General features: G+C 70.2%; 45 protein-coding genes and 1 pseudogene (2 of these 46 cut by a window edge). 15 read left to right on the top strand and 31 right to left on the bottom strand.

Translation table 11 applies throughout. The annotated features are described in order from the left end of the window. The 3 genes from BLQ63_RS00480 to BLQ63_RS27565 all read right to left on the bottom strand — a co-directional run. Window positions 1-292: the 5' portion of a hypothetical protein gene (locus tag BLQ63_RS00480; protein WP_143014707.1), read on the bottom strand. 44 nt of this gene lie to the left of the window's left edge; the window shows 292 of its 336 coding nt (coding positions 1-292); the start codon lies at window positions 290-292; its stop codon lies beyond the left edge, outside the window. A 534-nt stretch (window positions 293-826) separates the two neighbouring features. Next, a complete protein-coding gene (locus tag BLQ63_RS00475) occupies window positions 827-1,348 on the bottom strand; it encodes a hypothetical protein (protein WP_091027197.1) in 522 nt (173 codons plus the stop codon). A gap of 3 nt (window positions 1,349-1,351) precedes the next feature. Next, the gene (locus BLQ63_RS27565; RefSeq protein WP_143014706.1) at window positions 1,352-2,122 is read right to left on the bottom strand and encodes a hypothetical protein; all 771 of its coding nucleotides are present in this window, start codon (window positions 2,120-2,122) and stop codon (window positions 1,352-1,354) included. Window positions 2,123-2,502: 380 nt separating this feature from the next. On the opposite strand from BLQ63_RS27565, the gene BLQ63_RS00470 reads away from it, so the two are divergent. Then, window positions 2,503-4,617, top strand: coding sequence for an NACHT domain-containing protein (locus tag BLQ63_RS00470; protein ID WP_091027196.1), 2,115 nt, complete (start codon window positions 2,503-2,505; stop codon window positions 4,615-4,617). Window positions 4,618-4,719: 102 nt separating this feature from the next. Here BLQ63_RS00470 and BLQ63_RS00465 read toward each other — a convergent pair whose 3' ends face one another. From BLQ63_RS00465 to BLQ63_RS00445, 5 genes are all read right to left on the bottom strand, one after another. Next, entirely contained in the window at window positions 4,720-7,527 is a 2,808-nt protein-coding gene (locus BLQ63_RS00465; RefSeq protein ID WP_091027195.1) for an alpha-L-rhamnosidase, read from the bottom strand. 18 nt (window positions 7,528-7,545) lie between these two features. Further along, entirely contained in the window at window positions 7,546-8,379 is an 834-nt protein-coding gene (locus BLQ63_RS00460; protein ID WP_091027194.1) for a carbohydrate ABC transporter permease, read from the bottom strand. Further along, window positions 8,376-9,275, bottom strand: coding sequence for a carbohydrate ABC transporter permease (locus tag BLQ63_RS00455; RefSeq protein WP_091027193.1), 900 nt, complete (start codon window positions 9,273-9,275; stop codon window positions 8,376-8,378). Before BLQ63_RS00455 ends, BLQ63_RS00460 begins: the two co-directional genes overlap by 4 nt. A 127-nt stretch (window positions 9,276-9,402) precedes the next feature. Beyond that, entirely contained in the window at window positions 9,403-10,719 is a 1,317-nt protein-coding gene (locus tag BLQ63_RS00450; RefSeq protein WP_091028490.1) for an ABC transporter substrate-binding protein, read from the bottom strand. Between the two features lie 93 nt (window positions 10,720-10,812). Continuing rightward, on the bottom strand, window positions 10,813-11,886 hold the full coding sequence (locus BLQ63_RS00445; RefSeq protein ID WP_245680815.1) for a LacI family DNA-binding transcriptional regulator: 1,074 nt from the start codon (window positions 11,884-11,886) through the stop codon (window positions 10,813-10,815). A 105-nt stretch (window positions 11,887-11,991) separates the two neighbouring features. On the opposite strand from BLQ63_RS00445, the gene BLQ63_RS00440 reads away from it, so the two are divergent. The 3 genes from BLQ63_RS00440 to BLQ63_RS00430 all read left to right on the top strand — a co-directional run bounded on the left by BLQ63_RS00440 (window position 11,992) and on the right by BLQ63_RS00430 (window position 14,639). Then, complete coding sequence (locus BLQ63_RS00440; protein ID WP_091027191.1) at window positions 11,992-12,633, top strand: TetR/AcrR family transcriptional regulator; 642 nt, start codon at window positions 11,992-11,994, stop codon at window positions 12,631-12,633. Further along, on the top strand, window positions 12,630-13,766 hold the full coding sequence (locus BLQ63_RS00435; RefSeq protein WP_091027190.1) for an acyltransferase family protein: 1,137 nt from the start codon (window positions 12,630-12,632) through the stop codon (window positions 13,764-13,766). Before BLQ63_RS00440 ends, BLQ63_RS00435 begins: the two co-directional genes overlap by 4 nt. A gap of 117 nt (window positions 13,767-13,883) precedes the next feature. Beyond that, window positions 13,884-14,639, top strand: coding sequence for a VOC family protein (locus BLQ63_RS00430; RefSeq protein ID WP_091028487.1), 756 nt, complete (start codon window positions 13,884-13,886; stop codon window positions 14,637-14,639). Between the two features lie 49 nt (window positions 14,640-14,688). Here the strand turns inward: BLQ63_RS00430 and BLQ63_RS00425 are convergent, their stop codons facing one another. Together BLQ63_RS00425 and BLQ63_RS00420 are read right to left on the bottom strand one after the other, a co-directional pair. Further along, the gene (locus tag BLQ63_RS00425) at window positions 14,689-15,189 is read right to left on the bottom strand and encodes a GNAT family N-acetyltransferase (RefSeq protein ID WP_091027189.1); all 501 of its coding nucleotides are present in this window, start codon (window positions 15,187-15,189) and stop codon (window positions 14,689-14,691) included. Between the two features lie 46 nt (window positions 15,190-15,235). Further along, complete coding sequence (locus BLQ63_RS00420; protein WP_091027188.1) at window positions 15,236-16,270, bottom strand: substrate-binding domain-containing protein; 1,035 nt, start codon at window positions 16,268-16,270, stop codon at window positions 15,236-15,238. A 171-nt stretch (window positions 16,271-16,441) separates the two neighbouring features. Here BLQ63_RS00420 and BLQ63_RS00415 point away from each other — a divergent pair, with 171 nt between their 5' ends. From BLQ63_RS00415 to BLQ63_RS00405, 3 genes are all read left to right on the top strand, one after another. After that, window positions 16,442-17,539 (top strand): glycoside hydrolase family 62 protein, encoded by a 1,098-nt coding sequence (locus tag BLQ63_RS00415; RefSeq protein WP_218124957.1) that lies wholly within the window; start codon window positions 16,442-16,444, stop codon window positions 17,537-17,539. Between the two features lie 50 nt (window positions 17,540-17,589). After that, window positions 17,590-18,210 carry an RICIN domain-containing protein gene (locus BLQ63_RS00410; RefSeq protein ID WP_091027187.1) on the top strand — a complete coding sequence of 207 codons (621 nt, stop codon included), beginning with the start codon at window positions 17,590-17,592 and terminating at the stop codon, window positions 18,208-18,210. Window positions 18,211-18,303: 93 nt separating this feature from the next. Continuing rightward, complete coding sequence (locus tag BLQ63_RS00405) at window positions 18,304-19,911, top strand: glycoside hydrolase family 43 protein (RefSeq protein WP_091027186.1); 1,608 nt, start codon at window positions 18,304-18,306, stop codon at window positions 19,909-19,911. Window positions 19,912-19,995: 84 nt separating this feature from the next. Here BLQ63_RS00405 and BLQ63_RS00400 read toward each other — a convergent pair whose 3' ends face one another. Continuing rightward, window positions 19,996-20,535 carry a GNAT family N-acetyltransferase gene (locus BLQ63_RS00400; RefSeq protein WP_091028482.1) on the bottom strand — a complete coding sequence of 180 codons (540 nt, stop codon included), beginning with the start codon at window positions 20,533-20,535 and terminating at the stop codon, window positions 19,996-19,998. Window positions 20,536-20,622: 87 nt separating this feature from the next. Beyond that, window positions 20,623-22,587, bottom strand: a complete 1,965-nt coding sequence (locus BLQ63_RS00395) for an ABC1 kinase family protein (protein WP_091027185.1) — start codon at window positions 22,585-22,587, stop codon at window positions 20,623-20,625. A gap of 124 nt (window positions 22,588-22,711) precedes the next feature. Between BLQ63_RS00395 and BLQ63_RS00390 the strand changes: the two genes are divergently transcribed. Both BLQ63_RS00390 and BLQ63_RS00385 read left to right on the top strand, forming a co-directional pair. Beyond that, window positions 22,712-23,242, top strand: a complete 531-nt coding sequence (locus BLQ63_RS00390; RefSeq protein ID WP_091027184.1) for a hypothetical protein — start codon at window positions 22,712-22,714, stop codon at window positions 23,240-23,242. Window positions 23,243-23,293: 51 nt separating this feature from the next. Then, the gene (locus tag BLQ63_RS00385) at window positions 23,294-24,820 is read left to right on the top strand and encodes an FAD-dependent oxidoreductase (protein ID WP_091027183.1); all 1,527 of its coding nucleotides are present in this window, start codon (window positions 23,294-23,296) and stop codon (window positions 24,818-24,820) included. Window positions 24,821-24,905: 85 nt separating this feature from the next. Here BLQ63_RS00385 and BLQ63_RS00380 read toward each other — a convergent pair whose 3' ends face one another. After that, entirely contained in the window at window positions 24,906-25,109 is a 204-nt protein-coding gene (locus BLQ63_RS00380; RefSeq protein ID WP_091027182.1) for a cold-shock protein, read from the bottom strand. Window positions 25,110-25,484: 375 nt separating this feature from the next. Here BLQ63_RS00380 and BLQ63_RS00375 point away from each other — a divergent pair, with 375 nt between their 5' ends. Together BLQ63_RS00375 and BLQ63_RS00370 are read left to right on the top strand one after the other, a co-directional pair. Then, window positions 25,485-26,735, top strand: a complete 1,251-nt coding sequence (locus BLQ63_RS00375) for a low temperature requirement protein A (protein WP_177154722.1) — start codon at window positions 25,485-25,487, stop codon at window positions 26,733-26,735. A gap of 46 nt (window positions 26,736-26,781) precedes the next feature. Further along, a complete protein-coding gene (locus BLQ63_RS00370) occupies window positions 26,782-27,960 on the top strand; it encodes a macrolide family glycosyltransferase (protein ID WP_091027181.1) in 1,179 nt (392 codons plus the stop codon). 25 nt (window positions 27,961-27,985) lie between these two features. On the opposite strand, the gene BLQ63_RS00365 is transcribed toward BLQ63_RS00370, so the two are convergent. The 12 genes and pseudogenes from BLQ63_RS00365 to BLQ63_RS00310 all read right to left on the bottom strand — a co-directional run bounded on the left by BLQ63_RS00365 (window position 27,986) and on the right by BLQ63_RS00310 (window position 40,992). Next, window positions 27,986-28,906 carry an N-acetylglucosamine kinase gene (locus BLQ63_RS00365; protein WP_091027180.1) on the bottom strand — a complete coding sequence of 307 codons (921 nt, stop codon included), beginning with the start codon at window positions 28,904-28,906 and terminating at the stop codon, window positions 27,986-27,988. A 4-nt stretch (window positions 28,907-28,910) separates the two neighbouring features. Then, window positions 28,911-30,110 carry a family 16 glycosylhydrolase gene (locus BLQ63_RS00360; RefSeq protein WP_091027179.1) on the bottom strand — a complete coding sequence of 400 codons (1,200 nt, stop codon included), beginning with the start codon at window positions 30,108-30,110 and terminating at the stop codon, window positions 28,911-28,913. Between the two features lie 48 nt (window positions 30,111-30,158). Then, window positions 30,159-30,758 carry a carbohydrate ABC transporter permease gene (locus BLQ63_RS00355; protein ID WP_281187405.1) on the bottom strand — a complete coding sequence of 200 codons (600 nt, stop codon included), beginning with the start codon at window positions 30,756-30,758 and terminating at the stop codon, window positions 30,159-30,161. Between the two features lie 167 nt (window positions 30,759-30,925). Further along, entirely contained in the window at window positions 30,926-32,089 is a 1,164-nt protein-coding gene (locus tag BLQ63_RS00350) for an RNA-guided endonuclease InsQ/TnpB family protein (RefSeq protein WP_091027178.1), read from the bottom strand. A gap of 94 nt (window positions 32,090-32,183) precedes the next feature. Beyond that, window positions 32,184-33,356: pseudogene (gene ngcE, locus BLQ63_RS29740) on the bottom strand (N-acetylglucosamine/diacetylchitobiose ABC transporter substrate-binding protein); the annotation flags it as partial. 23 nt (window positions 33,357-33,379) lie between these two features. After that, window positions 33,380-34,147, bottom strand: a complete 768-nt coding sequence (locus BLQ63_RS00340) for a sugar isomerase domain-containing protein (protein ID WP_091027177.1) — start codon at window positions 34,145-34,147, stop codon at window positions 33,380-33,382. Beyond that, complete coding sequence (locus BLQ63_RS00335; RefSeq protein ID WP_091027176.1) at window positions 34,144-35,082, bottom strand: MurR/RpiR family transcriptional regulator; 939 nt, start codon at window positions 35,080-35,082, stop codon at window positions 34,144-34,146. The genes BLQ63_RS00340 and BLQ63_RS00335 overlap by 4 nt, the downstream gene beginning before the upstream one ends. Window positions 35,083-35,225: 143 nt before the next feature. Beyond that, window positions 35,226-35,978, bottom strand: coding sequence for a carbohydrate ABC transporter permease (locus BLQ63_RS00330; RefSeq protein WP_419774924.1), 753 nt, complete (start codon window positions 35,976-35,978; stop codon window positions 35,226-35,228). Window positions 35,979-36,096: 118 nt separating this feature from the next. Continuing rightward, complete coding sequence (locus BLQ63_RS00325) at window positions 36,097-37,056, bottom strand: carbohydrate ABC transporter permease (RefSeq protein WP_091027174.1); 960 nt, start codon at window positions 37,054-37,056, stop codon at window positions 36,097-36,099. A 3-nt stretch (window positions 37,057-37,059) separates the two neighbouring features. Then, window positions 37,060-38,319 (bottom strand): ABC transporter substrate-binding protein, encoded by a 1,260-nt coding sequence (locus BLQ63_RS00320; RefSeq protein WP_091027173.1) that lies wholly within the window; start codon window positions 38,317-38,319, stop codon window positions 37,060-37,062. Between the two features lie 10 nt (window positions 38,320-38,329). Beyond that, window positions 38,330-39,949, bottom strand: coding sequence for an FAD-dependent oxidoreductase (locus tag BLQ63_RS00315; protein ID WP_177154721.1), 1,620 nt, complete (start codon window positions 39,947-39,949; stop codon window positions 38,330-38,332). Continuing rightward, window positions 39,946-40,992, bottom strand: coding sequence for a LacI family DNA-binding transcriptional regulator (locus BLQ63_RS00310; RefSeq protein WP_091027172.1), 1,047 nt, complete (start codon window positions 40,990-40,992; stop codon window positions 39,946-39,948). Before BLQ63_RS00310 ends, BLQ63_RS00315 begins: the two co-directional genes overlap by 4 nt. A gap of 253 nt (window positions 40,993-41,245) precedes the next feature. Here BLQ63_RS00310 and BLQ63_RS00305 point away from each other — a divergent pair, with 253 nt between their 5' ends. After that, window positions 41,246-43,534 (top strand): Gmad2 immunoglobulin-like domain-containing protein, encoded by a 2,289-nt coding sequence (locus BLQ63_RS00305; protein ID WP_218124955.1) that lies wholly within the window; start codon window positions 41,246-41,248, stop codon window positions 43,532-43,534. 110 nt (window positions 43,535-43,644) lie between these two features. On the opposite strand, the gene BLQ63_RS00300 is transcribed toward BLQ63_RS00305, so the two are convergent. The 5 genes from BLQ63_RS00300 to BLQ63_RS00280 all read right to left on the bottom strand — a co-directional run bounded on the left by BLQ63_RS00300 (window position 43,645) and on the right by BLQ63_RS00280 (window position 52,619). Then, a complete protein-coding gene (locus BLQ63_RS00300; RefSeq protein WP_091027170.1) occupies window positions 43,645-45,222 on the bottom strand; it encodes a ricin-type beta-trefoil lectin domain protein in 1,578 nt (525 codons plus the stop codon). Between the two features lie 158 nt (window positions 45,223-45,380). Next, window positions 45,381-47,432: a beta-galactosidase gene (locus BLQ63_RS00295; RefSeq protein ID WP_218124954.1), complete on the bottom strand. Its 2,052-nt coding sequence runs from the start codon at window positions 47,430-47,432 to the stop codon at window positions 45,381-45,383. A 176-nt stretch (window positions 47,433-47,608) separates the two neighbouring features. Further along, entirely contained in the window at window positions 47,609-48,505 is an 897-nt protein-coding gene (locus BLQ63_RS00290; protein ID WP_091027168.1) for a DUF1996 domain-containing protein, read from the bottom strand. Between the two features lie 56 nt (window positions 48,506-48,561). Continuing rightward, window positions 48,562-50,739: a discoidin domain-containing protein gene (locus BLQ63_RS00285; RefSeq protein ID WP_091027167.1), complete on the bottom strand. Its 2,178-nt coding sequence runs from the start codon at window positions 50,737-50,739 to the stop codon at window positions 48,562-48,564. 29 nt (window positions 50,740-50,768) lie between these two features. Further along, window positions 50,769-52,619, bottom strand: coding sequence for a coagulation factor 5/8 type domain-containing protein (locus BLQ63_RS00280; protein ID WP_091027166.1), 1,851 nt, complete (start codon window positions 52,617-52,619; stop codon window positions 50,769-50,771). Between the two features lie 214 nt (window positions 52,620-52,833). On the opposite strand from BLQ63_RS00280, the gene BLQ63_RS00275 reads away from it, so the two are divergent. Then, a complete protein-coding gene (locus BLQ63_RS00275; protein WP_091027165.1) occupies window positions 52,834-53,865 on the top strand; it encodes a LacI family DNA-binding transcriptional regulator in 1,032 nt (343 codons plus the stop codon). A gap of 36 nt (window positions 53,866-53,901) precedes the next feature. Here the strand turns inward: BLQ63_RS00275 and BLQ63_RS00270 are convergent, their stop codons facing one another. Then, entirely contained in the window at window positions 53,902-55,140 is a 1,239-nt protein-coding gene (locus BLQ63_RS00270) for an endo-1,4-beta-xylanase (RefSeq protein WP_091027164.1), read from the bottom strand. 200 nt (window positions 55,141-55,340) lie between these two features. Between BLQ63_RS00270 and BLQ63_RS00265 the strand changes: the two genes are divergently transcribed. Then, window positions 55,341-56,336 carry a LacI family DNA-binding transcriptional regulator gene (locus BLQ63_RS00265; protein WP_091027163.1) on the top strand — a complete coding sequence of 332 codons (996 nt, stop codon included), beginning with the start codon at window positions 55,341-55,343 and terminating at the stop codon, window positions 56,334-56,336. After that, window positions 56,333-57,431: the 5' portion of a ribokinase gene (locus BLQ63_RS00260; RefSeq protein WP_091027162.1), read on the top strand. It continues 251 nt past the right edge of the window; 1,099 of the gene's 1,350 nt are visible here — the first part of the coding sequence; the start codon lies at window positions 56,333-56,335; its stop codon lies off the right edge, out of view. Before BLQ63_RS00265 ends, BLQ63_RS00260 begins: the two co-directional genes overlap by 4 nt.

Below are 57,431 nucleotides of genomic sequence, written 5' to 3'. Positions count from 1 at the left end.
GTCTCTTGAGGCGGTAGTCGTAGTCGTCGGCCGAGCTCTGCTCGATGACGTGGTTGGGAAACCAGGTCTCCAGGACGTACTTCTCGAACTTGACCCGACCGCCCTTGGCGTCGATGATGCGGCCATCAGTCATCCAGGCTTCAGCCCGCTGCCACGCCTTGTCGGCTTCCTCAGGCGTGTTGTAGGTGCCTTCGTACTGCTTCTCGCCCCGGAGGTCGCGGTAGTACGACTTGAACCGCTCGAAGCCCTTCTTCGTAACGGTACGTTCATGCCAGCCCATCGGAGTGACCATCCACAGTAGATCCTGTGGGGGCTGTGAGGGGGCAGGAACTTCTGCCAGGCCTCGTCAGACCCCAGATAGATCCGACAGGTCTCGACAGACGAAACTGTGGGATCTACCTGGAGTTTCGCGCCCTGGGGACGCGGTAACCAGCCATCTGCACATATGGCGAATTGGCCCTCTCAAGGCGGAAACGGCGGTTCGAATCCGCTCGGGGTCGTGGAGCTGGCGCATGAAGGAGGCTTCGCTGATCATGGCGGCGTAGGTGTCGACGTGATCGGGGTCGGCGAGGGCCTCGGCGCGTGTGAGTTCGGGGACGGACTGGTCGATGCCCGGGGCGTTGGCGCACTTCGCCACCTGGGCGGGAGAGTTCAGCGCCCTGGATGTAGGTGTTAGCGCTGACGTAGTCGAGCGCGGAATACACCGCGGCGTAGGCGGGGTTGCCGAAGTCGGACGGCCTTCGCCCGGGCCCGCGAAGCGATCCTGGAACTGATCGGACGCACCCAGGTCGGCGAGGTCTGGCCGCCTGCGAACCACCCGACTTCGTCAATCGGACTCGAGGTAGCCCGAAGTCGGGACCATACCGTCGTCGTACCAGCCCCGCTCCCATGCGGGCGGATCCTGGACCGGGATCTCAGGTGCGACCGGGACCGGTTGGAGCGCATGGTCGATGACCATCGGTGCATCCCCGACATCGTCGTCGCGCAGCACTACTCGTCCGTGCCAACCATCTTCGGTGACGAGCATCCATGTCAACCCCGAACGCCCCCCGTCGGGAATGAGCGCACGGGCCTCCAACGCCTTGCACAGCAACGTAGTCAGCTGCAGCTCATCGAGACCGCCTACCACGTCGGCGAACTCCTGGCCGGCGCTGAGCTCAGTGTCGAAGTCCGACCCCGGGTGCAGACCTGACTGGATCAATACGATAAGTTTTGGTCCTTCATATTCCTCGAAGACCTCGGCCGTATCGGCGAACACCATGTCGGATGCCAGGGGCCATTGCGCAAGGACCACCGCTTTGAGCCGTGCTGGGGGCACGGTTGCGGCGAAGTTGATCGAGTAGTCCATGGCTCACGTCGCTCCTTGGCTATGGCGTGGATGATATCGGTAAATCTCGGCTGCGCGGTCCCAATCGGATGATGAAATGCTCGGGTCTTTCAGATAGTTTTTCGGCCAGATGCCGACGGGCTGCCCGTCTGTGTTGAGGGTCTTGAGCGCCTTGAACTGGCTGCGAGACAGCTCCACCAGGCCAGGTCCAGACGCGGGGAACACGGTCCCGTTCGGCTCCACACCCCAACTGCGGCCATTGATCTCGTAGCGATTGGTGTCGGCGTTCCAATGGGCCCTGCCGGTACGGATCGCCGCAAGGTCGCCTTCGACATCAACGCTGGGCAGGATGACGGTGTTCTTCTCCGCCGGCTGCGAAGATCGGCCAATCCGAGTGAGCCGATGCCGCCCCGGGGTCGGTGAGCGAATACCATGACGGGCTGGACCGCGGATCGGTTGCGCCGCTTCCGACCTCGCCGCCGATAACGGCGGCCGCGCTTGAGGAACCGTGCCGGCGCTCACCCCCGCTCCGGCGGCCAGCAACGCGATGTAGGCCTGCCAGCGCTCATCACCGGCGCTGAGCAGGCGCTGTGCCTCCTCAAGTTTTCCGATGGCGCTGCGAAGCTGCACCAACGCATCAGTCACCAGCGCGCTGGACGAGTCGACCGTCGTATTCTGAGCCGATTCGAGCACCCGCTCCAGTCGGTCTCCGGCACCGCTCAAGTGCGTTCGTGACTCGCGACTGCGTTCGACGAGGGCGGACAACTCGGCGATCAGACTGCTCAGCAACGACACGGCGGCTCCAACGGGCGGAAGGGGAAGCTGCACTCCAATCGTACCGAAACGTCCCCAGATGTGAGGCCCTTCAGCTGCTGGTAGAACCAGCCCTTGTCGTCAACGGCTTGGACTCGGTCGGCCGGTTGTGCGTGGTCGCGATTCGTAGGGTGGTACAGCTGTCGGACATGCGACAGAACTCTGCATTGTGCGGCGCCTGGATCCTTCTTGACGTTGCATCAGGCATGGCACGCTGTACCGGTTGTCTAGCCAGGAGGCGGCTTGAGCTGCTGTTATGTCTGAAGCCTGCGACTTGCCCAAGTGCGATGTGCGCCAGCAGTTCTATACGCCGCGGGTCTCTAGAGTGATTCGGATATGGCCTCAACCTGTGGAGCCGCTTGATGAAGACTCGCGATGTCGTGGTGTGCGTGTTTGCTTTGATGGCGGTCGGTGCGATTGCCTACCGTCTGCCGCCCAACAGTCAGTTGTTCAACGCGTTGGCGGTGGTCTCTTCGGTCGCAACGGTGTGGGCGTTGGTGTGGGCGTTGTGGCCTCAGCGATCACGCGCGAATTCCCCTGAGGATCGTATGGTTCGCGCATTGCAGAGCCTGGAATTCCAGGTCAGGGATGACTGGCGCAAGGAGGCTCGCGATCGTGGCCTGGCCCCTGCCCCGATCAGGGTGAGGCTCACTCCCAGCGCTGTGACCGTCGACGATCGCAGGGAGCAGTCGACAGGTCAGCCCGATGTTCCCGGTGTCAGCTGGCTCCGAACCTTCAATCGACTCAACCCCTTCGATAAGGGCGCGACCGGCTCTCGCGGTCAGCGGGACCTGCACAGTCTCGCCGCGCCGATCATCGATGCTCGTACCGGCGGCACGGTCACCATTGACGAGATCGGCGAGGAATGGCGTCGAGATTGCCGCAAGAGGTTCGTCATTCTCGGTGCGCCGGGGTCGGGAAAGACCTCGGTCCTGGTCAATCTGCTGTGCGACATCTTGAGTGAACCCGACCGCACAGCGGGAGATCCAGTTCCCGTGCTGGTCACCGTGACCGGCTGGGATCCGAACACACCGTTTCCGGACTGGTTGGAAGCCCGTCTCAAGCAGGATTACCCGCACCTCGCCCAACGATCGCATCAGGAGCGCGGACGCCGCAACGACCCGAGCTTGGCGGCGGTGCTGATCGCAACCGGAAAGATCATCCCGTTGCTCGACGGCCTCGACGAGATCGCCGACCAGGATCGGCAGAGCCGCGTGATCGCTGAACTCAATAAGGCCGCCTACGATGTGCCGCTCGCGCTGACCTGCAGGACCACCGAATACCGGGTGGCCGTCAACCGAGGCGAGTTCACCCACGATGCAAAGGAATACGAGCTCCAGCCTCTCGATGTGCGGCAGGCGGCCGCGTACCTCCGTGGGGGCGAGCGCACTCCCGCTTCGGCCGACGTTGCTGCTGGGCGATGGGAGTCGGTGATCAGCGAACTCGGCCGGGGCGGGCCGCTCGCCGAGGCGCTGTCGACACCGCTGATGGTCTACCTCGCCCGCACCGCCTACGAAGGAACCCATGCCCGTCCAAGTGAACTGATCGAACTCCCTACCAGGAAAGCGATCGAGCAGCGTCTCGCCGCGGCCTACCTTCCGGCGGTCTACCAGCGCACGACCCGCCACCGGCAACTGCATGGGCGCCGCCTCGACGACGCCATGGCCGCCATGCAGTTCTTCGCCCGTCATCTGCGCGACCAGGGCACCACCGACCTCGCCTGGTGGGAGCTGCACCGCGCGATCCACCCGGCAAGACTCAAGATCATTCAAAATCTCTGGTTCGTACTGATAGGCGGGCTCATGTGCGGGTTGGTCTACGTGTTCTGGGGCGAGCCCGTGACAGGGTTCGCGGGCGTACTGGCGGGAATCTACACCGGTGTGCTCGCGGCGGCCCTCGTATTCAGAGGCACATCGAGGACGGTTGAAACTCCACGGAGCTTCCAGTTCTCACAGCGAGGTCTCATCGTGGCGCTCACCCTGGGACTCGCGTTCGGTCTCGCAGTGGGGTTCGCAGTCGGACCCGCGACCGGCATCATCGTGGGATCCGTCGTCGGGCTGGGGTTCGGTGCCACAGGCTCGCTCAGAACACGATCTGATCTTCGAAACTCAACAGTCGGCCCTCGTAGAACGCTCCGCTCAGATCAAATCGGGGTGCTCATCCCCGACTGGCTCCTGATCGGGATCCTCAGCGGACTCGCCGGCGGCCACGCTCTCGGGTTCGCAGTCAGTTTCGCATTCGGATTCCCAGGAGGATTCGCGTACCGGCTCCGCGGCAGATTCGGAACAGCATCAGGAACCTTGATGCATGTGTCGCTGTGGTTGCGGCTCACCGGAAGTCTCCCTTGGGGCGTTCGCATCCTCCCCGCGCTCGAAGACGCCAAGCGGCGACACGTCCTGCGACAAGTCGGTGCGGTCTACCAGTTCCGGCACCTCACCATCCAAGAACACCTCGCCCAGCAACCCGATCACCCATGATCGCAGTCCCGACGCGACCACCGGGTTCGATCCTTGGTGAGTGAGTGCCGGTGGAGCGTCAGGAGATCGAGACGTTTCTTGCCCTGTGTGAGGAGCTGCACCTCAGCGCTGACGTCGTGCGTTCAGGTCGTCCAGTGCCGTTTCGACTGCGGTCAAGACCTGCTTCGGGACGCCGCCCAATTCACCTGCCAGCGTGCGGTGCTCGGTCCAGGCCGTTTCCCTTCGGAACTGCCGCGCCCGTTCGGGATCGGCGCTCGCCATGGCCCGCAGCACCGTCCCGTGCGCCTCGGCGTCCTCGATCAGATCAGCCAGTGTGGACTCCAACGTCAGCGCCCGTGGTGTTGCGACTCGGGGGTCCTCGATCGTCCACCGGTGCTCGCCGCTGCCGACCTCGCGCGCCTCGGCCCCCGGAAGCGTCACGAGCGCGGTCGTGTTGGCCGGGACGGTCGCGTGGACGACGATGCGCCCCTCGTGTTCCTCCCAGCCCGCTTCGGCTCGGCCGTAAGGGGTCTCGAACGCGGCCTCCGCCCGTTCGAGGCCCGCCAGCGGGACCGGCGCGATCGCGAGGCGCCGGTACCCCGGCTCCAGCGGCGCCAGCCCGGCCACCGTGCGGTGGAGCCAGTCGGCGATGGCCCCGAACGCGTAGTGGTTGAAGGAGGTCATCTCGCCGGGGTTGATGGTGCCGTCCTCCAGCATGGAGTCCCACCGCTCCCAGATCGTGGTGGCGCCCATGGTGACCGGGTACAGCCATGACGGGTTGTCGGTCTGGAGCAGGAGCCGCCGCGCGGTCTCGGCGTGGCCGGTGCGCACCAGCGCGTCCTGGATGAGCGGGGTGCCCACGAACCCGGTGCCGATGCGGAATCCGCTGCGGCGCACCAGCCATGCCAGCCGCTCCCCCATCGCCTCCAGCGTCGCCGGTTCGGTGACCAGCTCGAACATGATCGCCAGCGCGTACGCGGTGGGCGCGTCCGAGACGGTGCGCCCGGCCGCGGTGACGTACTCGCGCACCCAGGCCTCGCGGACCTCCTCGGCGAGGGCGCGGTAGCGCGCAGCGTCGTCGGCGAGGTCGAGTTCGGCTGCGGCCCTGCGCACCAGCGTGGCGGAGCGGAACAGGTAGGCGCTGGCGACGATGTCGCCGTCGGTCTTGGCGTCGCCGGGCCGGTCGGCGGGGGCGTCGGGGTCGAGCCAGTCGCCGAACTGGAACCGGCCCTCCCACAGGCGGCGCGGTCCGGCGATGGCGGCGATGTGGTCGGTCCAGGCGCGCATGCTGGGGTACTGGCGTTCGAGCACGTCGCGGTCGGCGAAGCGCTCGAACAGGACGGTGGGCACGACGGTGGCGGCGTCGCCCCAGGCGGCGGCCGGTGTGCGGGCCCATTCGAGCACGTTGGGCACGATGAACGGGACGGCGCCGTCCTCGGTCTGCTCCAGCGCGAGGTCTTCGAGCCAGGAGGCGAGGAAGCCGTCGCAGTCGAACAGGTAGCTCGCAGTGGGCGCGAAGACCTGGATGTCGCCGGTCCAGCCGAGGCGCTCGTCGCGCTGCGGGCAGTCGGTGGGGACGCTGAGGAAGTTGCCCCTCATGCCCCAGACGACGTTCTCGTGGAGGCGGTCGAGTTCGTCGTGCGAGGAGCTGAACCAGCCGGTGCGGTCGAGGTCGGAGTGGACGACGACCGCGGTGACGTCGCCGGGGTCGAACGCGCCGGGCCAGCCCTGGATCTCGGCGTATCTGAAGCCGTGGAAGGTGAACGCGGGTTCCCAGGTCTCGACGCCGGTGCCGGCGAGGGTGTACGCGTCGGTGGCCTTGGCGTGGCGCAGGGGCCGGGTGCCGAGTTCGCCGTGCTCGAGGACTTCGGCGTGCCGGAGCACGACGGTGTCCCCTTCGCGGCCTTGGACGCGGATGCGCAGGTGGCCCACCAGGTTCTGGCCGAAGTCGAGCACGGTGCGGCCGCTGGGGGTGGTGATGACCTCCTTGACGGCGAGTTCCTCGGTGGCGCGGACGGGCGGTGCGGTGCGGGCGACCGGGGTCATGGCGCGGGCGAGGTCGGGCCTGGCGTCGAGCCAGGTCGAGTCGTCGAATCCCGGTGAGGACCAGCCGGTGCGGGCGCGGCGCGCGTCGTAGGTCTCGCCGGCGTAGATGCCGCTGGCGGTGACGGGGCCGTCGGCGGTGGCGCGCCAGGCGCCGTCGCCGGTGGCGACGAGTTCGGTGGTGCCGTCGTCGTATTCGAGGACGATCTGGGCGGCGAGGCTGGGGTACTTGCCGTAGAAGGGCCGGGCCTGGCCGTGGAAGCCGAACCCCTCGGTGTACCAGCCGCCGGCGAGTGTCGCGCCGACGGCGGCCGGGCCGGGGCGCAGGAGTCCGGTGACGTCGGTGGTCTCGTGGACGAGCCGGTCGCGGTAGGCGGTCCACCCGGGTTTGAGGTGCTCGTCGTCGACGGGGACGCCGCCGATCTCGACCTGGTAGACGCCGCGCGCGGTCGCGTACAGGGTCGCCGAGCGGAGTCCTTCGCGGACGGTGAACTCGCGGCGCAGCAGGGTCGGCTGGCCGATGTCGGCGGGTTCGGGAACGGTGATGAAGCGGGCGTGCCAGTCGCCTTCGTTGAGGAATCCGGCCCTGACGTGGAGCGGTTCGCTCCAGTCCGAGGCGGTGCCGTCGGAGCCGTGGACGCGCACGCGCACGCTGCCGCTCTCGCGGGGCAGCAGCGATTCGAACGGCCAGGGGACGAACAGCGAGTCGCGGCCCTCGACGTGGGCGACGGCCGCCGCTTCGCCGCGGCGCCATTCGATCTCGGCGCCGCGCTGGGTCCAGTCGGGCGCGGTCGTCTCGGTCTTCCAGGACAGGCGCGGGCGGGCGGCGGCGATCCACGGCGAGTCGGTGCGGTACTCGGCGCGCACACTGTGGACGGTGGTTGGCATGGTGGCTCCCTGGTCGGTTCAGCCCTTGACGGCGCCGGAGGTCAGTCCGGCGACGATCTGGCGGTTGAAGAAGGCGTACATGATCAGCGGCGGGATGGTGATGAGCAGGATGTCCATGAACAGCAGGTTCCACTGGGTCGTGTACTGGCTGCGGAAGTTGTAGAGGGTCAGCTGGACGGTGGCGTTCGAGTCGCCGGGCAGGAAGTACAGCGGGTTCTGGAAGTCGTTGAAGACCGCGACCGACTGGACGATCACGGCCGTGACGATCACCGACCGCAGGAGCGGGAGGACGACCTGGAAGAACAGGCGCACCGGTCCGGCGCCGTCGATCATCGCGGCCTCGTCGAGCTCGCGCGGGATGGTCGCCGTGAACGCGCGGAACAGCAGGACGCAGAACGAGAGTCCGAACGCGACCTCGATGAGGATCAGCCCATGCAGGGTCCGGAACAGGCCGAGCCCCTGGAGGACCCAGATGGTCGGCACGACCGCGGGCGGGATGATGAGTCCGGCGAGGACGAGCGCGTTGAGCAGGGGCGTCCACCGGTTCGGGCGCCGCTGCATCACGTATCCGACCATCGCGGCGAGGACGACCATGATCGCGACGCTCGCGACCGTGAGGATCGTGGAGTTCACGAACGCGGCCAGGAGCATGTAGTCGCGCGCCTGGACGACGGCGAGGAAGTTCTCCCAGATCGCCCATTCGGTGGGCAGCGAGAAGTCCCGCAGCGCCGACTCGGACCGGTTCTTCGACGCGGTCAGGACGATGAACGCGAAGGGGACGAGGAAGACCACCGCGGAGACGGCGATCGCGATGAGGCCGGAGACCGTTCCGGCGGCGCGGGGGCGGCTCACTGCTCCACCTCCTTGCGGTTGAGCTTCCAGTAGAGCGGGACCATGAGCGCGGCCACGAGGAGGAACAGCACGACGTTTCCGGCGCTGGACAGGCCCCAGAACCCCGCTTGGTACTGCTTGAAGATCACCGAGGCCACCACGTCGGACGTGAACCCGGGCCCGCCCTGGGTCATGGCCCAGATGAGGTCGAAGGACCGCAGCCCGCCGATGAGCGAGAGGACGATGACCGTCGCGGTGGCCGGGCGCAGGAGCGGGAGCGTGATGTACCGGAGGTTCTGGAACGCGGTGGCGCCGTCGACCCGGGCGGCCTCGAAGTACTCCTGCGGGATCGCCACGACCCCGGCGATGTAGATGAGGGTGGCGAGGCCGACGCCCTTCCACACGTCGACGAGGGCCACCGAGAACAGGGCGAGGTCCGGGTCGGTGAGCCAGCCCGGCCCGGCGATGCCGACCGCGGCGAGGGCCCGGTTGATGAGGCCCTCTTCGGGGTCCATGAGGACCGTGAAGGTGATGCCGACGCCGACGACGCTCACCAGGGTCGGAAAGAACACCACCGAGCGCAGGTATCCGCGGGCGATGATCTGTGAGGTCAGGAAGACCGCGAGCAGCAGCCCGAGCACGACTTTGAGCCCTGAGGTGAGCACACCGTAGACGAAGGTGTTGACCAGGCCCTGGAACAGGTACGGCTCGCTGAAGAACAGGGCGAAGTTCTCGAGGCCGATGAACTCGGCCCCGGTCATGTTCCAGCGGGTGAAGGCGAAGTAGAACGAGGCGATCGTGGGGACGATGAACAGCGTCCCGTAGACGACGCCGGCGGGCAGGTAGAACCACATCGGATAGTGGCGGCGGGGATCGCGCCGCCGCTGTCGCGGCGCGGGTGGGGCGGTGGTCGTCATGAGGCGTCTCCTGGGAGGCGCCGCGCCCGGGTTCCGGCCGGGCGCGGCGATCTTTGGATGTGCTGCGTTCACTCCGGTTCGGGGAGGCGAGCGCAGCGAGTGGCTGGGTGGGGCGACGGGCGCGGGTCTACCAGCCTTCGAGGCCGAGCTGCTGGGCCTGCTTCTTGACGTCCTCGTCGTAGAGGGACGCGGCGTCGTCCGCGGTGCGGATGCCCGAGCCGACCTCGACGGTGATCTGTTCCAGGGCCGGGCCCTTGACCGGGGACAGGAACTCCAGGGCCGGCGCGGTGAGTCCCGCGTCGAAGTAGGACTGGAGCTGGGCCACGGCCGGGGGCACGTCCTCGGGGACGGCGCAGCCCTCGATGAAGTACGGGCCGATGACGCTGACGTCCGCGGTCTGGGCGTCGCAGCCCTCGGTGCTGGCGACGAACGCCAGGAAGTCCTTGGCCGAGTCCTGGTCCTCAGTGGACTGCGGCAGGTAGAGCGCGCCGGGCAGCCAGGTCGTCATGCCGTGGTTCGCCGCGTCGGTCCCGGGCAGGGCGAAGAAGCCGAGGTCGTCGACCGCCTCGGGGTCGGTCGCCTCGATCTCGGTGAGGGCGTTGGTGAGCATCGGATAGTGGACGCCCTCGCCCGCGACGAGGGCCGCGAGCCCTTCGTTGTAGGTCAGGGACGCGAAGTCCTCGTTGAGGAACCCGGCCTCGCCGACCTCCTGGAGGTGCTCGAACCCGGCGGCGGCCGCCGGGGTGTCGGCGAAGTGGGCCTCGTTCGCGGTGAACTCCTCGGCCCAGTCGGGTTCGGCGGCGAGCACGTTGTAGTTGTCGGCGAGGACGAACAGCTGCGAGGTCCACGCGGACTCGGTGCCGTAGGTCTGGATCACGGGCGCGGCCCCGCCGGCGTCGAGGATCGCCCGGTTGTTCGCCATGAAGGCGTCCCAGGTGGTCGGGACCTCCAGGCCCAGCTCCTCGTAGGCCGCGAGGTTGTAGAGGACGCCGCCGCCGATGGCGTGGCCCACGGGGACGCCGTAGACCGCGTCGCCCGCGCTGACCCCTTCCTTGAACGTGTCGGTGACGACGTCCATGTAGGGCTCGCCGGCGAGGTCGACGAGGGTCTGGCCCGGCGCGAGGGCCTGGAGGAGCGAACCGGAGTTGTAGAAGAACAGGTCGGGCATGTCGCCGGTCTGGAGGCGGGTCTTGACGATGTTGTCGCCCTCGCTGCCGCCGGGGCGGATCTCCAGTTCGACCTTGACGTCGGGGTTGGCCTCCATGTACGCGTCGGCGAGGGCCTGCATGAGCCGGCCGGTGGCCTCGGAGTTGTCCATGAGGATGTTGAGGGTGCCGTCGCCGTCGTCGCCGCCGGTGGAGCACCCGGTGAGAGCGAGCCCGGCCGTGAGCACGGCGGTCGCGGTCGCCGCGGCGCGGCGGGGGGTCGAGGGTTTCGAGAACATGGTCGTGACCTCCATTGGTGACGCCCGATCGTCCCGATTGGAACGATTCATTCGTGAGGGATGGCGCTATGCGGTTGTGCTGGTCGGGACTGGTTACCGGTCGCCGAGCGCGCCCAGGCGCGTGGCGCCGCCGCGGGGGCGCGGCGGGCGGGTGCTGGAGCGGACGATGAGCTCGGGCCGGATCACTTCGTGGCGCGGCTCGGCCCTCCCCGCGATGCGTTCGAGCAGCAGCTCGACCGCGAGGGCCCCCATGCGCTCGCCGTCCTGGTCCACGGTGGTGAGCGAGAGGTTCGGGTGCGCGGCGATCTCGATGTCGTCGTAGCCGACCACGGCCACGTCGCCGGTGGTCAGGCCGGCGTCGGCGATCGCGTGGAGCACGCCGAGGGCGGGCTCGTCGTGGCAGGCGAAGACGGCGGTCGGACGGTCGGGGCCGGTGAGCAGCCGCATGGCGGCGCGGTGGCACTCGGCCTCGCCGTTGAGCGAGCGCACCACGCTGATGCGGTCGCCGAACCCGGCCTCCTGCATCGCGGCGCGATACGTGTCGAGCCGGATCGCCTGCGGCACACCGGATCCCGATGCGGTCCGCTCCGTCTCGCAAGTGAGGTGGGCGATGTCGCGGTGCCCGAGCTCGAAGAGGTGGCGCATCACCTGGCGGGTGCCGCCCTCGTCGTCGCTCACGACGGTGTCGTAGGCGCTCGACCGGTCGTGGCGCCCGAGCATCACCACCGGGACGTCGGCGGCGAGTGCTTCGAGCCAGTCCGGCTCCACCAGCGGCGACACCGCGATGACCCCGTCGACCTGGCGGTCGACGAGCGCCTGGAGGGCGCGGTAGCCCTCGCTGTGGGCGGGGTCGGCCGGGGCGATGATGAGCTGGTACGGCGAGTCGGACAGGGCGGCCGTGGCTCCGGTGAGGAGCCGCGGGAAGAACGGGTTCGACAGCTCGGGGATCTCTATCCCGAGCGTGAACGTGGCGCCGCGCAGGCCCCGGGCGGAGATGTTGGGGCGGTAGCCGAGCTTCTCGATCGCGGCCGTGACCCGCTCGCGCATCGCGGGGCTGACCCCGTACGCGTTGCGGATGACCTTGGAGACCGCCGCCCGCGACACGCCCGCCTCGCGCGCTACGTCCTCGATGGTGACCGATCCGGCCGACGCTCGCGATACCGCCACGGGAACCTCCTCGTTCATTGCTGTAGATCAATCTACACATGTTGTAGACCGATCTACAAGAGGCGGGTTCCGAACTTTTCGATCCGATCGCGTACAGTTTTGACCATGCGGTCAAATCCTCGTACGACTGGTCAGTCCGATGCCGAGCCGACCTTCACCGAAGCGGCCCGCCGGGCGCAGATCCTGCGGCACGCGATCGACGTGGTCGCCGACCACGGCTACGCGGGCGCCTCCCTCAACCGCATCGCCGAGCACGCGGGCATCAGCAAGGGGCTCATCTCCTACCACTTCGCGGGCAAGGACGACCTGCTCAAGGCGATCGTGCTGGACGTGTTCACACGCGGCGGCGGGTTCCTGTACGAACGCGAAACGAGGAAACCCGCGACGGCGGGCGGCGCGCTGCGGTCCTATCTGGAAGGGCACCTCGCCTTCATCGGCTCCCACTCCCGCGAGGTCGGCGCGGTCGTGGAGGTCGTCAGGAACCTCCGGAACGACGAAGGGCGCCTCGTCTACGACAACGCCTGGGACGCGGAGACCTACGGCGAGCTGATGGGGATCTTCGAGGCCGGACAGGCCTCCGGCGAATTCCGCGAGTTCGACCCGCGGGTCATGGCGATCGCCGTCCGCCGCGTCATCGACGGCTTCACCTTCCAGGTCATGGGTTCCCCCGATGTCGACGTCGCGGCGTTCACCGCCGAAGTCGTCGCCCTGTTCGATCACGCCACCACACCCAGGGAGCGATCATGAACACCACCACCCCGACACCACTGGCGACCGCGCCACCCGCGACGCGGCTGCACTACCTCGACAACCTGCGGGTCTACCTGACGTTCCTCGTCGTCGCGCACCACGTGGCGATCGTCTACGGCAACATCCCGGCCTGGCCCAACTGGGAGGGGCCGGCGGACCCCGTCGCGGGACTCCCGCTCGACGTGTTCGTCGTGCTCAACCAGGTCTACTTCATGGGCTTCTTCTTCCTGCTGTCCGGGCACTTCACACCCGGGTCGGTCAACCGCCGGGGAAGCCGGACCTTCGCCCTGGAGCGGCTGCGGCGGCTCGGGATCCCGTTCCTGGCGTTCGTGATCGTGCTCCGCCCGCTCTACACGCTGCCGACCTATCTGGGCCTGGAGGACCGGCCGCCCTACTGGCGCTTCTACCTCACCGAATCGAACAACGGCCCGATGTGGTTCCTCGAGGTGCTGCTGGCGTTCTCGCTGCTGTACGCGTGGTTCCGGTCGCGCCGGCCCGAGGCGCCGGAGCCGGTGGAGCCGGCGCCGCTGCGGGCCCGCCAGATCCTGGCCTTCGCGCTGGCCCTCGCGGTCGTGTCGTACGTGTGGCGGATGGCCGTGCCGCTCGTGTCGTACGTGCCGATCCTGGGACTGCCGAGCGCGGCCTACATGCCGCAGTACGCGGCGCTGTTCCTCATCGGGATCGTTGCCTACCGGCGCGGCTGGCTGCGGACGCTGCCGAAGCGCGCGGGCCTGCTCGGCGCCGCGCTCATCGCCGGATCGCTCGTGCCGATGGCGCTGGGCGGGTACGCGGTGCTCGACCTCGAGGACCCGCCGCCCGGCACCGACCCGGCCCACCTGGGCTTCGCGCTGTGCGACTCCATGCTCGCCGTCGGCGCGATCCTGCTGCTGCTGAGCGTGTTCCAGCGGTGCTTCACCGGGGCGGGGCCGGTCAGCCGGTTCCTCTCGGCGAACGCCTTCGCGGTGTTCCTGCTGCACGCCCCGATCATCGTGGGCGTCGTGGCGGTGCTGGCCCCGGTCGAACTGGCGCCGGTCCTGAAGTTCGCGCTCGGATTCGCGATCGCGGCCCCGCTCAGCTGGGGCGCCGCCGCCGCGCTCCGCACGATCAAGGCCGTGCGCGCGGTGCTGTGACCCGGAGTCGGCGGCGGACCGCCTTCGAAACTGTTTCATAGGCGGTCCGCCGCGAATCCGTCTACCCTTCCCGGTACCACCGCGACCGGCGAAGGAGCCAATGTGACACCGATCGACATGCCCGCCAACGGCATCCGCGCAAACGAGACGACCGTTCCCCTGCTGCCGTGCTTCTCGGCCGAGGAGACGCTCGCGTTCTACAAGTCGCTGGGCTTCGCGGTCACCTACGAGCAGCGGCGGCCGTATCTGTACCTGGCGTTCACCCTCAGCGGCTTCGATCTGCATTTCGGCAAGGCCCCCGCGGGCATCGACCCGTCGACCGAGGACGCGGGCGGCTGCCTGGTCATGGTCGACGACGTCGCGGCGTACCACGCCGCGTTCACCGCGGCCATGCGCGCGGCCCACGGGAAGGTCCTCGCGAAGGGGCTGCCGCGCATCACCAGGTACCGGCCCGGCGCGTCCCGCTTCACGCTCATGGACCCCAACGGGAACAGCATCGTCTTCATCCGGCGCGACGAGCCGATGGAGCTGGAGTACGGCGGCGACAAAGACCTGCCGCCGCTGCGGCGGGCGCTTGACAACGCCCGGATCTACCGGGAGTTCAAGAACGACGACAAGGCCGCGTTCCGGGTCGTGACCTCCGCGCTGCGCCGCCACGGCGAGGAGTCCCCGGCCGCGGACCGGGCGGTCGCGTACGCCACCCTCATCGAACTGGCGGTCGCCCTCGGCGAGCACGAGCGCGTCGAGCCGCTGCGGTCGGACCTGGAGGGCGTCGCGGCGCAGTTGGACGAGGGCGAACGGCGGCTGGTGGCCGATGAACTGCATCTCGCCGACGACCTGGAGACCTGGATCGCCGGGACCGCTCAAGACTGACGGCGGCGCGGCGCCGGTCGGCGGGCCGGCGCCGCGGTCGCGTCAGGGCTCACGGCAGCGTCCTGGTGAGCCACACCAGGTCGCCGCGGTCGTCGGTGGTGACGTGGTGGCGCTCGAAGCCCAGTTTCTCCAGGACGCGGAACGACGGCGCGTTCCAGTCGCGGACCGTCGACCAGAGCCGCCCCCGGCCGGTCGCGACCGCGGCGTCGAGGACCGCGCGGGCCGCCTCGGTCGCGTACCCGTTGCCGTGCACGCGCTGGAAGAGCTCGTACGCGATCTCGGGCTCCTCGACGGTGGCGCGGCCGACGATCAGCCCGCAGTAGCCGATGAAGTCGCCTTCGGCCCGGCGCCGGATCGGCAGCAGGGCGATGCCGGTCTCGGCCGAGGCGGCGAGCCCGTTCGCGATGATCTCCCTCGTCCGCTCGACCGTCGGGGTCCCGTCGCCGCGTTCGGCGTGCAGATGGCGCAGCTCCTCGGCGTACGAGGCGTCCCAGGGCCCCATGGTCAGTCGCTCGGTCGTCAGGTCGCGGCGCATCGGCGTGTAAGGCATGGCCCTTACTGTGCCTCATGCGCACCCGTGGGTCCGAGGGCGCCGCTCAGCGTTCGGCGCGGGGCGGGGCGGTGCTCTGGCGGACCACGAGTTCGGTGGCGAGCTGGACGCGCGGCTGCGGCAGCGGTTCGCCCGCGGCCAGCGCGACGACCATGCGCGCGGCGGCGGCGGCCATCTCCTTGAGCGGCTGGTGGATCGTGGTGAGCGGCGGGATCGTCCACTTGGCCTTGGGCAGGTCGTCGAAGCCGACGACGCTCAGGTCCTGGGGGATGCGCAGGCCCGCCTCGGCCGCGGCGTGGTAGACCCCGATGGCCGAGCCGTCGTTGCAGGCGAAGACGGCGGTGGGCGGATCGTCCAGGCCCAGCATTGCCCGGGCGTGTTCGAGCCCGCCTTCGATCATGAAGTCGCCGTGGCGTTCGAGCGCCGGGTCCAGGGGGACGCCCGCGAGGTCGAGGCCGGCGCGGAAGCCGTCGAGGCGGGCCCGGCTGGACTCCATGTGGTCGGGGCCGGTGACGACGGCGATGCGGCGGTGGCCGAGGCCGACGAGGTGGCGGGCGGCGGCGAGGCCGCCGTTCCAGTTGCCGGCGCCGACCGCGGGCGCGTCGTGGTCGGGGTCGCCGGTGGGGTCGACCAGGACGAGGGGGATGTCGCGGCTGTAGAGGCGCTCGCTCTGCTCGGCGGCGAGGCCGGAGAACACGGAGAGGACGCCGAGGGGGCGGCGGGCGAGGACGTCCTCGAGCCAGCCCTGGCCGGGGGTGTGGCGTCCGCCCATCTCGGAGACGACCACGCCGAGGCGGTGCTCGCGGGCGACCTCGTCGACGCCGTTGAGGATCTCGACGGGGTACAGGCCCCGCAGTTCGTGGAAGACCACGTCGATGAGGGCCGCGGACTTCGCGGGGCGCCGCTGGCGCCGGTAGCCGCGGGAGCGGATGAGGCCCTCGATCTGCTCGCGGGTCGCGGCCGCCACGTCGGACCGCCCGTTGACGACCTTCGAGACGGTGGCGGTGGAGACGCCCGCGAGGGCGGCGAGCTGCGCGATCGTCAGGGGGCCTTCGGGCTCGGACTCGGGGGTGGGGGTCATCGCGGCAGTTTAGCGCCATGGGTCACATCCGTTTCATCTTCGGTGGACCGTTGACGAGATATCGATACTTCTCTATAGTTCGACTCATCTAAGTTTCGGGACATTCTTCGAACGTTTCGGAGCGGCTCGAGTTTGTGAGCGATAACAACCATCTCGACGGAAAGGCACTCCATGCGCCGGACACTTCGAACCAAGACCTTGGGGGCACTCGCCGCGCTCGCGGCGGCCGCGGCGCTCGCCGCGAGCATGCTCACCGCCGGAGCCCAGACCACCGCCGACGACGACGCCGGGGCGGAGGCCCAGGCGCTGCCGACGACCTACAGCTGGGAGTCGACCGGGGCGATCATCGGACCCAAGCCGAACTCGGGCCACAACGTCGTCTCCGCCAAGGACCCCACCGTGGTCCAGGACGCGAGCGGCAAGTGGCACGTCTTCTTCACGGTCGCCAACACCGCCGGCGCCTGGAGCCTGGCCTACACCGGCTTCAACGACTGGAGCCAGGCCTCCTCGGCGCCCCACACGTTCCTCGACACCAACCCGAACATCGGCTCCCGGTACGCCGCTGCACCGCACGTGTTCTTCTACGAGCCCTCCGGACTCTGGTACCTCGTCTACCAGACCGGTCTGCCCTCGTACTCGACCACGTCGAACATCAACGACCCGGGCAGCTGGTCCGCGCCGCGGAACTTCCAGAACGAGATGCCGCAGATCGTCAAGGACAACATCGGCAACGGGCACTGGCTCGACTACTGGGTCATCTGCGACAGCTCGATGTGCTACCTGTTCTCGGCCGACGACAACGGGCACGTCTACCGCGCCGAGACCACGGTCGCGAACTTCCCCAACGGGTTCACGAACACGAAGATCGTCCTGCAGGACACCAAGAACAACCTGTTCGAGGGCGGCGCGGTCTACAAGGTCGACAACACGAACACGTACCTGCTGATATGGGAGTCGATCGGCTCTGACGGCGCGCGCTACTACCGCTCCTACACCGCCAACGGCCTCAACGGCCAGTGGCAGCCGCAGGCCACCGGCCAGAACGCGCCGTTCGCGGGCGCCGCGAACGTCTCGTTCCCGGGCGGCGCCTGGACGAAGGACATCAGCCACGGCGAGCTCCTCCGCTCCGGCCGCAACCAGACGATGCCCATCGACACCGGCAACCTCCAGATGCTCTACCAGGGCCGCAACCCGAACTCCGGCGGCGACTACTCGCAGCTGCCCTACCGGCTCGGCCTCCTGACCCTTGAAGGAGGCGCCTCGTGCTGACCCCTCCGAATCCCTCGTTCCCCGTTCCCGCATCCGCAAAGGAGCACCCGATGGCCTCGGCCGCACCCGACCTCTCGATCCTGACCCGCTGGGCCCGGGCGATGGGCGCGCTCGCGGCCGCCGTCGTGCTCGCCACCGCCGGGCTCGTCGCCTTCGGCGCCAACCGCGCCGACGCGCAGCCGCCGAACACCAGCGACTGGTACACGATCGTCTCCCGCCACTCCGGCCTCGCCCTCGACATCCAGGGCGCCTCGACCGCGACCGGGGCGGCCCTGACCCAGTACACCAATGTGGAGGGCACGAACCAGCAGTTCCGGTTCATCGACTCCGGCGGCGGCTACTACCGGATCCAGGTCCGCCACTCCAGCCAGGTGCTCGACGTCTACAACTTCAGCACCGCCGACGGCGGCAACATCGTCCAGTGGACGAACCTCAACGGCACCAACCAGCAGTGGCAGATCAACAAGAACTCGGCAGGCTACTACTCCTTCGTCAACCGCAACTCGGGCAAGGCACTCGACGTCTACAACTGGTCGACCGCCGCGGGCGACCCGATCCGGCAGTGGACCTCGACGGGCGCGACGAACCAGCAGTTCTCGCTCGTCCCCGTGGGCGCCACCTGCGGCGCCGACGAGGTCCTCGCCGACGTTCAGGCCGCCTCCGTCGACTGACCGACCCGGGACCGGACCGGCGCCCGGCGCCATCCTCCCCACCGGCCGCCCCGTGCGCCCGGTCCGGTCCCGCCTTCCCGAAAGGAGACCACCATGTCCTGGCTTGACATCCCGAAGAGCCGCAGGAGGCTGTTCATCGGCGGGGCCGGCCTCGTCGCCGGAGCCGCCGCGGCGAGCGCCCTCAACCCGTTCGGAGCCGAAGCCCAGCAGTCGACCTACGCGAACCCCGTGGTCTGGCAGGACTTCGCCGACGTCGAGGTCATCCGCGTCGGCGACGTCTTCTACATGACCGCCTCGACCATGCACTACTCCCCCGGCGCGCCCGTGCTCCGATCCTGGGACCTGGTGAACTGGGAGTTCATCGGACACTCCGTGCCGACACTGGACTTCGGGGCCAAATACGACCTCAACGGGGCGCGCGGCTACGTCCGCGGCATCTGGGCCTCCTCGATCGCGCACCGCGCCGGTGAGAACCGCTTCTACTGGCTCGGCCAGATCGACTTCGCACGGTCCTACATGTACACCGCCGCGAACGCCGCCGGACCCTGGACCCGCCACGCCGAACTCCCCCGCGCCTACTACGACGCCGGGATGCTCGTCGACTCCGACAACACGATCTACGTCGCCTACGGCAACACCCAGATCTCGGTCGCGCAGCTCTCGGCAGACGGCAGGACCGAGGTCCGCAACCAGCAGGTCTTCAGCACCCCGGCGAACATCGGCACCCTGGAGGGCGCCCGCTTCTACAAGATCAACGGGAACTACTACATCTTCCTGACCCGCCCGGCCAACGGCCAGTACATCCTCAAGTCCTCGTCGCCTTGGGGCCCTTACACGCTCAGGCAGGTCCTGCTCGACATGCGCGGTCCGATCTCCGGCGGCGGCGTCCCCCACCAGGGCGGCCTGGTCAGCACGCCCGGCGGCGCCTGGTACTACATGGCCTTCGTCGACGCCTACCCCGGCGGGCGGATGCCCGCGCTCGCGCCGATCACCTGGACCTCGGACGGCTGGCCGCAGGTCACCACGGTGAACGGCGCCTGGGGGCAGACCTATCCGTTCCCGAACCTCACCCCGCACCCGGTCGCGCCGCTCATCGGCACCGAGACGTTCACCGCCGCGGCCCTCGCCCCGAAATGGGAGTGGAACCACGACCCCGACAACACGAAGTGGTCCACCGGCAACGGGCTCAGGCTCCAGACCGCCACGGTCACACCGGACCTGTACTGGGCCCGCAACACGCTCACCCACCGCATCCAGGGCCCGACCTCGACGGCCACCGTCGAGATCGACCCGTCCTCGATGGCGAACGGCGACCGCGCGGGCCTGGCGATGCTGCGCGACGCCTCGGCCTGGATCGGCCTGCGCCGCGACAACGGCGTCACGCGGATCTCCATGACCGACGGCCTGACGATGGACTCCAGCTGGAACACCACCGGCACCGGGACCGAGCGCGCCACCGCGGAACTGTGCGGCGCCACCGTCTGGCTGCGGGTCGCCGCCGACATCAGGCCCGGCTCGGGACGCCAGGCCGTCTTCTCCTACAGCACCGACGGATCGAGCTTCACCCAATTGGGCCCCGCGTTCACGCTCAACAACAACTGGACGTTCTTCATGGGCTACCGGTTCGCCGTCTTCAACCACGCCACGACGGCGCTCGGCGGTGCCGTGACCGTGAAGCGGTTCACGGTCGGCACGCCATGAGACTCCTCAACGCGCTCACCGAAGGCGGGGCGCCCTAGACCACTGCGGGGAGGATTCGGGCGCGAGTCCTCCCCGCAGTCCTCGTCAGGGCGCTTCGGCGCCGGGCCAGGGGCCCGGGGGCGGGCCCGGCGGCTCGGTCTCGGTGGTCCCGGTCCGGTAGACCGTGAAGCCGCGGGAGCGGTAGTTGCCGAGCGCGACCGGGGAGTCCTTGTCGCAGGTGTGGCCCCACACCCGTTGCGGCGCTTCGATCACCGGCCACCGGTCGTGGATCGCCCAGGCCCGTTCGATCGCCGCCGCGAGCAGGTGGCCGCCGAAGCCGCCGCCGATGAACGCCGGGAGGAGCCCGAAGTAGGCGAGCTCCACCTCCCCGGGGACGCCGCCGTCGAGCTCGGCGTAGCCGACCGGCGTGCCCCGCACGTACCCGACCCAGGTCTCGACCCCGTCCCGGCTCAGGTACTCGTGCCACTGCGCCCAGGTCCAGCCGAGCCGGTCGATCCACTGCCACCGGCCGCCCACGGCCGTGTACAGGAACCGGCTGAACTCGGGACTCGGGGTCTGCGCGCGCACGAACTCGACCGGGTCGGCCGGAGGCCGGGCGGGCGCGAGTTCGGCCGGGTCGCGCATCTCGAAGTACCAGGTGGTCAGGTGCGTGCGGGAGGCTTCTGCGGTCACCGCTGGATGATCGCACACCGGGACCGGCGCGAACGCCGGTCAGTCCGGTCGGCCCTTCTTGGTGAAGATGTCGGCCAGCACCCGCAGGGCCATCACCGAGGCGATGAGCAGCAGCGACAGGCCGAAGAACTCGTAGAGGGTGAGGGATTCGGTGAGCGCGGGCCCGTTCTGGTTGCCCAGCAGCATCACCGCCATGATCCCCGAGGCCGCCGCCAGGACCGTGAGGAGGGTCTGGTGCAGCCAGGCGGTGACCGTGCGGCGGTCCTCGGCCTTGCCGAACAGGCGGAAGTTGACGCTGAGCTGCCCCGACTCGGCCGCGGTGAGGAGGCGGTCGAAGCGGCGCGGGAGCTTGCGCAGCACCGGCAGCAGGTCGGCGACCTCCTCCAGTACGAGGTCCTGGACGGCGGCCGGGCGCAGGCGCCGCTCGGCGTAGCGCTGGCCGATGTCGCGGGCCTCGGCGATGAGGTCGAAGCGCGGGTCGATCGCGGTCAGGCAGCCTTCGAGGGTCGCCAGCGCCCTGAACACGGCGGCCAGCTCGGGCGGGATCACGATGCGGTGCCGGGCGATGATGCGGAACAGCTCGGTGAACATCCGGATGCCCGGAGCCGCGCCGGGGACGAGGTGGCGGGCCATGAACGAGCCGAGCGCCCGCTCGAAGCCGACCTGGTCGAGCTCGTCGGGCCGGGTCGAGACGCCCACCAGCGCGTCGGCCAGCGCCGGGCCGTCCTGGCGGTCGACGGCCTGGAGGATGGCCTCGAAGGAGGCGCGGAGTTCGCGGTCGAGCCGGCCCACCGAGCCGTAGTCGATGAGGCCGATCCGGTCGTCGTCGAGCAGCATCAGGTTGCCCGGGTGGGGATCGGCGTGGAAGATGCCGTCGGCCATGATCTCGTCGAACATCTCCCGCAGCAGCGCGGCGGCGACGTCCCGGCCTTCGAGGCCGCGCTCGCGCAGGGGCGCCGAGGCGAGCGGGACGCCGGGCAGGCGCTCCATGACCAGGACCTGCTCGTCGGAGAGGTCGGTGTGGGGTCTGGGGACGCGGACTTCGGAGCGGCGGCGGTCGTGGGCGGCGGCGACCTGGGCGAGGTTGCGGGCCTCGACGGTGAAGTCGACCTCCTCGCGCAGGGCCTCGGCGAAGCCGTCGGCGAGGCCGAGGACGTCCATCGAACGGCCCCAGGAGGTGTGCCGGTCGAGGCTGCGGGCCAGGCGGCGGATGATGTCGAGGTCGCGTTCGACGGTGGCCTTCGCGCCGGGCCGCCGGACCTTGACGACGACCGCCTCGCCGCCGTGGAGGACGGCGGTGTGGACCTGCGCGATCGAGGCCGCGGCCAGGGGTTCGGCGTCGAAGTGGGCGAAGACCTCGTCGATCGGTGCGCCGGCGGCCGCTTCGACCACGCGCATCGCGCTCGATCCGGGGACCGGCGCGGCCTGGTCCTGGAGTTTGGAGAGCTCGGCGATGTAGGCGGCGGGGAGGAGGTCGCGGCGGGTGGAGAGGATCTGGCCGAGTTTCACGAACGTGACGCCGGCGTCGTCGAGGGCCCGGCGCAGCGCCCGGGCCATCTCGGCGTCCTGCGCCGCCTGGCTGCGGCCGCGGAGCAGGCCCGTGAGGCCGTGCCGGGCCGCGATCGCCAGGATCTGGAGGTACCGGCGGGTGCGCCGCACCCGGGTCCTGAGGCCTTTGAACCAGGTCCGGACGGGCGGGACGGCGCCGGTGGGGACGACGGCCTCCCAGATGACCAGGAGGATCATGGCGATGACCGGGGCGCACACGAGGACGAGGCACCAGAGCGCGAGCACCGGGGCCACCTCGTCGGAGGTCGGCTCGCGGTGCTCGAACGGTCGGAGCAGGGCCGGGAGCAGTCCGTACTGGACGGCGGTGTAGCCGCACACGCTGACGACGAACAGGCGCCACAGCGTGTATCTGACGTCGAGCAGGCGGGTCGCCACGTAGGCGACGGCCGCGGTGTTCACGGCGATCCCGAACACCGTGAGGAACAGCTCGGTCATGCGGCGGGCCTTTCAGCGAGGCGACGATCGACAGCACAGGCTACGCCGTGCGGGCCATCCGCATCGAAGGTTGGCACCGACCGGTCATGCTGGTGCGGAGCCGTATCGAATCGTGGAGCCGCACATGGGCGCTGTCGAGCGCGACAAGGGATCGGGGAAGCCGCACCCGGCGGTCGCCGCGGTGCTGGTCGCGGTGGTGCTCGCGATCCTACTGGCGTTCCCGGTGGCGCTGTACGCGAACGCGATGGCGCTCGCCGACGGGTACCGGGCCTCGCGCGGGGAGGCGGGGACGCCGGGCACGGTCACGGTGGTCGGCGAGTACGACGCGAAGCGGGAGCAGGTCTGCACGGGCGCGTTCGTCCCCGACGGCGGCGGCCCGGAGGTGGAGGTCCGGGTCGAGGTCCCGGGCCGGTGCGCGGTGGGCCAGGTGGTCGAGGCGCATCTGATGGAGGGCCGGGCGTCGGTCTTCATCGGGTACGACGAGCCGCGGGCGTGGGCGGCGGGGTCGAACGACTGGACGCAGTACATCGTCCTGGTCGTCCTCTTCGGACTGCTGAGCCTGCCGGCGGCGCTCGTGGCGGTGATGGCGGTCAAGGCGCTGGTCAAGGGCGTCGGAAAGCTCGTCAAGCGGCCGGCGGGGCCGCCGACTTACTGACCGGTGAAGTCCGCAAGCGTGGACTCGCCGCTTACCGGGTACCCCGTCGGCATGACGACGCACATGGGTTTGCCTCAGTCCTATTGGATCGCCTCGACCGCCGAGACCGACTATCCGCCGGTGGACGACCTGGTCACGACCGACGTCGCCGTGGTCGGCGGCGGCATCGCCGGGCTGTGCGCGGCGTGGGAGCTGACGCGGGCGGGCCGCTCGGTGGTGGTGGTCGAGGCCGACCGCATCGCCGGGGGCGTCACGGGCAACACCTCGGCGAAGCTCACCGCGCAGCACGGGTCGATCTACACCCACCTCAGGGACGGGTTCGGCGCGGACGCGGCCCGGCAGTACGCGGACGCGCAGTCCGAGGCCGTCGAGCACGTCGCCTACCTCGCGTCGCAGCTGGGCGTCGACTGCAGCTTCGAGCGCGTCCCGTCCTTCGTGTACACCGAGTCGGAGGAGGGCGTCGAGGCGCTGCGAACCGAGGCCGAGGCCGCTCGTGAAGCGGGCCTGGACGCCTCGTTCACCACCGAGACGGGCCTGCCGTTCGCGGTCGCGGGCGCCGTCCGCGTCGAGCACCAGGCCCAGTTCCATCCGCGGCGCTTCCTGCTCGCCCTCGCCGAGGCGCTGGTCGCCAAGGGCGGCAGGATCTTCGAGCGCTCCCGCATGGTCGACCTCGAGTCCGGCGACGACGGGCACCTGCTCACGATCGAGAGCGGCGCGCAGGTCCGTTGCCGCGAGGTCGTGATCGCGACCCACTTCCCGGTCATCGACCGGCTCAAGCTGTTCCCGCGCCTGACCCCGCGCCGCGAACTGGTGGTCGCCGCGTCGATCCCGACGTCGGCCGACCCCGACGGCGTGTACCTCACCGAGGAGGACGGCACCCGCTCGGTGCGGAGCGCGCCGCTGGACGAGGGGCGCAGGCTCCTGATCGTGACCGGCGGGCAGTTCACGCCGGGCGACCCGGACACGGTCGGGCGGCTGGAGGCGCTGGCGCAGTGGACCTCCGAGCGTTTCGGCACGGTGGGCTTCGACTACTACTGGGCCGCGCAGGACAACGCGACGGCCGACCGGGTCCCGTTCGTCGGCGCGTTGAAGGACAACGCGGGCGTCTACGTGGCCTGCGGGTTCGGCGGCTGGGGCATGAGCAACGGGGTCGCGGCCGGGCGGATCATCGCGGGCGTCAGCGAGGGCGAGCCGCCGCCGTGGGCCGAGCTGTTCAGCCCCGGGCGCTTCCACCTGCTCAAGGAGGCGCCCGCGATCGCCGCGAACCAGGGCAAGGTCGCCAAGCACTTCATCGGCGACCGCGTCCCGAGGGCTCCGGCGTCCTCACCCGAGGACCTCGCGCCCGGCGAGGGCGCGGTGATGCGCCTGGACGGCGCGCTCCGGGCGGTCTACCGCGACGAGGACGGCGGCCTGCACACCTTGAACGCCGCGTGCACGCACCTGGGCTGCGTGGTCGGCTTCAACGACGCCGAGCGCACGTGGGAGTGCCCGTGCCACGGCTCGCGGTTCTCGACCCGCGGGGCGGTGCTCCAGGGCCCGGCGACCAAGCCGCTCCCCCGGCACCCGGCCGACGGCTGAGAGCGGGGCTCACAGGACCCCGGACACCATGAAAGCCGCTGTCCTTCAATGAAGGGCAGCGGCTTCGTGTTCGAAAGTTTAAAGACTAGATGGTGCGCAGGTTAGCGGCCTGCGGACCCTTCTGTCCCTGCTCGATGTCGAATTCGACACGCTGGTTCTCTTCGAGCGACTTGAAACCGTTACCGGTGATCGCGGAGAAGTGAACGAAGACGTCGGGGCCGTCCCCCTCCGGGGCGATGAAGCCGAAGCCCTTTTCGGAGTTGAACCACTTCACAGTGCCTTGCGCCATTTAATACATATCCTTGGTGTTGATGCTCAGACCGACGACCTCGCCTGCCGAGATCGCTCTCGGTCGGGGTCCGTCGCCACGCGGCCTGATATTGCCGCCGTTGCCGGCGCTTCTGCACCATCCCGGTTCCCGGAGGAATCGGACTGGCTCTTGCACCTTACAGCACAACTGCCCCCCGAACCCAACAAGCGCGGAGACAGTTCTCATATTTCTTCGTCGGATACGCGCTCACAGGCCCGGGACTGGGACGCATCTCACTACCGGGACCCCCCTGAACTGGGAGTCTCGACGGCGCGGGCGCCGCGCCGCCGACACGGCGGGGCGCAGAGCCGGGAGCCGGGCCCGGCGTGTCGGCGCCGATGGGAGGATGTCGCCATGTCGACCACGGCCCCAGAAACCCGCGACCACCGCTTCCGCCGCATGACCGGGCGCGACCCCGAGGAGTCGCACCGCGCGGCCACACCCCTCGAACTGCTCTTCGACCTCACCTTGGTCGTCGCGTTCAGCCAGGCGGGCACGCAGACGGCCCACCTGCTCGAACTGGGCCACTACCTCCCCGCGATCGGCGCGTTCTCGTTCTCGGTGTTCGCCATCTGCTGGGCGTGGATCAACTACTCGTGGCAGGCGTCGGCGTTCGACAACGACGACGTGTTCTTCCGGGTCGCGACCATGGTCCAGATGATGGGCGTGCTCGTGATCGCGCTCGGACTGCCGCCGATGTTCCACTCCATCGACGAGGGCGTCCACGTCGACAACAGCGTGGTCGTCGCCGGGTACGTGATCATGCGGATCGCGACGATCGCGCTGTGGCTGCGCATCGCCCGCCACGACCCGCCGCGCAGGCGCTGCGCGCTGGCGTACGCGGGCCTCATCGCGGTCGCACAGATCGGCTGGATCATCCAGATCTTCGCCGACCCGCCGCTCGCTGTCACCGCGGTCGTCGTGGTCGTGCTCGGCGTGTTCGAGATGCTGGTCCCGGTGATCGCCGAGCGCCTCGGCGGCCGCACGCCCTGGCACCCGCACCACATCGCCGAGCGCTACGGCCTGCTGGTGATCATCACGCTCGGCGAAGTGGTCCTGGGGACCATCCTCGCCGTCTCGGCCGTCGTCGAGGAGCAGGGCTGGTCGACGGAGGCCGTCCTGGTCGCCTTCGGCGGCACCGCGCTCGCGTTCGGGCTGTGGTGGGTGTACTTCATGATGCCGTCCGCCGAGGTCCTCGCCCGCCACCGCGAACGCGGATTCGTCTGGGGCTACGGGCATCTCATCGTGTTCGGGTCGCTCGCCGCCACCGGCGCGGGACTGCACGTGGCCGCGTACGTCATCGCGCACACCGCCCACATCGGCGCCACCGCGGCGATCCTCACCGTCGTCATCCCCGTCGCGGTCTTCACGACGGCGCTGTTCACGCTGTACTCGCTGCTGCTGCGCCAGTGGGACCCGCTCCACCTGCTGCTCTTCGCGGGCGCGATGGCCGCGCTCGCCGCCTCGGCGCTCGCGGTCGCGGCGGGTGCGACCGTCGGCGTCGGCATCGCGATCGCCGCGTGCTCGCCGCTGATCGTCATCGTCGGCTACGAGACGGTCGGACACCGCCACCAGAGCGCCGCGCTCGAACGCGCTCTCGCCTGACCTCGGACCGGCACCGGTCCGCCACCACGAGAACGAAAGCAGGTCCATGACGCGTCACCGCGCCCACATCGCCATGATCGGCATCCCCGCCGTCAGCCACATGCTGCCGAGCCTGGAGGTCGTCCGCGAGCTGGTCGCCCGCGGGCACCGGGTCACCTACGCCAACGATCCGGCCGTGGCCGACCTCATCGCGCCCACCGGCGCCGAGCTCGTGCCGTGCACCTCGGTGCTCCCGGTCGCCGACAACGACTGGCCCGAGGACCCCATCGCCGCCATGGGCTGCTTCCTCGACGACGGGATCCAGGCGCTCCCGCAGCTGCGCGAGGCCTACGACCGCGATCCGGCCGACCTGTACCTGTACGACATCGGCGCGTACGGCGCCCGCGTCGTCGCCGAATCGCAGGGCAGACCGCTCATGCAGCTGTCGCCCACGTTCGTGGCCTGGGAGGGGTACGGCGAGGAGGTCGCCGCGAACCTGTGGAAGCTGCCGGGAGCCGAGGAGTACCGCCGGAAGTTCACCGCATGGCTGGCCGGGAACGGGGCGGCCACGACCGACATGGACGCCTTCGTCGGGCGCCCGGACGACACGATCGCGACGATCCCGCGGGCGATGCAGCCGCAGGCCGACCGGGTCGACACCAAGACCGTGACGTTCGTCGGGCCCTGCTTCGACCTGCGCGCGGACGCACAGGGGTGGGCCGGGCCCGCGAACGCCGAACGGGTGCTGCTGGTCTCGCTCGGCTCGGCGTTCACCCGGCAGCCCGAGTTCTACCGCCGGTGCCTCGCGGCGTTCGGCGACCTGCCCGGGTGGCACGTCGTGCTCCAGATCGGCAGGCACACCGACCCGGCGGAACTCGGCGAGATCCCCGCCAACGTGGAGGTCCATCCGTGGGTGGCGCAGCGGGCGATCCTGGACCGGGCCGACGCGTTCGTCACCCACGCGGGCATGGGCGGCTCCAGCGAGGGGCTGCTCGCGGGCGTCCCGATGATCGCCGTGCCGCAGGGCGTCGACCAGTTCATGAACGCCGACCGCCTCGTCGAGCTGGGCGTGGCGCGCCGCATAGACACCGCCGACGCGACCGCCGAGGCGCTGCGGACGGCCTTGGAGGAGCTGGTCGGCGACGAGGAGGTGGCCCGGCGCTCGGAGCGGCTGCGGGCCGAATCGCTGGCCGAGGGCGGCACGAAGCGCGCCGCCGACCTCATCGAGGAGCTGCTGCCCGGATAGGGCTTTCCTCTACAGGCTCAAGCGGTCAGGCGTCGCCGAGGGCCAGGGCCGCGAGTTTCACGGCGCCCAGTTCGGCCGGGCCCGCGTCGGTGACGGCGGCGCCGGGCCAGGTCTCGGCCAGGCGGGCCCGGACGCCCTCGCGGACCGGGCCGCAATGGCGCAGGACGCTGCCGGAGAGCACGATCGGGTCGGTCTCGCCGGTTTCGCGGACCGCGGCGACCGCGGTCGCGAGGTGGCCAGCGGCCTCGTCGAGGATCGCGGCGGCATGGTCGTCACCGGCGAGCGCGGCCTCGGTGACCAAGGGCGCGAGCCGGTCGAGCGTGCGGGGCGGGCGCCGGTGGACGGCCGTGACGAAACCGTCGGCGGTGGCGTCCGGGCCGCCGGTCACCGCGCGCACGACGAGTTCGGTGAGCAATGTGGACGGGCCGTCGGACTGGAGCCGCAGGGCGGTGTCGGCGGCGGCGCGGCGCCCGATCCAGAAGCCCGAGCCGCGGTCGCCCAGGAGCCAGCCGAGGCCGTCCCCGACGAGCGCGATGCGGTCCCCGTCGATGCGGGCCGCCGCCGCGCCGGTCCCGGCGATGAGGACGGTGCCGCGCGGGGCGTCGGTGCCCGAGGCGTAGGCGACCTGGGCGTCCCCGACCGCGCGGACCTCGCAGCGGAGTCCGGCCGCGTCCCAGACCCGCTGGAACGCCAGCGCGGTGTCGCGGTCGCCGAAGCCGCCGACCCCGGCGAGACTGAGGACGGCGGCGCCGACGAGCGCGGGGTCGGTGCCGGCCAGGGCGTCGCGCAGGGCGGCGGCGACCTCGGCGGCGGCGAGGTCGGGCGGGGCGGCGAGCGGGTTGCCCCCGCCGGCCTCGCCCCGGCCGATGACCTCGCCGTCCGTCGTGGCCACGACCGCGCGGGAGGAGGTCCCGCCGACGTCCAGGCCGAGCACCAGGGTTCTCATGGGATCAGCATGGCCCCAGGTCGGTCCACTGCTGCGTCCAGCCCGGCTCGGAGCCCTGGGTCCACCAGGCGGCGCGCCACAGGTGCTCGCCGTCCCCGGACTTGGGGCCGCTGGGGTCGCCGGCGGCAGAGCGTTCGTGGACGACGGTGGCGCCGCCGTTGTAGGCCGTGGCGAAGGACCAGTCCGCGGCGGTGGCGCAGTCGGCGCCGCCGGTCGGCGGGTCGGTCGGGTCGTCGGTGGTGGGCGGGTCGGTGGGCGTGGGGCATTCGCCGCCGCCGGTGCCCACGGTGTCGGTGTGGTCGACGCCGTCGGCGCGGTAGCCGGCGACACGGGCGTTCACGTCGGCGGGGCTGAGGACCTCGCCGGCGCTGTGCATGACGTAGTCGACCTGCTGGGTGTAGACGGAGGTGCCTCCGGTGTGGGCGGCGGTGTCGATGAACCAGAGGTTGAAGTTGATGGACATGGGGGTCTCCGGGTAGTACTTCCCGGAGTGGTCGGCCACGAGTTGTCCGTCCACGTAGTACTTGACGTGGCCGCCTGAGACGGTGAAGACGAGGTCGTGCCAGCCGTCGAAGCTCTGGCGCTGGGAGGTGTGGGTGTTGTCGGCGATCCAGGGTTCGGCCTGGTAGGTCTCCCAGGTGGTCTGGTAGAAGATCGGGCCGGTCTCGCCCCAGCCGCCGTTGGGGAGGTACTCGAAGTCGATCTCGCCGTAGTCGGGGTCGAGGGGCGCGTCGAGCGGGGTGATGGTGAAGAAGGTCTCGACGAGGTGGTCGCCGTCGGCGCCGCTGTCGGGGGTGTCGGTGAAGTTGACGCGGGCGGCGTAGGTGCCCTCGAAGAACTTCTGCTCGTGGAGGAATTCGGACTGGCTGGTGCCGCCGCCGGTGCCGTCGGTGGCGGCCCGCAGCTGGAGCGTGTCGGCGCCGTCGACGGTGGGGAACGAGACGTTGCTCGCGGGCCAGGAGGCGCCGGGGACGCCGGGTCCGCCGGCGTTGGTGCGCACGGTCCAGCCGCGCACGTCGATGTCGGGGTCCGCGGCGTTGTCGTAGGCGAAGTCGTCGAAGAGGACGCCGTCGCAGGCGGCGGGTTCGGCGGCGTCGGCGGTGCGGTCGACGGCGGTCGCGGTGACCGTTCCGGCCGCGGCGACGGCGAAGACCGCCGCTGCGACGCCGGCGATGCGGCGGCGCGGTGTGCGGGTGGTCGGCATGATGAGCTCCCTTTGCTGTTGAACTCGGATGGGACGGACGGGGATCGGTCAGCGGACCGCTCCGGCGGTGAGGCCGGCGCGGATCTGTCGTTGGAACAGGATGTAGGCCAAGAGGACCGGGAGGATCGCGATGATCAATCCGGCGAAGAGTCCGGAGAAGTCGCTGCGGTAGCCCTGGCTGACGGCGAGGGCCGCGAGGCCCTGGGCGAGGACGTACCGGTCGGGGTCGGGGTTGAGGACGAGGGGCAGCAGGTACTGGTTCCAGAGGCCGAGGAAGTTGAAGATGGCGACGCTGACCATGCCGGGGCGGGCCATGGGGAGCATGACGCGGAAGAACACGCCGGTGTGGGAGCAGCCGTCGAGGAAGGCGGCTTCGGCGGTGGCGGAGGGGAGGCCGCGGAAGAAGGCGTGGAGGAAGAAGACGGTGAACGGCAGGGCGTAGGCGGCGTAGACGAGGATCAGGCCGTGGTAGGTCCCGAGCATCCCGAGCTGGTCGACGACGAAGAACAGCGGGACGAGGGCGAGGAAGACCGGGAAGAGCATCCCGGCGACGATGAGGCAGTATGCGGCGGCGGCATCAGACGTTTGAAAACCGATCTGTTCAAGTCTGGCCCGCGCGGCGCGGACTACAAAGGCGGCGTTGGCCACAATCTTGTCCAGATTGGAGTACCAGGTGCGGTACTTTTGGCCTCCACTCCTCCTTGAGGGAAGAGATTCCGGCTCACGGTCCGCTGACGCGGCCCGGCTACGGACGGGTTCCTGTTTCAGCGGGCCACGCCGGGTCCCCCCGGTCTTATCAACCCTCCGCAGGCGTTTTATCTCTCCGCGAGCCCCGCGGCGAGAGTCGCGAGGCGCTTGCCCTCGCGGCGGATGTTCAGCTCGGCGTTTCGATCGCGATCGTGAGTCGCGCCACACCCACACGCCCAGATGCGAACCTTGAGCCCTTCCAGGCCCCGCGGACCCGTAAGCGCCCCGCAATCCGAGCACAGCCGCGTGGAAGGAAAATACCGGTCCACGCGCACGAACGTACGCCCAGCGCGTGCGGCTTTGGATTCGAGCCGGGACAGGAAGATTCCGAACGCGGCATCGTGCACGCTCTTGGCGGCACGGCCCTGGCTGAGTCCTGTGACGCTCAGCCCCTCCACATAGATGCCTTGGTTCTCGGCAACTATGCGGTGGATCTGCTTGTCGACCCAGTCGGATCGGGTGTCCTTGATTCTCTCGTGGACCTTCGCCACCTTGGCTCGGGCTTTCGCCTTGTTCGCCGAGCCCGTAACCTTGCGCGAAAACTCCCGCTGCGCCTTCCGCAGCTTCCGCTCCGAACGCCGGAAGAATCGCGGGTTGTCGATGGTCCGGCCACCACGCAGGACCGCGAAATCCTTGAGCCCCAGATCGATTCCGGTCTCCGCGTCGGCATCGCTGAGCGGCTCCAGCATGTCGGCGCCATCCTCGACCGCGACAACGAAACTCGCATAGTACTTGTTCGTTGCTGTCCTGCTCACCGTCACGCTCGACGGCGTGGCAGGCAGCTCCCGCGACCACGCGACCTTGAGCTCGCCGATCTTCGGGAGTCGCAACCGGCCACTGTCCAGAACAGCGAACTTGGCGTTGCGGGTGAACCGGATCGACTGCGCACCAGTCCGCCGCTTGAACCGGGGCGACCCCATGCGCGGACCTCGCCGCGTCCCATTCAGCGAGGCAAAGAAGTTCTTGTAGGCGCGGTCGGCGTCTGCGAGGGCCTGCTGGAGCACCGCTGCCGACACCTCGCTCAACCAGGAGCGCTCCGGCGTGCGTTTGGCCTCGGTGATCAACACCTTCGACAAGTCCGACGCAGTTGGATACGGCAAGCCCTCGGCATGCGCGTGCTTGCGTGCAGCCACCGCATCGTTGTAGACCACCCGCGCACACCCGAATGTCCGCGCCAGCGCGACGCGCTGTGGGGCAGTTGGGTAGACGCGGAATCGATACCGGAGGAGCACATCGCAAGGTTAGAGGAGGGGTATGACAATGCCGCCGATTCCAGCCCGCAGCTCCGGCGGCGTTGAGGGCTGAAGCGACGGACGCGAGGCCGGGGGCGAGGTCGAGGCCGTCGGTGGCGCCGCGGACGACGGGCATGGCCTTGGCGGACTCGGCGAAGCCGCGGGCGACCTCGCCGGAGAACAGGCAGCGGAGGTATTCGAGGCCGCCGCGGGGGTTGAGGGCCTGGGTGGGGACGAGGAACGATTCGGAGCTGGCGCCTTGGACGGCGCCGGCGGGGAGGGCGTCGGCGGCGGTGAGGGCTGGGAGCGCGGCGAAGGTCATGTCGAAGCCTTCGGGGGTGACGGCCTGCTGCTCGCCTTCGAGCCAGGAGCCGCACGGGATGAGCGCGGCCTCGCCGTTGGACCAGGCGTTCTGGGCCTCGGTGTGCGAGAGCCCTTCGGAGCCTTCGAGGATGAGGCCGCCGGAGACGAGGCGGCTGATGGCGTCGGCGGCGGCGATCATGCCGTCCTGGCTCCAGGCGCCGGGTTCGAGGTTGTCGACGGCGTAGACGAGTTCGAGTCCTCCGGCCTTGGCGGCGAGGGACTGGAGCGGGTCCATCATGTACTCGGGGAACTTGCCCTGCCAGGTCCAGGGGGCGATGCCGGCGCTCTTGATCTCCCCGCACAGGGCGATCATGTCGTCCCAGGTCGCGGGGTAGGCCCAGCCGTGCCGGTCGAAGAGGCTCCGGGAGTACCAGACGCCCCAGACCACATAGGAGTAGTTGAGGAACCGGACGGACCCGTCGAGGGTCCCGTCCTCGACCACGCCGGGCAGGAGCGTGTCCCTCAGCGGCACGGACGGGTCCTCGATGCTGGGGGCGTCGAGGAGTTCGGCGAGGTCGAGGACCTGGTCGGAGGCGGCGAGCGCGGCGATGTCGAGCCGCCCGGCGCCGGTGTTGTCCACGACGTCGGGCGGCTCGCCGGCCACGAAGCGGGGCTGGAGGACCTCGCCGACCTTCTGGAGGCCTTCGTGGGTGACCGTGGCGTCCGGGTGGCGCTCCTCGTAGAGCGTGACGGCGTGCCGCGTGTACTCCTCGCCGTAGCCGCCGTTGAACATGACGACTTCCAGGTCGGTGTCGGCGGGGACGCCGAGCGGGTTCTCGTCGGTGACGGCGCCGGTCGCCTGCTCGGCGGGGTCGTCGCCGCCGGCGGTGACGCAGCCGGAGAGGACGGCGGCGGCGCCGGCCGCGCCGGAGGCGCGCAGGACGGTGCGTCGGGTGGGGTTCATGAGGGGCCTCGACTTTCGGTGGTTCAGGCGGTGCGCCGGATGCGACCGGCGTAGCGGGATTCGAGTCGGGTGTTGTGCTCGTCGCCGCCGGGGATGTTGGCGGACAGGTAGATCGGGGGCGTGTGGCCGTCGTCGACGAGGAGCTGCACGGCCTCGGCGACGATCATCTGGGCGAGGACGGCCGCGGTGACCGAGGAGACGGCGCCGACGGCCCCGCCGCCGGGGACCGGGAGCGCGGCGTCGCCGTAGGGCGCGCCGTTGTCGAGGACGACGTCGGCGATGTCGCTGAGGCGCTTGCCCGAGGGGTGGCGCGAGGGGGTCTTGGCGCTGTGCTCGGCGGAGGTGAAGGCGATGAGGCCGTGGCCGCGCTCCTTCACGAGGAGGGCGAATTCGACGACCACGCCGTTGATCCCGGAGTTGGAGGCGATGGCGAACACGTCGGCGGGCTCGACGGGCGCGGCGTCGAGGAGTTGGCGGGCGACGTCGGGGTTGCGTTCCAGGAAGGGGTCTTCGAGGGTCTCGCGCGGGAGTCCGGCCTGGAGGACGAGGTCGCGCAGGGCGATCCGGTTGGAGGGCACGAAGCCCCCGGCGCGTCCGGCGAGCTCCATGGCGAGGGCTTCGGAGTGGCCCGAGCCGAACGCCTGGATGACGCCGCCGGCCGCGATGGACCCGGCGATGAGGCGGGCGGCCTCGCTCACCGGTCCGGCCTGGTCCTCGCCGACGCGGCGGACCGCCGCGGTGATGAGGTCGAGGTAGGCGCGTCCGGTGAGGCGGTCGGGTGCGTCGGTCATGAGTCCTCCTGGGATCGGCTGCGGCGGTTGCGGTTCGGCTCTGCGGCGAACCGGTGGGCCTGGACGGCGCGGGCGGTGACCTCGAACGCCTCGGTGGTGCGCTCGTAGGTGCGCTGCGCGACCGCGACGTAGATGAGGTCGAGGACGAGCAGCTGCGAGTGGAGCGCCGAGAGGGCGGCGAGGCGGAACGTGGTCTCGTGGACGGCGGTCGTGAGGACCACGTCGGCGGCCTGCGCCAGGGGCGAGCGGTCGAAGGAGGTGACGGCGACGGTGAGCGCGCCCTGCTCCCGCGCCTCGGCGAGGACTTCCACGACCTCGCGGGTGCGTCCCGAGTGGGAGAGGCCGACGGCGACGTCCCCGGGCCGCAGGAGCGCGGCGTTGGTGAGGGCGGTGTGGGCGTCGGGGCGGAACCAGCAGGGGACGCGGATGCGCTCGAGGCGGAACGCGAGCTCGCGGGCGGCGGTGCCGCTGCTGCCGAGGCCGACGAGTTCGACCCGGCCCGCTTCGGCGACGGCGCCGGCGACGCGTTCGATCCGGTCGAGGTCGAGCCGGGCCGCGGTCTCCTGGATGGCGCGGGAGTCGGCGCTGGCGACGATGCCGAGCACGCGGTCGAGCGGGTCGCCCGGTTCGATCTCGCGGTCGATGTCGGTCTCCCACCGCGCCTGCTCGGCGCGGCCGCCTTCGGCGGCGAGGGCGACGCGGAGCGCGGCGTAGCCGGAGAAGCCGAGCACGCGGCAGAACCGGGTGACGGTGGCCGTGGAGGTCCCGGCCCGGTCGGCGAGGTCGGCGATGGACGCCCGGGTGGCGGCGTCCGGGTCTTCGAGGATCTGGGCGGCGACCCGTTGCAGGGCATCGGGAAGCGATGGCAGCTCCATGCGGAGCCGTCCAACGACGCCCTGGTTGTGCAGCGTGGCTGTCACCGAAATTCCTTTCATTGAAGTTTCCTTATGAAGAAAATTACGATGATCCGACCGCGAAGTCAATCGTTCAGGAGAATTATTTTCATCGATGATGGTCGATGATGAGCAAGGGGCCCAGCCGTTCGGCTGGGCCCCTTGGGTTCTCGATCGGTTTCCGGTCAGCCCTTCAGGCCCGAGTGCGCGAGGCTCTCGACGAAGTGGCGCTGGGCGATCAGGAAGACCACCAGGACCGGGACGACGGTCATCGTCGCGGCCGCGAGCTGGGTGTTCCACATCTCGCCGCCGTACGGGTCGGTGAACCGGGTCAGTGCCTGCGGCAGCGTGAACAGCTCGGGCGAGGTCAGGTAGACCGTCGGTTCGAGGTAGAGGTTCCAGGACGCCAGGAACGTCAGGATCGCCACCGCCGACAGCGCCGGCTTCGCCAGCGGCACGCAGATCCGCCACCAGATCCCGAAGCGGCCCAGGCCGTCCAGGCGCGCGGCCTCCTCCAGTTCGACCGGCAGGGCGATGAAGAACTGCCGCATGATGAACGTGGCGAGCACGCACGGGGCGGCGAGCGCGGTCACCAGGATGAGCGGCCAGTGCGTGTTGACGAGCCCGGCCTGCTTGAACATCTGGAACAGCGGCACGATCGTCACCTCGCTGGGGACCAGCAGTCCGACCAGCACGACGATGAACAGGAGGTTCCGGCCGGGGAAGCGGATGCGCGCGAACGCGTATCCGGCGAGGGCGGAGACGAGCAGCGTGATCGCGGTGACGACCAGTGCGATGTAGACGCTGTTGAAGTACTGCCTGGCGAACGGCTGGAACGAGAACGCCTCGGCGTAGGCCGCGGTGGTGGGCGCGTCGCTGAAGAAGGACGGCGGCGACGCGAAGATCTCGTTGAGCGGCTTGAACGACGAGGTGATCATCCACAGTGTCGGGATGACGAACGGCGCGGCCAGGACGATCAGCGCGGTGTACAGGGCGACGCGGCGGGCGACGGGCCCGAAGCGGCCCGGCGCGGCCGGTGCGGGCCTCGCGGCGAGGTCAGTCCTCATAGAACACCCACTTCCGGCGGAGCTGCCACTGGATCACCGTCAGCACCATCACGAAGGTGAGGAGCATCAGCGCGAGCGTCGAGCCGTAGCCGATGTCGTTGAAGCTGAACGCCTGCTGGAACACGTAGTAGACGAGGACCGTCGTCGACAGGCCCGGCCCGCCCTCGGTGAGGACGGCGATCTGCGCGAACGACTGGAGCGCGCCGACGATCGTGATGATCGCGGTCAGCAGCAGCGTCGGCGAGATGAGCGGCAGGGTGATCCTGAAGAAGACGCTGCGGCTGCTCGCGCCGTCGAGCCGGGCGGCCTCGTACAGCTCCCCCGGGACCCCTTGCAGCGCGGCCAGGAAGAGCACCATGTTGATGCCGACGCTGCGCACGACCTGCGTGAAGGTCACGGCGATCATCGCGGTCGGGCCGCTCTGGAGCCAGTTGGGCCCGTCGACGCCGAGCTGCTCGAGGACGCCGTTGATGCCGCCGTTGTCCTGGAGCAGGAAGCCCCACACGAGGGTCCAGGCGACCACCGAGACCACGACGGGCGAGAAGAACAGCGTCCGGAAGAGCACCGCGCCCTTGAAGCGGCGGTTGAGCATGACCGCCAGCGCGAGGCCGAGCACCAGGTTGAGGACCACGACGCCGCCGGAGAAGACCGCTGTCGCGCCGAGCACGCTCGGCAGCTGCGGGTCGTCCAGTGCGGCCTGGTAGTTGCCGCCGCCGACGTACTCCAGCTCCCCGGTGAAGATGTTCCACTCGTTGAGGCTGTACCAGATGGCGAGGCCGACGGGGACGACCACGAAGACCAGCACGCCGATGAGCTGCGGCGCGATGAACAGGTAGCCGGTGGCCGCGTCGGTGCGCCGCAGCGTCCAGAACCGGGCGCGGCGCGCGGGCGCCCGGCCGCGGGGGGCCTCGTCCGAGGCCTCCCGCGGTTCGAGTCGGGTGTCGGTCATGCGCTACTTCGCCAGCAGCGGGTCGATGGCGTCGCACACCGAGGCGAGCACGGCGGGGACGTCGGCGTCGGCGGCCCACATGGCGTCCAGCGCGGTCTTGCCCGTCTGGGCGACCTCGGCCGGGTTGGTGTGGTTGGGCAGGGTCACGGCGCCGGGGAGCTGGTCGACCACGACGGTCTGGAGCTGCTCGGCGGTGAACTTGTCGTTGTTGGCCGCGAGCGCCTCGCCGGTCTGGAGCGACGCGCGCGGCGGCGGGAAGTACTGGGCGAGCTTCTCGGCGTTCTCGGGGTTGGTCAGGAACGCGAGGAACTCGGTGGCGGCCTCGACGTTGGCGCTGGACTGGAGCACGCCCATGCCGGCCTGTCCGATGACGGAGTAGTCGCCGGCCGGGCCCGCCGGGAGCGGCTGGATGTCGTAGGCGAAGGAGCCGTCGAGGTTGCCGGCGCGCGAGACCTGGGCGATGGCGAAGGCCGAGTCGCCGGCGAAGAAGTCGGCGGTGGTGCCGGGGCCGGGCATGGACTCGTCGACGTAGATCGCGTCGTGGAGGAAGGTGAACGCCTCGGTCATCTCAGGGCTGTCGAAGCCGCATTCGGTGCCGTCCTCGTTCCAGGCGGAGGCGCCGAAGGCGGTCCACACGGTCGCGAGGGTGTTCCACGAGGAGTAGTTGAAGTCGTTGACCACGAAGCCGCCCTTGCCGGTGGCGGTGTGCACGGCCGAGCCGATGGCCGAGACCTGGTCCCAGGTGAGGTTCGCCGGGTCGAGGGTCTGGTCGGCCTCGGCGAGGAGGTCGGTGTTGACGTAGAGGGCGAAGGGCGAGTTGGAGAACGGGTAGGCGTACAGCTCGTCGTCGCGGCTGAACTCGCCGGTGACGCTGGGCAGGAGGTCGTCGTAGCCCCAGCCTTCGGTGCCTTCGAACGCCTCGGTGAGCGGGACGAGGGCGCCGGAGTCGATGAGGTCGGCCGAGAGGTCGCCCATCCAGGCCAGGTCGGGGGCGTTGCCGCCGGCGATCTGGGTGGTCAGGGTGGTGTTGTACTCCTCGAAGGGGAGGCTCTCGAAGGTGATCGACTCGACCTCGGGGTGGTCGGCGATGTAGGCGTCCGCGATCGAGTCGAAGAGCGCGAGCTGGTCTTCGTTGGAGGTCCAGACGGTCATGCGCAGGTCGACGTTTTCAGAGGAGGCGGGAGCGGTGCCCCCGCAGCCGGCCGCCACGGCGACCGTTCCCAGTGCGAGGGCACTGACCAGCTTCTTTGCTGTGTTGGGCATGATGGTTCCTTTAATATCCGATGATCTCGGGCCAATGGATTTCGATGCCGGCCTCGACGAGGACGGCCTGGAACCGGCGGACCAGCTCGGGTTTCGAGTGGACGTCCGCCGGTGTCAGGGAGCGGTCGAGGCAGAACGCCGCGAGCTCTCCGGCGGATTCGCCGATGTTCCATTCCACGGGGTGCAGCCGGTACGCCCCGTTGGTGATGTGCGTGGTGCCGATGTTCTTCGCGGCGGGCAGGAAGTTCTGCGTCGCCACCGGCACGAGGGCGCCCAGGGGAATCTCGAAGGGCGCGCATTCGACGTCGATGTAGTTGTCGCCGCCGGTGGAGGGGTGCAGGTCGATGCGGTACATGCCGACGCCCACGGAGTCCTCGAAGGCGGCGGGTCCGCCGTGTCCGCGGACGGCGACCGCGACGTCCTGCTCGACGACGGTGCGCCGGGCGCGGATGCGGCGGGACTCGCGGATGTACGGGGCCTGCGCGAAGCCGTCGTCGGTGCCGACGACGTCGCCGCGCAGGCGCAGTCCGGGCCACCCGGTGCCCCCGTCGGGCCGGGGCGCCTCGGTCTGGAGCCAGTACACGAAGGACCGGGACTGGGCTTTGGCCGCGCGCAGGTGCGCGTCGCGGTCGGGGGTGTCGATGACGGAGCCGCCGAGGTAGTCCAGCTGCGGCCAGTTGGCGAGGACGATGTCGCTGTCGAGGCTGCCGGGCAGGAAGGTCTCGCGCGCGGCGATGCGGCGGAAGACCCACAGGTCCAGGTCGCCGGGGTCGTCGCCGTGCGCTTCGGCGGTGCCGACGGTCTCGTACGGCGGGTTGACGTTGAAGGTGCGGGTCTCGGGCTTCAGCGTGCGCGGGCTCGGCGCGGTGAACGAGAGCATGGCGTCGCCCCAGAAGTCGGGGGCGAGGGACCGCCAGTGCTCGTAGTCCTCGGGGCGCTCGATGGTGTGGTCGCCTTCGACGTGGTCGAAGACGAAGCACCAGGCGATCGACTGGACGTTGGCGGGGTCGCCGTGCTCGGGGGCGCTGGGTTCCCCGGTCTCGTCGCGCCCTTCGGCGCCGGTGACGTACGCGGTCCCGGTGAGGGGCAGCAGGTCGCCGGTCTCGGTGGCGTCGAGGACGAACGCGGCCTCGACCACGGTCTCTCGGCCGGTCTCCTTGTGGCGCAGCGTGACCGATCGGACGACGTCTTCCACCGTGGTGGCCGCGACGGGCACGTGGGGCTGGAGGAGGACGAGCCGGCCGCTGGAGAGGTGCGGGGCGAGCATCTTGGTGATGACCGCGAGCGCGACGCGCGGTTCGTGGCAGAGGCGGCTGACGCGCCCGCGCCCGGGGTTGAGCTGCGGGTCGCGGCGGGCCGCGTCGGTCAGCGGGTAGGCGTCGCGGTAGTACTGGCGGATGCCCTCGCGCAGGGAGCGGTAGGAGGCGGTGACGCCGAACTGCTCGACCCAGATGTGCTCGTCGGGCGGGACGGCCTGCGAGGTGAGTTGGCCGCCGAGCCAGGGGTACTCCTCGCTGAGGACGACGCGGCGTCCGCGGCGCAGGGCCGCGAGGGCGGCGGCGACGCCGCCGAGGCCGCCGCCGACGACGGCGATGTCCGTCTGCAGGCGGTGCGCGGGCTTTGCGCTCATCGGGCACCGCCTCGGGCGACGAGGGTGTCGCCGAAGGCGACCTCGCCTTGGAGGAGGCGCTGGGTCGCGACGGTCCCGTGCTCCTCGGGCGGCGTCGAGATGAGCTGCTGGAGCAGTGCCAGCGCTTCGGCCGCGATCTGCTGGCGCGGGAGGTGGAAGCCGGAGAGGGGGCGCTCGTTGAGGCGGTGGCCGCGCACTTCGGCGAGGGCCGCGAGGGACACCGCGCCGGGCAGGTCGAGGCCCGCTTCGCCCAGGACGAGGGCGACGTCCTCGAGGAGGAACGCGTCCTCGGCGAACACGACGGTGGCCGCGGCGCCGGCGATGAGGCCGGGCAGACCGGAGAGGTCGTCGCCGACGGCGGCGGGGGTCACGTGCAGCGGGCCGCCTTCGGCGCGGGCGACGGCGGCGAGGCGGTCGCGGGCGGTGGGGCTGTCGCGGTCGCGGTGGACGTAGACCGCGCGTTCGTGCCCGAGCTCGGCGGCGCGGGCCACGAGGACGTCGGTCAGGGCGCCGTAGTCGATCCCGACGTACGGCACGTGGGCGTCGGTCTCGTCGCGGCGGCCGACCGCGACGAACGGGAACTGCTCGGTCACGAGGCGTTCGAGGTCGTCGCCGTCCATCTGCTGGCCGAGCAGGACGCAGCCGTCGGCCAGGCGCAGGCGGGTGTTGCGGTGGAACAGGCGGCGCCGGCCCTCTTCGACGGGCGAGCTGGTGAAGAACAGCAGGTCGCAGCCGAGGCCTTCGGCGGCGCGCTCGATCCCGTTGAGCAGCGGACCGTAGAAGTCCATGCTCTCGGGGGTCAGGGCCGACTCGTAGGTGAAGACGCCGAGGATCTTGTTGTCGAGCCCTGCGAGGCGGCGCGCGGCGGGGTCGGCGACGTAGGTGGACTGCTCGATCGCGCGGCGGACCCGCTCGCGGGTGGCGTCGGGGATGCGGATGTTCGAGCCGTCGCGGTCGTTGAGCACCATGGAGACCGTCGTCTGGCTGACTCCGGCGATGCGGGCGATCTCGCGCTGCGTCACCTTGCCGGGCTTCCCTGTCATCTGTGTTCCCATCAAACTCGATAATGCGCATTAGCAGCGGGTCCTCGGAACGATAATACGTAACATCAAATTCCGCAAGCCCCTTGACACGAACGTTCCGCGCCCTGCACGATGTTCGACGAACCGTTGATAATGCGAATTATCACTCCGGCGGTCTCAAAGACGGCTCCGAACCGGCCCTCCTCCGGCCGCCGCGGGGCCGCGCGAACAGCATGGGAGACAGACGATGACGTCTGACCACAGCACACATGAAATGACGCGCCGCGGACTCCTCGGCGCCACCTTCGCCGCGGGGGTCTTCCTCGCCGCCGAAGCCAGCCCGATCGAAGCCTGGGCCGCCGAGGGCGACGTCCAGATCTCCGCGAGCGGGGTGAGCGTCCTCGCGAGCGTCGGAGGACGCGTCGCCATCCGCGACGGCCAGGGGACGGTCCGCTCGGCGGGCTCGAAGTTCCAGGTCAAGGACTCCGCCGCGGGCGTCCAGATCTCCACCGGCGGGACCCCGACCCTCACCTCGCTCGCGGACGGCACGCCCGCGATCCGGATGGACTACACGATGCCCGCCGCGGCCGGCGCCGTGACCGTGTACGGGCTCTTCACCGTGTCCACCAACCACGTGCACCTCGAATGGCACGTCACGGGCCCGAGCACGCTGGTGGCCGACGGCTTCATGTTCAGCCGCGCGATCCAGAACCCCACCGAGGCGGACGAGTACGTCGCCGTCACCGAGTGGGTCCGCGACGCGGGCGGCGGCATCCCCTACGAGGCCAAGGTGGGCGTCGCCCACGCCTCCACCTGGGGCGAGCTCCACGGGCTGCTGCTCCTGCAGCGGTCCAAACAGGACTGGACCAACGCCACCTGGGTCCACTCCCCCGGCGTCCCGCAGGCCGACGGGAGCCTCATCAGCCGGGCGGAGTTCTTCTTCACCACCGAGCGCCCCTCGGCGGCGGTCTCGATCGGGACCAGCCGCGAACTGGGCGTCGAGGTCTGGACCGACCAGCCCTTCAACCTCTGGGAGGCGGCCGGGGCGACCGCCACGGTCAAGGTGCAGGTCGCCAACGGCACGCAGAGCGCCCGCGACGTGGACCTCTCCTGGTGGGTCAGGGACTTCAACGGCAAGCGGCTCGTGAACGCCACGGCGACGGGCACCGTCCCGGCGGCGTCCACTTGGGAGCACTCGTTCACCGTGGGCGCGCCCGCCGCCGGCGTCGCGCTGGTCGAGGTCGTCGCGGCCTCGGGCGAGGACGAGGCCTTCGCCCGCACCAACCTCGGCGTGCTCGGGCCCTACTCGTACCAGGCCGGGGCCGAGAGCATGTTCGGCATCGCGAACTACCCCTGGCTCCAGGTACCGTCGGCCGACGCGGTCCTGGACCTGTGGCAGAAGGCGGGCGCCAACCGGGTGCGGATCTCCTACGAGGGCGGGCCGGGCCTGCCGCCGTCCGAGTTCGACGCGCGCGGCATGATGCACAACATCGAGCTCCAGCCCTCGCTCGACGTCACGGACGCGGAGGCGGCGCAGTGGGCCGCCACGTACACCGACAAGGCGATCGCCGCGGGGGCCGACTACTTCGAGGTCGGCAACGAGCTCAACCGGCCCTTCAACACCGGGGACGCGGCGCAGGCGTACATCGACAAGGTGATGCGCCCGGTGCGCGACTACCTCGACGCCTCCGGCAAGGACGTCAAGCTGCTCAACAACGGCCTCGCGGGCATGGACGAGCCGTGGGTGGAGAACTTCATCGCGGGCGGCGGCTGGGACATGATCGACGCCTTCGCCTACCACCCCGGCCGCGGCAACTTCACGCCCGACTACATCCCCAGCGGCGAGGACTGGGACGCCGGGACCAACGGCATCTACTGGAACTTCCTCGGCGGGCTGCGCAAGCTCCAGGCCCTGATGGACCAGCACGGGCACAAGGACATCTGGCTCACCGAAGCCTACGCGTGCACCCGCCCGAACGGGTGGTGGAACGACACCTACCGGCAGGCCGCCGAGAACATCTTCCTCACGCTCGCGATCGCCAAGGCCGAGGGGATCAAGGGGGTGCTCTGGTACCAGTTCCACGACAGCGTGCTCGGCATGCCGCAGGTCGCCGACCCGGAGAACGTGGAGTACCACTTCGGACTCATGAACCGGGACGTCAGCCCGAAGCCGTCCCTGCTGGCGTACGCCAACGCGGCGCGCACCCTCGACGAGGCCACGCCCCTGGGCTGGCTCCAGTTCGCGAACCCGAAGACCAAGGGCCTCCTGTTCGACACGCCCGCAGGTGAAGCGGCCGTGCTCTGGAACCGCGCCGACGGCTACCTCCTCAACGCCGACCACGACCCGGGCGGGCGGCACTTCCCGGCCCCCGAGGTCTGGGTCGACCACTGGCCGACCAAGACCACGCTGAACGTCAAGTCCGCCGGATCGACGCTGACGCAGGTGGACTGCATCGGCCAGCGCAAGACCGTCAGGGCGTCGGGAAGGCGGGCGGCGGTGGTGCTCGACGGCGCGCCGCGCCTGTTCATCGGCACGAACCTGTCGGCGTCGCTCGCCGCCTAGCGGCGTTCCCGGGCTTCTCTGGTGAGAGAGGGCGAAGGGCCCGGCGGACTTCGGTCCGCCGGGCCCTTCGGCTCGGGTCCGCCTGCCGCGCAAGGCGAAGCGGTCCGTCGCTAGTAGACGCTCGATCCGATCCAGTCGTCGTAGCCGTAGCCTGCGGGGTCGGCGTAGTCGCGGTCGGCGAGCGTGAAACCGCTCGCGGCGGTGCCGCAGGCGGTCAGCTCGAGCGGCTTTCCGGTTCCGGTGCCGTCGAAGCCGAGGCACAGGTCCGCGTGGCCGACCGGGTGGACGCCGTCGCCGCTCACCTGGAACTGCTGGTTGAGGCCGCCGTTGCAGTCCCAGAGCACCACGGGGGTCCCGGCCTGCATCCGGCCGCCTTCGACGTCGACGCAGCGGTCGTGGCTCAGTTCCACGTGCAGCGACCGCTCCTCCTCGTCGTACCAGAAGCCCTGGTTGCGGCCGCCATGGCAGTTCCATGAGACCAGGTCGGTGCCGTTCCTGGAGTCGTAGCCCTCGGCGTCGGCGCACAGTCCGCTGGAGCCGTTCTTGAGGTCCTTGAACTCGAACAGTCCTTCGTAGAGTGTGGCGCCGTTGGTGCTGGCGGGGTCGACGCAGGTCGAGGTGTCCCAGTCGGGGTGCTCGTAGAACTCGGTGATGCACTGGGCGAAGGCCCCGTGGCCGAGGTAGTTGGGGTGCAACGACTGCCGGAAGGCGTGTTCGGAGGGCAGGACGCCGACCTCGACGTACACGCCGCGGGCCCAGGGCTGGGCCTCGCAGACGCCGTGGCCGTCGAAGAGGCGCTGCGCGTTGAGGTAGCGGACGCCCTTGCCGAGCGCGGCGTCGCGGATGCCGTCCTCGAAGAGCGGGACGGCCTTGTTGCGGGCGAAGGCCGCGTCGGCGAGGTAGAGCAGGCACCCGCCCGAGTACCAGCCGGGGAAGTCGGGGTTGTCCTCGACGTCGGGGCCGCCGGGGCTGGGGTAGGACATGACGACCATGTCGTAGTCGGTGCCGAGGTAGCCGGCGTCGGTCATGGTCTGGCGGACCGCGTCGATCGCGGTCTCCACGCCGTCCTGGGTGACCTCGACGCGGGCTTCCCAGTCCTCGGTGTGGTCGGGCCAGCAGGGGCCGAGGAACAGGATGCGGTTCGTGACGCACTCGGTGGCGGTGGGTCCGAACTGGATGCCGCCCTCATCGTTGGCGCCCACGACGATCCACACGAGTTTGACGTGGGTGTTGCGGGCCTTGACGGCGAGGTTGTCGCCTTGGTTGAGCTCGTTCCACTGCTGCTGGCCGGAGCCTTCGACCAGGTGCGGGGAGGCGCCGCCGGAGCAGGCGACGTTGTACTGGACGTCGCTCTCGATGCCGGTGCGGAAGAGGGCCTGGTCGTACGAGCGGTCGCACCAGTTGCCGTCTTCGTGGGTGCCGTCCTCGTAGTTGCCGACGCCTTCGCCGGAGATCTCGCTGTCGCCCATGGAGACCAGGGAGGTCTTGCGGTCCTCTAGCGGGAGGATGTCGGTGCCGCCGTAGAGTTCGGCGGCTTCGGCGGCCCGGATGGTCTCCAGGTGGTCGGGCAGGGGGACGATGTCGGGGCGTTCCTGGGCCTGGGCCGGGACGGCCGCTGTAGACAGTGCGAGGGCGGTCAGCGCAGCGGCGGTGAGGATCGCCGTCGAGCGTCTCGGGGGTGTGGACATGGCAGTCTCCTGTTCGGAAACATCGCTGTCGATGAGTTGTAGCCAAGAGGTTACCGATACCCGTCAGTAATGTGAAGGTTGCGAGGGATGCCAGTTTTCGTCGTATGCACGGCTAAAGGGCCGGGCGCGCACGCCCGGCCCCTCCGTTCACTCGTGACTCAGGATTCGTTGCCGCCCTTGCGGGGCCGCTCGAGGATCGCGGTCCCGTGCGGGCCCAGTTCCAGGGCCTCGCCGTCGAGGTCGACGGCCGCGGCGGTCGGGTTGAAGTTGAGCACGAACACGTGGTCGCGGACGCCGTCGCTGCGGACCTGCGCGGTCACGCCCGCGGGGAGGTCCGCGTCGAGCGCGCGCTCGACGCCGGTCTCCGCGACCACCTTGCGGTAGAAGTCGTCGAGGAAGTCGGCGCCGGTGCGGGCGGCGATGAAGTAGGCCTTGCCGTCGCCGCGGCGGTTGACGGTGACCGCGGGGCGGCCCGCGTAGAAGTCCTCGCCGTAGGTGCCGAGGACTTCGGCGCCTTCGGCGTGGATGAGCTCGCACAGCTCGAAGGCCTCGTATTCCCTGCCGTCCCAGCTGATCGCGTTGCGGTCGTCGGGGTAGAGGGCGTCGATCTCCTCGGCCCAGACGCCGAGCGTCGCGCGCAGGGGGCCGGGGAAGCCGCCGAGGAACGTGCGGTCGTTCTCGTCCACATAGCCGGAGGCGTAGGTGGCGACGAAGGTGCCGCCGCGCTCCACGAACGCGTTCACGGCCTCGGCCACGCCGGGCCGCAGCATGTAGGCCATGGGGGCGACCAGGACCTTGTACTCGTCGAGTCCGCCCGGCTCGGCGATGAGCGAGCCGTCGAGGACGTCGACCGGGACGCCCTGCTCCCAGAACGCCTGGTAGTGGTCGATCACGGTGCGCGCGTAGGCGGTCTGGCCCTGGAGCAGGCCCTTCATGTCGTCCAGGGCCCAGCGGGTGTGCCAGTCGTAGACGAGGGCGACGTCGGCGGGGGTCGCGGTGCCCACGACGGCGTCGAGCCCGGCGAGGCGCTCGCCGACCGCGGCCACGTCGCGGAAGACGCGGGTGTTCTCCGAGCCCTCGTGGTCGACGATCGCGCCGTGGAACTTCTCGGAGCCGCCGCGGCCCTTGCGGAACTGGAAGTACTGCACGGTGTCGGCGCCGTGGGCGACGGCCTGGGTCGACTGGAGCATGTGGACGCCGGGGCGGTGGAGCTTGGCGACCGGGCGCCAGTTGGTGGCCGACGGGGAGGACTCCATGAGCATGAACGGCTTGCCCTTGAGGCTGCGCGTCAGGTCGTGGTGGAAGGAGGCCTCGGCGCCGGTGCGCACGTCGCTCCCGGTGCCGCTCCACTGCGGGTAGGAGTCCCAGGAGACGACGTCGAGGACCTGGGCGAGCCGGTAGTAGTCGATGCCCGGGTAGGTGCCCATGAGGTTGGTCGTGCGCGGGACCTCTGGCGTGATCGCCTCCAGCGGCGCGGCCTCGTGGCGGTAGAAGTCGACGAACTGCTCGGTGGTGAACCGCATCCAGTCCAGGTGGAGGCCGTGGATGTCCTGCTCGCCGCGCCCGTTCGGGCTCGGGGACTCGATGTGCGACCAGTCCGAATACGTCTTGGCCCAGAAGGCGGACCACCAGGCCTGGTTGAGGGCGTCGAGCGAGCCGTACTTGTCCTGGAGGAACGCGCGGAAGCGCTCCTGGCACAGGTCGCAGTGGCACTCGCCGCCGTACTCGTTGGAGAGGTGCCAGACGCCGAGCGCGGGGTGCGTCCGATACCGCTCGGCCAGCGCGGTGTTGATCGCGGTGGTCTTCTCGCGGTACACCGGCGAGGTGAGGCAGTGGTTGTGGCGCCCGCCGTGGCGGTTGCGGGTGCGGTCGCCGTTCACGCGCAGGACCTCGGGGTACCGGTGGCTCATCCAGCCGGGGCGGGCGCCGGTGGGGGTGGCGAGGACGGCGGTGATGTCGTTCTCGGCCATGAGGTCCATGACCTCGTCGAGCCAGCCGAACTCGTAGCGCCCCTCTTCGGGCTCGAGTGCGGCCCAGGCGAAGATGCCGACCGACAGGGTGTTGACCCCGGCGAGCCGGGCGAGGCGCATGTCCTCCTTCCAGACGGCGTCCTTCCAGGGGATCCACTGGTCGGGGTTGTAGTCCCCGCCGTGGAGGAGGTGGGGGACGCCCTTGACGATGGGGGCGTGTCTCCAGGTCTTTCGGCTCACGAGGTGTACTTCCTTGGGTCGGCGCGGTGGTCTCTGCGGTGACTTTACCGGTACACATCGTAGGTGGGCGCAGCCGTTTGTCAACCCCGAATCCATGTGGTGAACCGCCGGGCGCGGACGACCGCCGGACGGCGCGGCGCGCCCGGCGGTCGTCCCCGGTCCCCAGGGTCCGGGGGTCAGCGGATGAGTTCGTAGTCCTCGTCGAGGACCTGGCCGCGGTCGGGCTTGTAGAGGTCGTAGCCGCGGGAGTCGCACTGCAGGCCGCCGTTGATGCAGTGGTCGACCATGGCGGCGAGGGTCTCCGGCTCCCAGGCGTTGAAGAAGTCGTAATGCCACGATTCGCCGCCGCCGCTGGCGAGACGGACGTCGGTCATGTCCCCCTGGACCGGCCAGTGGATCTTGAACTCGATCATCGGCACCGCCACCGGGTGCGAGGGCGGGCACGACCCGCCGACCGGATAGGCCATGTGGCTCTTGTGGTTCGCGGAGTCGAGGTTCACCCCGTCCCAGCAGCTCGGCGACTGGTAGCGGATGTTGAGCCACGAGCTGCAGTTCGCGGGGATGTCCCAGTTGTGGAAGCTCTCGCCGCACTCGTAGCCCTCGACCTGGCCGGGGGCGTTCGCGAACTCCTCCTCGGTGGCCATCATGTCGCCCGCGACGAAGCGCAGGCCGGGCGGGAACGGCTCGACCGTCGTGTAGTCCTCCACGCCCGACTTGTAGTAGACGACGAGGTGCCAGTCGGTGAGGATCGGCTGGTCGCCGCGCAGGAGCGTGGGGAACCAGTACGCGGAGCGGTCGGCGGGGACGAGGCAGGTCGTCTCGCCCTGTTGGAGGGAGTCGAGCGTGGTGTGCGCGTCGACGTCGGTGTTGCCGATGAAGGTGTGGTTGTGGGAGGCCCCGGGCTGCCCGGGGTAGACGATCGGGTCGTCGTTCGCGGTGTGGTTGATGGTGCAGTTGGCCTGGAACTCGTGATGGGTCACCAGGTCGTCGGCCGTGGCGTTGGGGGCCACGATGAGTGCCGTGACGGCCGCCGCGAGCGCCGCCCCGGCGATCGCGACGAGACGCAGTCGCATCTCGGTCTCCTTTCGTTGGGGCGGGCCGCTTTCACGGCCCGCCCGGGGTGGGTTCGTCAGGTGTAGACGCCGAATTCGTAGAGCGAGACGCCCCACTCGGTGGCGCGCTCGTCGCACAGGACGCGCACGTAGCGGCCCGAGGCGGTGAGCTGTATGGTGTCGGCGCCGCCGTTGGCGCCGGTCGCGGTGTGGACGGTGGTCCAGTCGGATCCGTTGTCGGAGACCTGGATCCGGTAGCCGGTGGCGAAGGCGGTCTCCCAGACCAGCTGCACCGCGTCGAAGTCGCGGCGCGCGCCGAGGTCGACGCGGAGCCACTGGCCGTCGGCCCATTCGCTGGCCCAGCGGGTGGCGAGGTCGCCGTCGACCGCCGCGGCCGGCGTGTGGCCGCCCCACTCCTGGAAGGTGGACGCCTCGGCGGGCTTGCCGAGGGCGAGGTTCTCGCCCTCGACGTCGGGGAGCGTGACCGCGAAGGAGCGGCTCTCGACGCCGACGTTGCCGTGGCCGTCCTCGACCCAGACGTAGAGCTTCCACACGCCGAGGATCTCGGGCGCCCGGATCGTGACGGTCCCGTCGCCGTTCACCGTGTAGTCGGCGAGCAGCATGTCCCAGGAGCCGTTGATGTAGGCGCTGTTGACCATCGGGATGTACTCGAGGGCGTCGCCGTCGGGGTCGGCGACGTCGAGGTCCACGGTGAACGCCTCACCGCCGACGACCGGGCCGTCGAGCCCGAGGTCCATGCCGGTGATGACCGGCGGCGTGTTCGCCTGCGGGGTGCCGCCGTAGGCCTCGGCGACCGCGTAGTAGGACAGGCGGCGGTTGCCGCCGGGGATGAGGTTGAACCAGACGCCGCCGAAGTCGCCTTCGGTGCCGAAGTGGAACATCGTCGCGCCCAGGGCCACGCCCTCGTGGCCGGTGACGCAGTCCCAGGCCTGGCCGTAGGCGGCGGCCTTGTCGACGTCGCTCGGCTCTGCAGGCACCCCGTTGGCGTCGTCGGGGACCTCCCATTCGCCGGCCGGGCCGGCCTCGGTGATGACGTACGGCCGGTCGTAGCCGCCCGCCTCCCAGGCCTCCTGGACGCCGCAGACGTCGCCGTAGGAGTTGACGGCGAGCAGATCGAGGTCCGGCGAGTTCGCCTCGTAGTACGGCCAGGCGCCGGTCCAGGCGTCGGTGGAGGTCACCGGGTGGTCGGCGTCGATGCCGTGGATCGCCACGGCGACCTCGTTGACGAAGGCGGTGTAGGCGTTGCGCTGGGCTTCGAGCACGTCGCCGCTGTAGCAGTTCTGGAGGCCGAGCACGGACTCGTTGCCGACGTTCCACATCAGGACCGCCGGGTGGTCGCGGTAGGTCTCGACCCAGCCGGTGATGTCGCCGAGCGCCTGGGACTTGTAGGCGGTGTCGGTGGTGTAGTCGATGCAGCCGCCCGAGCCCGGTCCGCCGCCGGGCAGGAGCCAGAACCCGAGCATGACCTTGACGTCGTGGGCCGCGGCGGCGTCGAGCAGCGGCAGCGAGGAGCCGTCGGTCCCCCACGTGCGCAGCGTGTTCACGCCCATCGAGGCGAGCTCGGGCATGTGGGTCGCGGCCTCGGCGGTCGAGGGCCCCCACGTGAGGCCCTTGACGGTGAACGGCTCGCCGTCCACGGTGAGCTGCCAGTTCCCTTGGCCGCCTACGACTTCGACGGCGGCGGGGCCGTCGGGGACCTCGTTGTCCCCGCCCGCGGCGCAGCCGTGGACCTCGAAGGTCCACAGTGAATAGCCGTAGCCGCCCGCGCGCTCGAGGCCCTGCATCCGCACGTAGCGGCCGGTGGCGTCGAGGCTGATCGTCTCACTGCCGCCCCGGCCGGCGTCCTCGGTGTGCGCGGTGGTCCACGAGGAGCCGTCGGCCGACACCTGGATCTCGTAGGCGGTCGCGTAGGCGGCCTCCCAGACCAGTTCGACGCGGGTCAGGTCGAACACGTCGCCGAGGTCGACCTGGATCCACTCGTCGTCGTTGAACTGCGAGGACCAGCGGGTGCCCGGGTCGCCGTCGAACGCGGCCGACGCGGGCGTGTAGTCGGCGCTCTCCTCGGACGAGGCCGAGGCGGGCCGCTGCTGGGACAGGAGGGCCTCGTCGTCCTGGGCCTGCGCGGGGCTCAGGGCCACCGCCCAGGCGGCCGCCGCGCAGAACAGGGCGGTCAGCATCGCGATGGTCCGCCGGGACCGCCGCGTCACTGCTCTTCGTGTCGGTGCTCGTCGCATCGTCGCTCCTTCAGGGGAAAGGAATGGGATCACGGGTGGGACACCACGTAACTGGTGAATGTGGACTCGTCTACCTGCGCGCCGGTCTCGTTGACGACGCGGCGGATCGTGCCGACGCCGCCGAGGGACACGCTGACCAGGCTGGTGAGCCGGATGCCGTTGTGCTCGGGCACTTCGAAGACCCTGTCGCACACGACATCGGGGTTGACGTTGAAGAAGCAGTAGCCTCCGCCGCCCCACAGGGCGTGCTCGGCCACGGCGTCGTCGACCTTGTAGGAGGCCCAGCCGAGGCCGCCGTCGCGCCAGGCCGCCTGGTCCGGCGGGTCGTAGGGCATCTCGTTCTGGAAGAAGTAGGTGCGGCCGCGCTCGCCGGCCCAGACCACCTGGTACTCCTGGTAGTGCTCGGCGAAGAGGCCGTAGGCGGTGACGTCGTCGCCGTGCACGGTCATGCCGGTGGCGGCGGGGTTGACGTCCCAGCCGATGCCCTCGCCGTGGTCGCCGCGCCACAGCCACAGGTGGTCGGCGATCACGTGGCGGCTGTTGATCTCCAGGCTCACCTTCGCGGCGCCGGGGTGGGCACCGCCGATGCGCGCGAACAGGTCGTGCAGCGAGGTCGGGTCGGCGCTGTGGTCGGCCGAGGAGCCGGGGGTCCCGACCTGCACCAGCACGTCCGATTCCGTGTCGCCGGCGTCGATGAGGAGCCCGGCGAGGACGACGCCGTCCACATCGGCCACGGCGATGGCGGTCTGGCCCGCGGTCGGGATGATGGTGGCGAGTCCGAGCCCGAGGACCACGGTGCCGGGCGCCGACACCTGGAGGGTCTGGTCGAACTCGTGCACGCCTGGGGTGAAGAGCAGGTGGCGGCCCTCCGACAGCGCCTGGTTCACGACGGCGACCTCCTCGCCGGGGTTCACCACGTAGAACTCGGCGAGCGAGATCGACGTGCCCTCAGGGGAACCGCCCTCCCAGGTGGTGCCCGAGACGTTGCGCCGGATCGCGGGCTTGAACACCCGGAACTCGCCGTCGGAGGCGGTGTAGAGGAACGGCTTCTCGCGGATCACCGGCGTCTGGGCGACGACGGTGTGCGCGGGGTCGGGGAAGTGGTGCGCGGGAGCGCCTTCGACGCCGACGAACACCATGTTCCAGTTCGATCCGTTCCAGCCGCCCTGGAGGTTCGAGTTGCGGGTGAAGAACTGCTGCTGCGAGCCGGAGACGACCGCGCCGGAGAAGCGGGAGTCGGCGAAGTACCCGCCGGAGGACCAGCCGATGTAGCCGTCCCACAGCTGCATCTCCACGGTCTGGAGGTCGATGCGGCGGAACGGGGCGGCCTGCGAGACGGCCCAGCGCGCGATCTGGCCCTCGGGGCTGCGGACGGTGAGGTTCTCCGCCGAGCGCCAGAAGTTCTGCGTCGCATTGCCTTTGTAGTTCGGGTCGTCGCCCTGGCCGAGCCAGTCGGCCTCGACCCTGATGTGGCCGTTGATGACCACGTCCCCGGGGAGCAGCCCGAGACCGGCGACCTGCGTGTAGAACCGCAGGTCGATGTCGGCGGCGTAGGTGCCGGGGCGGAACAGGACCGCGTGGCGCTCGCGGCCGAACTGGTTGGTGCGCATCTGGTCGGTGATGGCGTCGACCGCGCTCTGGATCTCCGCGGCCGGGGTCGATTCGTCGAAGACGCGGGTGTTGGGGCCGAGGTCGGGGTCGTAGGCGTCGGTGGGAGGGAGGAGGTCGGTGGCCTCACCGCATTCCGACGGGGGTTGGGCCTGCGCTCGGGCCAGCGAACTGCCGGCGCCGATGCCCGCGGCGACGGCCACCGCGGCGGCGCCGCCGATGGCCGAGCGGCGCCGCAGACGGCGGCCGGTGGTCGGGAGTTGTTCCTGCATATGGGCCTCCAGGGAGGTTGGATGAGGAGAGGAACGGGCGGAAAATGGGAGAGCGCTCTCCCATGATGCTCATGCTAAACCCGGCATTTCGAGATTGTCAAGTTCTTCGATATCTTGGAATCGGCCGGAATCGTCGTCGTTTTCGGCTGGTATAAGACCGACTGCGGTCTTCTTGACGGGAGAGCGATTTCCAAGAGTGTGCTATAACTGGGCGATGAGCGCTGATCCCTCACCGACCCTTGAGGACGTGGCGCGCGTCGCCGGCGTCTCCCGTGCGACGGTCTCGCGGGTCATCAACGAGACGCGCAACGTCGCCCCCGACATCCAGGAGGTCGTGCGCCGCGCCGTCGCGGAGACCGGCTACGTGCCGAACCGGGCCGCGCGGTCGCTGGTCACCCGCCGCAGCGAGGCGGTCGGCGTGGTCGTCGCCGGCACGGACCTGAGCGACAGCCTCAACGCGGGCCAGTTCCTCACCGACCCGTTCTTCGGGCGGCTCCTGACGGGCATCATCGGCGCGCTGAAGCCGCGCGGGATCTTCCCGGCGCTCATGCTCGCCGAGGACGAGGCCGACGACGCCGCGATCACCGCGTACTTCAAGCAGGGCAACGCCGACGGCGCGCTGCTGGTCTCGACCTTCCCCGACGAGCGGCTGCCCGAGATGCTCGACGCCGTGGGCCGGCCCGTGGTGCGGTTCGCGCGGCCAGCGCGGACCGGGCCGGTGAGCTATGTGGACCTCGCGCACCGGGAGGGCGGCCGGATGGCCGCCGACCACCTGGCCTCGCGCGGATGCCGGCGGCCGGTCGCGATCACCGGCCCCCTGCGCATCCCGGCCGCGCAGGAGCGCCAGGCCGGGTACGAGGAGGGCTGGGCCCGTCACGGGTGCGCCTTCGTGCCGTCCTCGGAGGGCGGCTTCACCTACGACAGCGGCGAACTCGCCATGAAGGAGCTGCTCGACCGGGTCCCCGAACTCGACGCGGTGTTCGCCGCGAGCGACCTGATGGCCCAGGGCGCCATCCATGTCCTGCACGACCGGGGGCGGCGGGTCCCCGAGGACGTGGCCGTCGTCGGCTTCGACGACAGCGCCCCGGCCCGCCTCAGCCGGCCCGGCATCACCACGATCCGCCAGCCGCTGGAGGAGATGGCCGCCGAGATGGTGCGGCTCCTGCTCGGACGCATCGAGCACCCGTCGCCGGACCCGACCTCGGTCATCTTCGACCCGGTCCTGGTCGTCCGCGAGTCCGCCTGAGCCGCAGGCGTTCCGCCGACCGGACGCCCGCCCCGGTCAGATCTCCAGCGTGAGCCGCTGCTCCCCCACCTCGTCCAGTGCGAAGTCGATCTCCTCGCCCCGCCAGGTGATGCGGTAGTCGCCCAGGAAGCCGCTGACGCGCAGGCGCCCTTCGGCGTCGGTGGCGACCGTGGTCGGGCGCTGTCCCCACTCGTCGTTGACGAGGTGGTGGAGGCGGTCGTAGGAGGGCTTGGCGGTGCCGTCGGCCCGCACGAAGCCGCCCGGTGCGCCGAGCCAGCCGCCGTCGCTCATCCCCCAGTAGGTGATCGCCTCGACCGCGGGGTGGGAGACCAGGGTCCGGTAGTGGCGCTCGATCTCGTCGGCCTGCCGCGCTTCGCCTTCGGGGGTGCTCGGCCACGAGTCGATCTGGTAGTCGTTGAGGTCCTCGATCTCGGGCGGCATGACGTGCCCGGAGAGCAGGGTGGTCTCGGTGAAGTGGATCGGGAGCCCGTACCGGGAGAACCGGTCGAGGATCGACAGGGTCTTCTCCTCGCCCCAGTAGCCCTGGTGCATATGGCTCTGGAGGCCGAGGGCGTCGATCTTGATCCCGGCTTCGAGCACGCCCTCGATGAGGCATTCGAAGGCCGCGGACATGTCGAAGTCGTTCAGGAGCAGGACCGCGTCCGGGTTGGACTCTCGGGCGGCGTCGAAGACCATGCGCACCATGGGAATGCGTCCGATGTCGCGGCACAGCCTGGTGATGCCGTTGTCGTACTTGTCGAAGATCGGCATGATGACGACCTCGTTGATGACGTCCCAGGTGTCGATCACCCCGGCGAAGCGGGTCGTCTCGCGGCGGATGCGGTCGGTCTGGGCCGCCGCGATGGCGGCGTTGTCGAGGTCGAGGAGCCAATCCGCGGTGACCGTGTGCCAGGCGAGCGGGTGGCCCTTGACGGTGTGCCCGCGCCCGGCCAGCCACTCGGCGCCCTTCACGAGGCGATCCGTGTCCGGCTTGCCGCGCTCGGGTTCGAAGCGGCCCCAGTAGAACGGCAGGGTCGCGAAGTTGAACAGGCCTTCCCACTGCTCGAGCAGGCGTTCGTCGCGCTCCGGGTCCTCGGAGGTCCCGCTCGCGTAGTCGAGGAATTCGAAGCCGGTGCAGCCGAACAGGAACCGGTGCCGGACCTGGCGCAGTTCGACCTCGTGCCCGGCCAGCGGCTCCCCGTCGCGCACCAGCGTGACCTCGGCGTCGGCGACTCGGTGGCGGCGGATCTCGCGATTGTCGGAAATTCCGGTCATGTTTTCAACACTTTCCATGGAAGTTTCGAACGATGCGGATATTCCAACAGGTGCGCGGCCCCGCGTCAAGTGCGAACTCCGCGAACGGTGAACGCCCTCGTCGGCGGGCCGCGCCGGACCCGGGTTGCGGTCGGCAGTGGTCGGCGTTACGATGGAAACGTTTCCGCCATGGAATCGTTTCCACGACGAGGTGAGGCATCTTGGCCACGATCAAAGACGTCGCGGCGCGCGCCGGCGTAGCCGTCGGCACGGCGTCCCGCGTCCTCAGCGGCAGTCCGCAGACGTCCCCCGACTCCCGCAGCCGCGTCCTCGCCGCCGCCCGCGAACTCGGCTACATCGCGAACGGCCCGGCCCGCTCGCTGCGCCGCGCCCGCACCGACGTGCTCGGGCTGCTCGTCTCGGACATCCGCAACACGTTCTTCTCCGAACTCGCCCACGCGGCCGAGCAGGAGGCGCGCGCCCACGGGTACACCCTGCTGCTCGCCAACGCCAACGAGGACGCCGAACAGGCGGACGCCGTGATCGACGCCTTCGCGTCCCAGCGCATCGACGGCCTGCTGCTGTCGCCGCAGGGCCCGAAGAACCCCCGCCTGGAGGCCCTGATCGCCTCGAAGCTCCCGGTCGTGCTGCTCAACCGGTCGATCGACGGCGTCGACCTCCCGCTGTACGGCACCGACAACGCCGGGGGCGTCGCCCAGGCGCTCGCCTGGCTCCAGCGCCGCGGGCACCGCGACGTCGCCTTCGTCGGCGGCCCCGAGAGCTTCTCGACCGGTGCCGAGCGGCACGACGCCTACCTGGCCGGGCGCGAAGCCCACGGCATCAGCACCGACGACGCGCTCATCGACGCCGGGGACTTCCTCGCGGACGGCGCCGCCGAGGCCATGCTGCGCATCCTCGACCGCGGCACCCGGCCCACCGCCGTGTTCGGCGCCAACGGGCAGACCACGCTCGGCGCCATGCGCGCCCTGCGCGAACGGCTCGGGGCCGAAGCGGCCTCGCGCATCGAGATCGTCTCCTTCGACGACGTCGAGTGGTTCGCGTTCACCTCGCCGCCCGTCAGCGCCGTCTGCAACGACGCCCCCGAGATCGGCCGCGCCGGCGTGCGGGGCCTGCTCGACCTCATCGGCGGCGGCACCGCAACCTCGCAGCGCATCGCGACCTCGTTCATCGACCGCTCGGAAGGAGACCGCGCATGAGCGCCCCGGATGCCCTCCGACGAGCGAACACGAACGCTCCGACCGAATTCGCACGGCTCGGCGAACCGGAGCGAGCATCCGCAAGCGGGCCGACACCCGAGGCCGGAGCGGTGCTCCGTGGACTCCCCAGCGCGCCAACGGATCCCGCACCGGCGATCGGCAGCGCCGGGCGACTGCGATGGGGCGCTTCGACCAAACCCGCGCTGTCGGCCGAGGCGGGCTCCGCGGGCCACCCGTCGGTCAGCGCCGCTACGGTACCCGCGCCCTCGGCTGAAGCGAACCCCGCGGGCCGCCCGCTGGTCAACGCCACTCCGGTACCCGCACCATCGGCCGAAGTGGACTCCGCGGGCCGCCCGCTCGCTCGTAACCGCGTGCTGGTGGTCGGCAGTATCAATATCGATGACGCCGTGCGCGTGCCGCGCTTCCCTGCACCCGGCGAAACGCTCAGTGCGCGGTCCGCCGACACCGCGCTCGGCGGCAAGGGCGCCAACCAGGCCGTGGCCGCCGCCCGGGCGGGGGCCGACGTGCGGATGGTCGGCGCGGTCGGCGCTCAGGACGGCACCGCGGTGCTCGCCGCACTCGAAGCCGACGGTGTCGACGTCGAAGGCGTCACCCGCCTCGACGGCGTCCCGTCAGGCCGCGCCTTCGTGTTCATCGACGACGCCGCCGAGAACTCGATCGTCGTCGTCGCCGGCGCCAATCACGCGATTCCCGAAGCGGCCGTGCGGGAAGCGTGTACCGCGCTGCGACCGGGCGACGTGCTGCTGCTCCAGAACGAGGTCCCGGCCGAGACTTCGCGCCTCGCCGCCGGTCTCGCCCGCGAAGGCGGCGCTTCGGTCGTCTGGAACGCGGCCCCCGCACCGGAGTCCTCAGAGGAACTGGTTGATCGGCATGACCTCCTCCTGGTGAACGAACATGAGCTCGGCCGGATCGCAACCCTACTCGGGGTCACCGACACTTCACTCGAACCGCTGCTCGGCAAGGTCGCCGCGGCGATCGGCGCCGACGTCATCTGCACTCTCGGCGACGAGGGCGCGGTCTACCGCGTCGGCGGCGAGACGGGCCGCGCGGCGGCGCGGCAGGTCGCGGCCGTCG

Origin of the sequence: Glycomyces harbinensis, from assembly GCF_900101745.1 — a bacterium.
In the GTDB taxonomy this organism is placed as follows: Bacteria; Actinomycetota; Actinomycetes; order Mycobacteriales; family Micromonosporaceae; genus Glycomyces; species Glycomyces harbinensis.
This window is presented reverse-complemented; position numbering and strand designations above follow the sequence as displayed.

Bases quoted from the DNA above. Each gene is read 5' to 3' on its own strand.
- BLQ63_RS00310 (WP_091027172.1), bottom strand. From the start codon at position 40,992: ATGACAGGGAAGCCCGGCAAGGTGACGCAGCGCGAGATCGCCCGCATC.
- BLQ63_RS00440 (WP_091027191.1), top strand. From the start codon at position 11,992: ATGCGGTCAAATCCTCGTACGACTGGTCAGTCCGATGCCGAGCCGACC.
- BLQ63_RS00430 (WP_091028487.1), top strand. From the start codon at position 13,884: ATGCCCGCCAACGGCATCCGCGCAAACGAGACGACCGTTCCCCTGCTG.
- BLQ63_RS00455 (WP_091027193.1), bottom strand. From the start codon at position 9,275: ATGACGACCACCGCCCCACCCGCGCCGCGACAGCGGCGGCGCGATCCC.
- BLQ63_RS00330 (WP_419774924.1), bottom strand. From the start codon at position 35,978: ATGATCACCTCGTCGTTCAAGCCGCTCAACGAGATCTTCGCGTCGCCG.
- BLQ63_RS00335 (WP_091027176.1), bottom strand. From the start codon at position 35,082: ATGAAAGGAATTTCGGTGACAGCCACGCTGCACAACCAGGGCGTCGTT.
- BLQ63_RS00285 (WP_091027167.1), bottom strand. From the start codon at position 50,739: ATGCGACGAGCACCGACACGAAGAGCAGTGACGCGGCGGTCCCGGCGG.
- BLQ63_RS00405 (WP_091027186.1), top strand. From the start codon at position 18,304: ATGTCCTGGCTTGACATCCCGAAGAGCCGCAGGAGGCTGTTCATCGGC.
- BLQ63_RS00380 (WP_091027182.1), bottom strand. From the start codon at position 25,109: ATGGCGCAAGGCACTGTGAAGTGGTTCAACTCCGAAAAGGGCTTCGGC.
- BLQ63_RS00370 (WP_091027181.1), top strand. From the start codon at position 26,782: ATGACGCGTCACCGCGCCCACATCGCCATGATCGGCATCCCCGCCGTC.
- BLQ63_RS00375 (WP_177154722.1), top strand. From the start codon at position 25,485: ATGTCGACCACGGCCCCAGAAACCCGCGACCACCGCTTCCGCCGCATG.
- BLQ63_RS00385 (WP_091027183.1), top strand. From the start codon at position 23,294: ATGACGACGCACATGGGTTTGCCTCAGTCCTATTGGATCGCCTCGACC.
- BLQ63_RS00390 (WP_091027184.1), top strand. From the start codon at position 22,712: ATGGGCGCTGTCGAGCGCGACAAGGGATCGGGGAAGCCGCACCCGGCG.
- BLQ63_RS00325 (WP_091027174.1), bottom strand. From the start codon at position 37,056: ATGACCGACACCCGACTCGAACCGCGGGAGGCCTCGGACGAGGCCCCC.
- BLQ63_RS00465 (WP_091027195.1), bottom strand. From the start codon at position 7,527: ATGCCAACCACCGTCCACAGTGTGCGCGCCGAGTACCGCACCGACTCG.
- BLQ63_RS00415 (WP_218124957.1), top strand. From the start codon at position 16,442: ATGCGCCGGACACTTCGAACCAAGACCTTGGGGGCACTCGCCGCGCTC.
- BLQ63_RS00400 (WP_091028482.1), bottom strand. From the start codon at position 20,535: ATGCGCGACCCGGCCGAACTCGCGCCCGCCCGGCCTCCGGCCGACCCG.
- BLQ63_RS00420 (WP_091027188.1), bottom strand. From the start codon at position 16,270: ATGACCCCCACCCCCGAGTCCGAGCCCGAAGGCCCCCTGACGATCGCG.
- BLQ63_RS00315 (WP_177154721.1), bottom strand. From the start codon at position 39,949: ATGAGCGCAAAGCCCGCGCACCGCCTGCAGACGGACATCGCCGTCGTC.
- BLQ63_RS00425 (WP_091027189.1), bottom strand. From the start codon at position 15,189: ATGCCTTACACGCCGATGCGCCGCGACCTGACGACCGAGCGACTGACC.
- BLQ63_RS00340 (WP_091027177.1), bottom strand. From the start codon at position 34,147: ATGACCGACGCACCCGACCGCCTCACCGGACGCGCCTACCTCGACCTC.
- BLQ63_RS00270 (WP_091027164.1), bottom strand. From the start codon at position 55,140: ATGACCGGAATTTCCGACAATCGCGAGATCCGCCGCCACCGAGTCGCC.
- BLQ63_RS00435 (WP_091027190.1), top strand. From the start codon at position 12,630: ATGAACACCACCACCCCGACACCACTGGCGACCGCGCCACCCGCGACG.
- BLQ63_RS00290 (WP_091027168.1), bottom strand. From the start codon at position 48,505: ATGCGACTGCGTCTCGTCGCGATCGCCGGGGCGGCGCTCGCGGCGGCC.
- BLQ63_RS00475 (WP_091027197.1), bottom strand. From the start codon at position 1,348: ATGGACTACTCGATCAACTTCGCCGCAACCGTGCCCCCAGCACGGCTC.
- BLQ63_RS00395 (WP_091027185.1), bottom strand. From the start codon at position 22,587: ATGACCGAGCTGTTCCTCACGGTGTTCGGGATCGCCGTGAACACCGCG.
- BLQ63_RS00300 (WP_091027170.1), bottom strand. From the start codon at position 45,222: ATGTCCACACCCCCGAGACGCTCGACGGCGATCCTCACCGCCGCTGCG.
- BLQ63_RS00320 (WP_091027173.1), bottom strand. From the start codon at position 38,319: ATGCCCAACACAGCAAAGAAGCTGGTCAGTGCCCTCGCACTGGGAACG.
- BLQ63_RS00360 (WP_091027179.1), bottom strand. From the start codon at position 30,110: ATGCCGACCACCCGCACACCGCGCCGCCGCATCGCCGGCGTCGCAGCG.
- BLQ63_RS00410 (WP_091027187.1), top strand. From the start codon at position 17,590: ATGGCCTCGGCCGCACCCGACCTCTCGATCCTGACCCGCTGGGCCCGG.
- BLQ63_RS00365 (WP_091027180.1), bottom strand. From the start codon at position 28,906: ATGAGAACCCTGGTGCTCGGCCTGGACGTCGGCGGGACCTCCTCCCGC.
- BLQ63_RS00305 (WP_218124955.1), top strand. From the start codon at position 41,246: ATGACGCGCCGCGGACTCCTCGGCGCCACCTTCGCCGCGGGGGTCTTC.
- BLQ63_RS00275 (WP_091027165.1), top strand. From the start codon at position 52,834: ATGAGCGCTGATCCCTCACCGACCCTTGAGGACGTGGCGCGCGTCGCC.
- BLQ63_RS00450 (WP_091028490.1), bottom strand. From the start codon at position 10,719: ATGTTCTCGAAACCCTCGACCCCCCGCCGCGCCGCGGCGACCGCGACC.
- BLQ63_RS00470 (WP_091027196.1), top strand. From the start codon at position 2,503: ATGAAGACTCGCGATGTCGTGGTGTGCGTGTTTGCTTTGATGGCGGTC.
- BLQ63_RS00280 (WP_091027166.1), bottom strand. From the start codon at position 52,619: ATGCAGGAACAACTCCCGACCACCGGCCGCCGTCTGCGGCGCCGCTCG.